This window comes from Streptomyces sp. NBC_00252 (assembly GCF_036187565.1).
GTDB lineage: Bacteria > Actinomycetota > Actinomycetes > Streptomycetales > Streptomycetaceae > Streptomyces.
Genome location: NZ_CP108087.1, coordinates 6,520,222 through 6,577,326, shown reverse-complemented (window position 1 = coordinate 6,577,326; position 57,105 = coordinate 6,520,222). Strand labels below are relative to the sequence as shown.

The 57,105-nt window shown below is 72.3% G+C and carries 49 protein-coding genes and 1 tRNA gene (1 of these 50 only partly in view); 24 read left to right on the top strand and 26 right to left on the bottom strand.

Features of this window, described 5'->3' with window-relative positions; translation table 11 throughout:
- From OHT77_RS29135 to OHT77_RS29125, 3 genes are all read left to right on the top strand, one after another.
- A protein-coding gene (locus tag OHT77_RS29135; RefSeq protein ID WP_328831385.1) for a PP2C family serine/threonine-protein phosphatase crosses the window boundary here: on the top strand, window positions 1–151 show its 3' portion. It extends 1,193 nt beyond the left edge of the window; the window shows 151 of its 1,344 coding nt (coding positions 1,194–1,344); its start codon lies off the left edge, out of view; its stop codon occupies window positions 149–151.
- 98 nt (window positions 152–249) lie between these two features.
- Window positions 250–1,596: a vWA domain-containing protein gene (locus tag OHT77_RS29130; protein WP_328831384.1), complete on the top strand. Its 1,347-nt coding sequence runs from the start codon at window positions 250–252 to the stop codon at window positions 1,594–1,596.
- Window positions 1,597–1,657: 61 nt separating this feature from the next.
- Entirely contained in the window at window positions 1,658–3,511 is a 1,854-nt protein-coding gene (locus OHT77_RS29125) for an FHA domain-containing protein (protein WP_328831383.1), read from the top strand.
- 16 nt (window positions 3,512–3,527) lie between these two features.
- Here OHT77_RS29125 and OHT77_RS29120 read toward each other — a convergent pair whose 3' ends face one another.
- Window positions 3,528–4,499, bottom strand: coding sequence for a methyltransferase domain-containing protein (locus OHT77_RS29120; RefSeq protein WP_328831382.1), 972 nt, complete (start codon window positions 4,497–4,499; stop codon window positions 3,528–3,530).
- Between the two features lie 77 nt (window positions 4,500–4,576).
- On the opposite strand from OHT77_RS29120, the gene OHT77_RS29115 reads away from it, so the two are divergent.
- The 4 genes from OHT77_RS29115 to OHT77_RS29100 all read left to right on the top strand — a co-directional run bounded on the left by OHT77_RS29115 (window position 4,577) and on the right by OHT77_RS29100 (window position 12,173).
- Complete coding sequence (locus OHT77_RS29115) at window positions 4,577–4,990, top strand: globin (RefSeq protein ID WP_328831381.1); 414 nt, start codon at window positions 4,577–4,579, stop codon at window positions 4,988–4,990.
- Between the two features lie 146 nt (window positions 4,991–5,136).
- Window positions 5,137–8,379 (top strand): ABC transporter permease, encoded by a 3,243-nt coding sequence (locus OHT77_RS29110; protein WP_328831380.1) that lies wholly within the window; start codon window positions 5,137–5,139, stop codon window positions 8,377–8,379.
- A gap of 73 nt (window positions 8,380–8,452) precedes the next feature.
- The gene (locus OHT77_RS29105) at window positions 8,453–11,164 is read left to right on the top strand and encodes an FtsX-like permease family protein (protein WP_328831379.1); all 2,712 of its coding nucleotides are present in this window, start codon (window positions 8,453–8,455) and stop codon (window positions 11,162–11,164) included.
- Between the two features lie 52 nt (window positions 11,165–11,216).
- Complete coding sequence (locus OHT77_RS29100; RefSeq protein ID WP_328831378.1) at window positions 11,217–12,173, top strand: ABC transporter ATP-binding protein; 957 nt, start codon at window positions 11,217–11,219, stop codon at window positions 12,171–12,173.
- Window positions 12,174–12,179: 6 nt separating this feature from the next.
- On the opposite strand, the gene OHT77_RS29095 is transcribed toward OHT77_RS29100, so the two are convergent.
- The 8 genes from OHT77_RS29095 to OHT77_RS29060 form a co-directional block, all read right to left on the bottom strand.
- Entirely contained in the window at window positions 12,180–12,848 is a 669-nt protein-coding gene (locus tag OHT77_RS29095; RefSeq protein ID WP_328831376.1) for a hypothetical protein, read from the bottom strand.
- Complete coding sequence (locus OHT77_RS29090) at window positions 12,845–13,258, bottom strand: acyl-CoA thioesterase (protein WP_266768773.1); 414 nt, start codon at window positions 13,256–13,258, stop codon at window positions 12,845–12,847. Before OHT77_RS29090 ends, OHT77_RS29095 begins: the two co-directional genes overlap by 4 nt.
- 5 nt (window positions 13,259–13,263) lie before the next feature.
- Window positions 13,264–14,928 (bottom strand): energy-dependent translational throttle protein EttA, encoded by a 1,665-nt coding sequence (ettA, locus tag OHT77_RS29085; RefSeq protein WP_328831374.1) that lies wholly within the window; start codon window positions 14,926–14,928, stop codon window positions 13,264–13,266.
- A gap of 126 nt (window positions 14,929–15,054) precedes the next feature.
- Window positions 15,055–15,672: a hypothetical protein gene (locus tag OHT77_RS29080; RefSeq protein WP_328831373.1), complete on the bottom strand. Its 618-nt coding sequence runs from the start codon at window positions 15,670–15,672 to the stop codon at window positions 15,055–15,057.
- Window positions 15,673–15,751: 79 nt separating this feature from the next.
- On the bottom strand, window positions 15,752–17,167 hold the full coding sequence (locus OHT77_RS29075) for a Cys-Gln thioester bond-forming surface protein (RefSeq protein WP_443048148.1): 1,416 nt from the start codon (window positions 17,165–17,167) through the stop codon (window positions 15,752–15,754).
- A gap of 271 nt (window positions 17,168–17,438) precedes the next feature.
- Window positions 17,439–17,942, bottom strand: a complete 504-nt coding sequence (locus tag OHT77_RS29070; protein ID WP_328831372.1) for a single-stranded DNA-binding protein — start codon at window positions 17,940–17,942, stop codon at window positions 17,439–17,441.
- A gap of 238 nt (window positions 17,943–18,180) precedes the next feature.
- Window positions 18,181–20,181, bottom strand: a complete 2,001-nt coding sequence (locus tag OHT77_RS29065; RefSeq protein ID WP_328831371.1) for a YfjP family GTPase — start codon at window positions 20,179–20,181, stop codon at window positions 18,181–18,183.
- 3 nt (window positions 20,182–20,184) lie between these two features.
- Window positions 20,185–21,792 carry a dynamin family protein gene (locus OHT77_RS29060; RefSeq protein ID WP_328831370.1) on the bottom strand — a complete coding sequence of 536 codons (1,608 nt, stop codon included), beginning with the start codon at window positions 21,790–21,792 and terminating at the stop codon, window positions 20,185–20,187.
- 323 nt (window positions 21,793–22,115) lie between these two features.
- Between OHT77_RS29060 and OHT77_RS29055 the strand changes: the two genes are divergently transcribed.
- A tRNA-Arg gene (locus OHT77_RS29055) sits at window positions 22,116–22,188 on the top strand.
- An 88-nt stretch (window positions 22,189–22,276) separates the two neighbouring features.
- On the opposite strand, the gene OHT77_RS29050 is transcribed toward OHT77_RS29055, so the two are convergent.
- Window positions 22,277–22,933: an SDR family NAD(P)-dependent oxidoreductase gene (locus tag OHT77_RS29050; protein ID WP_328831369.1), complete on the bottom strand. Its 657-nt coding sequence runs from the start codon at window positions 22,931–22,933 to the stop codon at window positions 22,277–22,279.
- A gap of 222 nt (window positions 22,934–23,155) precedes the next feature.
- Here OHT77_RS29050 and OHT77_RS29045 point away from each other — a divergent pair, with 222 nt between their 5' ends.
- Both OHT77_RS29045 and OHT77_RS29040 read left to right on the top strand, forming a co-directional pair.
- Window positions 23,156–24,694, top strand: coding sequence for an APC family permease (locus OHT77_RS29045; protein WP_328831368.1), 1,539 nt, complete (start codon window positions 23,156–23,158; stop codon window positions 24,692–24,694).
- Window positions 24,695–24,734: 40 nt separating this feature from the next.
- The gene (locus tag OHT77_RS29040) at window positions 24,735–25,694 is read left to right on the top strand and encodes a D-2-hydroxyacid dehydrogenase family protein (protein WP_328831367.1); all 960 of its coding nucleotides are present in this window, start codon (window positions 24,735–24,737) and stop codon (window positions 25,692–25,694) included.
- A 43-nt stretch (window positions 25,695–25,737) separates the two neighbouring features.
- Here the strand turns inward: OHT77_RS29040 and OHT77_RS29035 are convergent, their stop codons facing one another.
- Window positions 25,738–26,280 (bottom strand): DUF2087 domain-containing protein, encoded by a 543-nt coding sequence (locus OHT77_RS29035; protein ID WP_328831366.1) that lies wholly within the window; start codon window positions 26,278–26,280, stop codon window positions 25,738–25,740.
- A 197-nt stretch (window positions 26,281–26,477) separates the two neighbouring features.
- Between OHT77_RS29035 and OHT77_RS29030 the strand changes: the two genes are divergently transcribed.
- Window positions 26,478–26,777 (top strand): chaplin, encoded by a 300-nt coding sequence (locus tag OHT77_RS29030; RefSeq protein ID WP_266768789.1) that lies wholly within the window; start codon window positions 26,478–26,480, stop codon window positions 26,775–26,777.
- Between the two features lie 80 nt (window positions 26,778–26,857).
- Here OHT77_RS29030 and OHT77_RS29025 read toward each other — a convergent pair whose 3' ends face one another.
- The 7 genes from OHT77_RS29025 to chpG form a co-directional block, all read right to left on the bottom strand.
- Complete coding sequence (locus OHT77_RS29025; protein WP_328831364.1) at window positions 26,858–27,724, bottom strand: tyrosinase family protein; 867 nt, start codon at window positions 27,722–27,724, stop codon at window positions 26,858–26,860.
- Window positions 27,708–28,142, bottom strand: coding sequence for a tyrosinase family oxidase copper chaperone (locus tag OHT77_RS29020; RefSeq protein WP_328831363.1), 435 nt, complete (start codon window positions 28,140–28,142; stop codon window positions 27,708–27,710). Before OHT77_RS29020 ends, OHT77_RS29025 begins: the two co-directional genes overlap by 17 nt.
- 160 nt (window positions 28,143–28,302) lie before the next feature.
- A complete protein-coding gene (locus OHT77_RS29015; protein WP_266768795.1) occupies window positions 28,303–28,818 on the bottom strand; it encodes a hypothetical protein in 516 nt (171 codons plus the stop codon).
- Window positions 28,819–28,981: 163 nt separating this feature from the next.
- Window positions 28,982–29,479: a DUF5949 family protein gene (locus OHT77_RS29010; RefSeq protein WP_266768796.1), complete on the bottom strand. Its 498-nt coding sequence runs from the start codon at window positions 29,477–29,479 to the stop codon at window positions 28,982–28,984.
- A 127-nt stretch (window positions 29,480–29,606) separates the two neighbouring features.
- On the bottom strand, window positions 29,607–29,897 hold the full coding sequence (locus tag OHT77_RS29005) for a hypothetical protein (protein ID WP_266768798.1): 291 nt from the start codon (window positions 29,895–29,897) through the stop codon (window positions 29,607–29,609).
- A gap of 234 nt (window positions 29,898–30,131) precedes the next feature.
- A complete protein-coding gene (locus OHT77_RS29000; protein WP_328831362.1) occupies window positions 30,132–30,821 on the bottom strand; it encodes a hypothetical protein in 690 nt (229 codons plus the stop codon).
- Between the two features lie 257 nt (window positions 30,822–31,078).
- Window positions 31,079–31,318 (bottom strand): chaplin ChpG, encoded by a 240-nt coding sequence (gene chpG / locus OHT77_RS28995; protein WP_266768802.1) that lies wholly within the window; start codon window positions 31,316–31,318, stop codon window positions 31,079–31,081.
- A 253-nt stretch (window positions 31,319–31,571) separates the two neighbouring features.
- Between chpG and OHT77_RS28990 the strand changes: the two genes are divergently transcribed.
- The 9 genes from OHT77_RS28990 to OHT77_RS28950 are packed head-to-tail and all read left to right on the top strand — an operon-like array spanning window position 31,572 to window position 41,965.
- Window positions 31,572–32,651 (top strand): DUF3344 domain-containing protein, encoded by a 1,080-nt coding sequence (locus OHT77_RS28990; protein WP_328831361.1) that lies wholly within the window; start codon window positions 31,572–31,574, stop codon window positions 32,649–32,651.
- 54 nt (window positions 32,652–32,705) lie between these two features.
- The gene (locus tag OHT77_RS28985; RefSeq protein WP_328831360.1) at window positions 32,706–33,881 is read left to right on the top strand and encodes a glycosyltransferase; all 1,176 of its coding nucleotides are present in this window, start codon (window positions 32,706–32,708) and stop codon (window positions 33,879–33,881) included.
- Window positions 33,878–35,299, top strand: coding sequence for a sugar transferase (locus OHT77_RS28980; RefSeq protein ID WP_328831359.1), 1,422 nt, complete (start codon window positions 33,878–33,880; stop codon window positions 35,297–35,299). The genes OHT77_RS28985 and OHT77_RS28980 overlap by 4 nt, the downstream gene beginning before the upstream one ends.
- Window positions 35,300–35,302: 3 nt before the next feature.
- Window positions 35,303–36,637: an O-antigen ligase family protein gene (locus OHT77_RS28975; protein WP_328831358.1), complete on the top strand. Its 1,335-nt coding sequence runs from the start codon at window positions 35,303–35,305 to the stop codon at window positions 36,635–36,637.
- Window positions 36,634–38,346 carry a murein biosynthesis integral membrane protein MurJ gene (murJ, locus tag OHT77_RS28970; protein ID WP_328831357.1) on the top strand — a complete coding sequence of 571 codons (1,713 nt, stop codon included), beginning with the start codon at window positions 36,634–36,636 and terminating at the stop codon, window positions 38,344–38,346. The genes OHT77_RS28975 and murJ overlap by 4 nt, the downstream gene beginning before the upstream one ends.
- Window positions 38,330–39,088: a polysaccharide deacetylase family protein gene (locus OHT77_RS28965; protein WP_328831356.1), complete on the top strand. Its 759-nt coding sequence runs from the start codon at window positions 38,330–38,332 to the stop codon at window positions 39,086–39,088. Before murJ ends, OHT77_RS28965 begins: the two co-directional genes overlap by 17 nt.
- A complete protein-coding gene (locus tag OHT77_RS28960; protein ID WP_328831355.1) occupies window positions 39,085–40,236 on the top strand; it encodes a glycosyltransferase in 1,152 nt (383 codons plus the stop codon). Before OHT77_RS28965 ends, OHT77_RS28960 begins: the two co-directional genes overlap by 4 nt.
- Complete coding sequence (locus OHT77_RS28955) at window positions 40,233–40,865, top strand: lipopolysaccharide biosynthesis protein (RefSeq protein ID WP_328831354.1); 633 nt, start codon at window positions 40,233–40,235, stop codon at window positions 40,863–40,865. The genes OHT77_RS28960 and OHT77_RS28955 overlap by 4 nt, the downstream gene beginning before the upstream one ends.
- A gap of 5 nt (window positions 40,866–40,870) precedes the next feature.
- A complete protein-coding gene (locus OHT77_RS28950; RefSeq protein ID WP_443048147.1) occupies window positions 40,871–41,965 on the top strand; it encodes a GNAT family N-acetyltransferase in 1,095 nt (364 codons plus the stop codon).
- 22 nt (window positions 41,966–41,987) lie between these two features.
- On the opposite strand, the gene OHT77_RS28945 is transcribed toward OHT77_RS28950, so the two are convergent.
- A complete protein-coding gene (locus OHT77_RS28945) occupies window positions 41,988–43,313 on the bottom strand; it encodes a glycoside hydrolase family 26 protein (RefSeq protein ID WP_328831352.1) in 1,326 nt (441 codons plus the stop codon).
- Window positions 43,314–43,466: 153 nt separating this feature from the next.
- Here OHT77_RS28945 and OHT77_RS28940 point away from each other — a divergent pair, with 153 nt between their 5' ends.
- On the top strand, window positions 43,467–44,777 hold the full coding sequence (locus OHT77_RS28940) for a carboxylate--amine ligase (RefSeq protein ID WP_328831350.1): 1,311 nt from the start codon (window positions 43,467–43,469) through the stop codon (window positions 44,775–44,777).
- Window positions 44,777–46,033 carry an NAD(P)-binding domain-containing protein gene (locus OHT77_RS28935; RefSeq protein WP_328831349.1) on the top strand — a complete coding sequence of 419 codons (1,257 nt, stop codon included), beginning with the start codon at window positions 44,777–44,779 and terminating at the stop codon, window positions 46,031–46,033. The genes OHT77_RS28940 and OHT77_RS28935 overlap by 1 nt, the downstream gene beginning before the upstream one ends.
- A 52-nt stretch (window positions 46,034–46,085) precedes the next feature.
- On the opposite strand, the gene OHT77_RS28930 is transcribed toward OHT77_RS28935, so the two are convergent.
- The 3 genes from OHT77_RS28930 to OHT77_RS28920 form a co-directional block, all read right to left on the bottom strand.
- Entirely contained in the window at window positions 46,086–47,216 is a 1,131-nt protein-coding gene (locus tag OHT77_RS28930) for a chaplin (protein WP_328831348.1), read from the bottom strand.
- A gap of 101 nt (window positions 47,217–47,317) precedes the next feature.
- Window positions 47,318–47,545 carry a chaplin ChpD gene (chpD, locus tag OHT77_RS28925; protein WP_026178071.1) on the bottom strand — a complete coding sequence of 76 codons (228 nt, stop codon included), beginning with the start codon at window positions 47,543–47,545 and terminating at the stop codon, window positions 47,318–47,320.
- Between the two features lie 248 nt (window positions 47,546–47,793).
- The gene (locus OHT77_RS28920; RefSeq protein ID WP_328831346.1) at window positions 47,794–48,210 is read right to left on the bottom strand and encodes a rodlin; all 417 of its coding nucleotides are present in this window, start codon (window positions 48,208–48,210) and stop codon (window positions 47,794–47,796) included.
- Window positions 48,211–48,401: 191 nt separating this feature from the next.
- Here OHT77_RS28920 and OHT77_RS28915 point away from each other — a divergent pair, with 191 nt between their 5' ends.
- Both OHT77_RS28915 and OHT77_RS28910 read left to right on the top strand, forming a co-directional pair.
- Entirely contained in the window at window positions 48,402–48,815 is a 414-nt protein-coding gene (locus OHT77_RS28915; RefSeq protein ID WP_200711929.1) for a rodlin, read from the top strand.
- A 246-nt stretch (window positions 48,816–49,061) separates the two neighbouring features.
- Window positions 49,062–49,472 (top strand): rodlin, encoded by a 411-nt coding sequence (locus OHT77_RS28910; RefSeq protein ID WP_266768829.1) that lies wholly within the window; start codon window positions 49,062–49,064, stop codon window positions 49,470–49,472.
- A 74-nt stretch (window positions 49,473–49,546) separates the two neighbouring features.
- Here OHT77_RS28910 and OHT77_RS28905 read toward each other — a convergent pair whose 3' ends face one another.
- From OHT77_RS28905 to OHT77_RS28890, 4 genes are all read right to left on the bottom strand, one after another.
- The gene (locus tag OHT77_RS28905) at window positions 49,547–51,484 is read right to left on the bottom strand and encodes an AMP-dependent synthetase/ligase (protein WP_328831345.1); all 1,938 of its coding nucleotides are present in this window, start codon (window positions 51,482–51,484) and stop codon (window positions 49,547–49,549) included.
- A gap of 96 nt (window positions 51,485–51,580) precedes the next feature.
- The gene (locus OHT77_RS28900) at window positions 51,581–53,158 is read right to left on the bottom strand and encodes a vWA domain-containing protein (RefSeq protein ID WP_328831344.1); all 1,578 of its coding nucleotides are present in this window, start codon (window positions 53,156–53,158) and stop codon (window positions 51,581–51,583) included.
- Window positions 53,159–53,305: 147 nt separating this feature from the next.
- On the bottom strand, window positions 53,306–54,169 hold the full coding sequence (locus OHT77_RS28895) for an ABC transporter permease (protein ID WP_266768833.1): 864 nt from the start codon (window positions 54,167–54,169) through the stop codon (window positions 53,306–53,308).
- A complete protein-coding gene (locus tag OHT77_RS28890) occupies window positions 54,166–56,970 on the bottom strand; it encodes an alpha/beta fold hydrolase (RefSeq protein WP_328831343.1) in 2,805 nt (934 codons plus the stop codon). Before OHT77_RS28890 ends, OHT77_RS28895 begins: the two co-directional genes overlap by 4 nt.
- Between the last annotated feature and the right edge of the window lie 135 nt (window positions 56,971–57,105).

Genomic DNA, 57,105 nt, shown 5'->3' with positions numbered 1-57,105 from the left:
GGCCGAGATCGTCCCCGCCGACGCGGCGGTCCGTCCGCTGCACAGCGCCCAGGTGCTGGTCGGTCACGCGCTGGACGGCGGGGGCCACGACAACGTAACAGTGGCCGTCGTGCCGTTCCCGGCCCCGCCACAAGGGGCAGTATCCGGCTGAGGCCGTACAAACAGGGACGGTCGCGGACCGGAGGGGACCGGTCCGCACATAGTCATCGCCCCGTCCAGGTGGGGCACTTGAGGGGGAACAGAGCAGGCATGGCCAATTTCTCGAAGTCGAACGTGCCACAGTTCTCGGTCGACGTGTACCAGAACGAGTACCTGCCGGAGGGCGGGCGCGAGGTCAACGCGATCGTCACGGTCACCTCGACCGGCGGCGGCACCATCGGGAGCCCGGTCGCGGCGCCCCATCTGTACTCGGCGGGGCAGGGCCCGGACGCGGCCGTGGCGATCATGGTCGACTGCTCGGGTTCGATGGACTACCCGCCGACCAAGATGCGCAACGCCCGCGACGCCACGGCCGCCGCGATCGACACCCTGCGTGACGGTGTGCACTTCGCGGTGATCGGCGGCACGCATGTCGCCAAGGAGGTCTACCCGGGCGGCGGCAGACTCGCGGTCGCCGACGCGCGCACCCGCGACCAGGCCAAGCAGGCGCTGCGCAAGCTGAGCGCGGGCGGCGGTACGGCGATCGGCACCTGGCTGCGTCTCGCCGACCGGCTGCTGTCCTCGGCGGACGTCTCCATACGCCACGGCATCGTGCTGACCGACGGCCGCAACGAGCACGAGGCGCCGGAGGACCTGAAGGCCGCGCTCGACTCCTGCGCCGGACGGTTCACCTGTGACGCGCGGGGCGTCGGCACCGACTGGGAAGTGAAAGAAGTCACAGGGATCGCCTCCGCGCTGCTCGGCACCGCCGACATCGTCGCGGACCCGGCCCATCTCGCCGCCGACTTCACGCAGATGATGGAGACGGCGATGGGCAAGGAGGTCGCGGACGTCGCGCTGCGGCTGTGGACGCCGGTGGGCACGGCCATCAAGTTCGTCAAGCAAGTCGCGCCCCGGGTCGAGGAGTTGACCGACCGGCGCACCGAGGCCGGACCCCGCGCCGGGGACTACCCCACCGGTTCCTGGGGAGACGAGTCACGTGACTACCACGTGTGCGTCGAGGTCCCCGAGGCCGGCATCGGCCAGGAGATGCTGGCCGCCCGGGTCTCGCTGGTCGTCCCGCAGCCCGACGGCAGCACGCAGAACCTGGGCGCCCAGGGCCTGGTGAAGGCCGTGTGGACCGACGACATGGTGGCCTCCACGTCCATCAACCCCCAGGTCGCGCACTACACCGGCCAGGCCGAACTGGCACAGGTCATCCAACAAGGGCTCGATCTCCGCAAATCGGGAGATGTCGACGGAGCAACGGCCAAACTGGGACGGGCCGTTCAGCTCGCCAGCGTCTCCGGAAACGCGGATACTGCGAAACTGCTTGCGAAGGTGGTGGACGTGGTCGATGCCGCGGCGGGTACTGTGCGACTGAAGGCGAAGGTCGCGGAGGCCGACGAGATGACTCTCGAGACACGGTCCACAAAGACTGTTCGTGTAAAGAAGTGACATAGCAAGCACGACTCCGTGAGACCGAGAACGACCCTGTGCGAAAGGGGGACGCGCCGACATGCCGACCTGCCCGAACGGACACCAGTCGGGTTCCGACGACTGGTGCGAGGTCTGCGGTCACCGCATGGCCGGTGCCGTACCCCCGCCCCCTCCCCCGCCGCCCGGCGGCGGCTACGGCTTCCCGCCGCCCGCGCCCGGCCGCACCCCGTCCGCCGAGGCGGAGCTGTGCCCGCAGTGCCGTACGCCCCGTGAGGGCGGTGCGCCGTTCTGCGAGGAGTGCCGGTGGAACTTCCTCACGAACACGGCGACGTCGTACACCCCGGCCGCGCCGCGCCCCACGTCTCCCGGCCCGAGCCCGGCGGCCCGCTTCCAGCAGCCGCCCGGTCCCGGCGGTCCTGGCGCGGGTCCCGGTCCGTCGTACGGCGGTGACTCCTACGAGTACCAGGGGTCTCGGCCGTCACAGATGAACCGGCCAGCGGAGCCCATACCCCCCTTCGGGAGCGAACCGACGGGGCGGCCCGGAGGACCTGGTGCGCCTGGGGGTCCGAACGGGCCCGGTGGTTTCGGTGGTGGCGAACGACAGGGCGGGCCCGGTGGGCCTGGAGGTCCCGGTTCGCAAGGTTTCGGCAACGAGCGGCAGGGCGGCCCTGGTCGCCCCGGCTCGCAGGGCTTCGGCGGTGAGCGCCAGGGCGGCCCCGGTGGACCTGGTGGTTCCGGTGGTCCCGGCCCGCAGGGCTTCAGCAACGACCGGCAGGGCGGGCCCGGCGGTCCCGGTGGCCCCGGTAACCCCGGCGGTCCCGGTGCGCAGGGCTTCGGCAACGACCGGCAGGGCGGCGGCCCCGGTGGTCCGGGTGCGCAGGGCTTCGGCGGCGAGCGCCAGGGTGGCAACGCCTTCGGCGCCAACGATCCGTCCGGTCCGCCCCGGCCCCCCTTCGGCAACAACGACCCGTCCGGTCCCCCGCGACCGCCCTTCGGCAACGAGGCGTCCGGTCGGCCCGGGTCCTTCGGCAACGAGCAATCCCCGGGCGGCGGTGGCCAGTTCGGCAACGAACGCCCCGGGCAGAACGAGTTCGGCGGCGGTCGGCCCGGTGCCTTCGGTGGTGAGCGGCAGGGTCCGCCCGGACCGTTCGGCAACGACCCCTCGAACCCGCAGGGTCCCCCGAACTTCGGCGGCCCCGACCCCTCCCGGCCGGTCCCGCCGCCGCCCGGCCCGACCCCGCCCGCGGGGCCCGGCCAGACGAGCGGCGGCCCTCAGGCGTTCCAGCAGTCCGCGCCGCCGGCTCCGCCCGGGTTCCCGCAGGAGACGAACCGTCCGCAGCAGGGCGGCTCGCCCTTCGGCGGCGGTGACGACGACTGGGTGATCTCCCCGCCGACGCCCGGATCCCCGAGTGGGCCCGGTGGCCCCGGCGGTCCTGGCGGTCCCGGTCAGGGTGGTGGCTACGGCTATCCGCAGCCCGGTTCCACCCAGGCGCCGCCCGGACGGCCCGCGTATCAGCAGCAGCCGACCACCTGGCTGGCGACGATCGGGCCCGACCGTGACTACTTCATGGCGATGATGCAGCGTTCGGGGCCGGAGGCCGCGGGGCTCAATCTGCCCGCGTACTCCCCTGAGCAGCAGCGGCAGTTGACCGGGAACCAGATCACCATCGGGCGTCGGCGGCACTCCACCGGGGAGTCGCCTGACATCGATCTGTCGGTGCCGCCCGAGGACCCCGGGGTTTCGCATCAGCATGCGGTGCTGGTGCAGCAGCCGGACGGGAGCTGGGCGGTCGTCGACCAGAACTCGACGAACGGTACGACGGTGAACGGAGGCGAGGAGCCCATCCAGCCCTTCGTGCCGGTGCCGTTGCAGGACGGGGACCGGGTGCACGTGGGGGCCTGGACGACGATCACGGTGCGGCGGGGCCAGTAACCAGCCGTCTGTCTGCTCACCGGAGAGGCCAGGTGTGGGGGCTCTCCGGATCGTCCAGCCATGCCCACGCCCCGTCACCCGTGACCGTGACGCCGTAGCGCTCCCTTCCGGGTCTGCCCTCGCGCTCCCACAGGTCTCTCGCCTCCCCCGGGTCCAGGACGCCGTGGGTGAGGGTGAGCAGGAAACGGAGCAGTTCGTGGTCGCCGGGGGTGTGGGGGATCTCGCCCCGCGCGGACGGCTCGGTGCCGCGCAGAGGGACGAAGTACGCGGCCGTGTCGAGGAAGGTGCCCTCCGCGCGGGCCCGGTCGTGGACGGTGAGGGTGATCAGGCCGGTGGCGAGGGGGGCCAGGATGCGGGCGCCGGGGGTGCACTGGGGGAGCCAGGCCCGGGGGATCGTGGGCAGGGCGCAGGTGGCGATGACGCGGTCGTAGGGGGCGTGTTCGGGGGCTCCTCGGGCGCCGTCGCCGGTGAGGACGGTCGGGTGGTGGCCGGCGTCGGCGAGGTGGGCGCGGGCGGAGTCGGTGATCTCCGGGTCCAGGTCGACGGTGGTGACGTGGTCGTCGCCGAGCCGGTGGGCGAGCAGGGCCGCGTTGTAGCCGGTGCCCGCGCCGATCTCCAGGACGCGGTCGCCGTCCGTCACCCGGAGTTCGGCCAGCATCCGTGCCATCAGTGAGGGCTGGCTGCTGGAGGAGAGCAGCTCGCCGTCCCGGAGCCGGGTGGCGAGCGGGCCGTCGGTGTACACCCCGCGCAGCCAGCGTTCACGGGTGTGCGGGTCGGGGCTGTCGCGCCACAGGCGGTCCTCTCCCCGTCCGTCCGCGGAGCCGACGTAGTAGTACGGCACGAACAGGTGCCGGGGCACCGACGCGAACACCGGCCGCCACCGGGGGTCCGTGTCCCAGGCGCCGCTCAGTCCGATCTCCCGCACCAGTTCCGCCCGTGCGGAGACGGCGACGGCGTCGAGGTCCTTGTCGAGAGCGTGCGCGCTCATACGTCCACTGTCCTGCCGTACGGGCCGCGGGGCGAGTGGTCCTAGGCCTCAAGTCGTCGGCCGCCCCGTCTGAGACCATGGGGGGTGTGAACGAGATTCGGCGCGGCACGCTTCAGGAGCAGACCTTCTACGAGCAGGTCGGCGGGGAGAAGACCTTCCGTCGGCTCGTCCACCGTTTCTACGAGGGCGTCGCCGGGGACCCGCTGCTGCGGCCCATGTACCCGGAGGAGGACCTGGGCCCGGCCGAGGAGCGCTTCACCCTCTTCCTGATGCAGTACTGGGGCGGCCCGACGACGTACAGCGACAACCGCGGCCATCCGCGCCTGCGTATGCGCCACGCCCCCTTCCAGGTCGACCAGGCCGCGCACGACGCCTGGCTGAGGCACATGCGGGTCGCCGTGGACGAACTCGGGCTGTCCGAGGAGCACGAGCACACGCTGTGGAACTACCTGACGTACGCCGCCGCCTCGATGGTGAACACGGCGGGCTGACCACCGTTCACTGAGCGTCGGATTCCGGTCGTACGGCGCCGGATTCCGGTCACGATCCGATCAAGCAGTGCCCACAACCGGTTACTCGCGGCCGGTCCCCTCTGACAGCATCTCCGGGAGAGTTCCGGACTGCGGCGGGGGGCCGGGTGGGGTTCGTCCTGGTACGCGCGCGGGCGCACCGGCTGCTGCTGGCCGCCGCGCTGCTCACCGTCCTGCTGACGACGGCGGTCCTGACGACGCTCACCGCGTACTCGGGCGCGATCGGTGACGCGGCGCTCCAGCACTCCCTGAACGATCCCCGCAACGCCCCCGACACCGCCCTGATCGTCAAGGCCGATGTCCCGGCCGCCGAGAGCACGGCCGCCGAGCGCGCCGTACGGAAGGCGGCGGAGCGGACCTTCGACCAACTGCCCGTCACCGTAAGGACGTTGGTGCGCTCGGGACCGTACGCCCTGCCGCGTTCGCTCCAGCCGCCCGCAGCGCGGTCCGGGGACCCGGATCTCACCTTCTTCGGGGCGCTGGACCGGACGCAGGTGCGGCTGGTCTCGGGCCGCTTCCCGCGCGCGACGGCCTCCGGGGACATCGAGGTCGCCCTGCCCCGCACCGCCGCCGAGGGGCTCGGGGTGAAGGCGGGAAGCCGACTCGCCCTCGCCGACCGGCTCGGCGGGCCCGCGGCGCACATCCTGGTGACCGGCGTCTACCGGCCCGCCGTCGCGGGCGGCGCCTACTGGCTCCTCGACGATCTGCGCGGACGCGGCCTCAGCACGGCCGGTTTCACGACCTACGGCCCGCTGCTCGCCGATCCCTCGGCTCTCACCGGCGGCCGGCTGAGCGCCGGGACGTCCGCGTGGCTCGCGTCGGCCGACTTCTCCACGCTGACGACCGGGCGGATCGGCGCCCTGCGCGAGAGCGCCGGGGCAGGCAGCGCCGCACTGCGAACTGGCCATGCGGTGAAAGGAGTCACGGCCGCGACGACCTCGCTGCCGGACGTGCTCGACCGGCTGGACCGCTCGTTGCTCGTCTCCCGCTCCACGCTGCTGATCGTCGCGCTCCAGCTCTCGCTGCTCGCGGGCTACGCGCTGCTGCTGGTGGCGCGGCTGCTGAGCACCGAACGGGCGGGCGAGAGCCGGTTGTTGAGGGCGCGCGGGGGTTCGCGGGCGCGGCTCGCGGGGCTGTCGGCGGCGGAGGCGCTGCTGCTCGCCGTACCGGCGACGGCCCTTGCCCCGCTGCTCGCCGGACCGCTCACCCAACTCCTCGCCGGGCAGGGCGCGTTGGCCCGCATCGGGCTGCACCTGGACACTCCGGTCGGCGGCCGGTCCGGGGTCTTGCCGGTCGCGGCGGCCGTCGCCCTGGGCTGTGCGCTCGCGGTGATGCTGCCCGCGCTCACCTCGTCCTTCGAGGGCGGCCGGGCCCGCGCGGTGCCCGCTCCGCTGCGCGCGGGCGCCGACCTCGGCCTGCTGGTGGTGGCCGGGGTCGCCTACTGGCAGCTGAACCGGCAGACCTCGGGCGCCGTCAGCACCGACACCTCCGGAACGCTGGGCATCGACCCCCTGCTGGTCGCGGCCCCGGCCCTCGCCCTCCTCGCGGGCACGGTCCTGACGCTACGGCTGCTGCCGCCGGTGGCACGGCTGGCCGAGCGCCGGGCCGCCGCCGGGCGGGGCCTGCCGACGGCGCTGGCGGGCTGGCAGTTCAGCCGCCGCCCGATGCGCGGCGCCGGGCCGGTGCTGCTGCTGGTGCTCGCCCTGGCGCTGGGCATGCTCGCCATCGGGCAGAGCGCCTCGTGGAACCGCTCGCAGAGCGACCAGGCCGACTTCCAGGCCGGGGTGCCGGTGCGTGTACTGGCCGCCGGTGACGGCGGGTTGGGCCGCACGGAGGCCTACGCCGGCCTGCCCCGCGTACGGGAGGCCGCCCCCGCCCTCCGCACCTCCCAGTCCCTCTCCGGCGACCGCACGGCGACCGTGCTGGCCCTCGACACGGCCCACGCGTCGGACGCGGTACTGCTGCGCCCGGACCTGACGTCCGGGCACTCGGCCGGTGCGCTGCTGGCCGGCCTGGGACCCCGGGGAAGCACGGCGGGCAGCGAGATCCCGGCGGGAACCACCACGTTGACGCTGCGGGCGGCCATCCGCGGCACGGGCCCGAAGACCACGGCCGACGTCACGGCCACGGTCGAGGACCGCTACGGCGTCCCGTACGAGGAACCGCTCGGCCAACTCCCCACCGACGGACGGCAGTACGACCTGACGGCGGACGTCTCCGCGTCACCCGGCCCGCTGACCCTCACCGGACTCCAGCTCGACCTGCCCCAGCCCGGCGACCACTCCTCCCGACACCGGCTCACGGTCAGCGCGTTGAGCGCCACGGACGCCCGGGGAGCGGTCCGGCCGCTGCCGCTGCCCACCGCCTGGAAGGGGCGGGCCACCCCCAGCGAGTCCTACGGCGCGCGTTCCGACCCGCCCCCGCCGACGGTGACGTCGACGAAACCGCTGACCGTCGACTACGGCACGGGATACATCCCGGGCAAGGACATCTGGACGATCTCCTCCGTCACCGTGCGGCTCCAGGTCGTGCAGCCCGCGCCGCCCGAGATCACCGCCGTCGCCACCGACCGCTATCTGACCTCGGCGGGCGCGCACACCGGGCAGCGGGTGCAGATCACCCTCGGCGGCGAGAACCTGCCGGTGCGGATCGTGGCGGCGGTGCGCGGACTGCCCACGACCGGTGACGCGGGTGCGTCGAGCGCGCAGGACGGGGGCGCGCTGCTGGTCGATCTCCGGTCCGTGAACCGGGTGTTGGCGGCGCGGTTCGTCACGGGTGCCACGCCCACCGAGTGGTGGCTGCGGACGACGCCGGGCGACGCGGCGGCGGTGGCCACGGCGGTGCGGGCGCTGCCCGATGTCGATCCCACGGAGGTCGTGGTGCGGGAGGAGATCGCCCAGGACCTGCGCGACGACCCGTTCGGTGCCGGACCCGAGGCGGCGTTCGCCGCGGCGGCGCTGGTGGCGGCGGCGCTCGCGGCGGTCGGCTTCGCGGTGAGCGCGGCGGGGTCGCTGCGGGAGCGCGGCGCCGAGTTCGCCGTCCTGCGCGCGCTGGGCGCCCCGCGCCGCCAGCTGGCCCGGATGATCGCCGCGGAGCAGGGCATCCTGGTCGCGCTGGCCCTCGTGGTGGGCACGGCCCTCGGCGCCGTGCTGACCCGGGCGGTGATCCCCCTGATCGTCCTCACGGCCCAGGCGACCCGCCCGGTGCCGCGCGTCCTGGTCGAACTGCCCGTCTCACGGGTGGCGTTGCTGCTGGTGGCGGTGTCGGTGACACCGCTGCTCGTGACGGCGGCGCTGGCGCTGCGGCGGGGCGACGCGGTGGCGTCACTTCGCGAGCAGGGGGGCGAGTGAGATGGCGGACACGAAGACCGGGGACGCGGGGGATGCCGGGGGCCGAGGGGTCACCGAAGGCTCAGGCCTCCCCGTGACCGCCCCCTGGATCCGCACCCGCCTGCGCGCCTCCCCCGGTGCCGCCTGGGCGCTGGCGCTGCTCGTGGCGGTGACCGCGTGTCTGGGTGCCGCGTTCCCCCGTGCGGTGGACCGGTACGAGGACGCCGGGCTGCGGGCGGCCGTGCGACAGGCGGGCCCCGGGCAGACCTCCGTCCAACTGACCGGCCCGGCACCCGGTTTCACGCTCCCGCAGGAACAGAACGAGGCGGCTCTGTGGGGCGCCACGCTCCGTGGGCAGTACGACCGGGTCCGGCCCGTCGTCAGCCGTGCACTCGTCATCGATCCGGCCCAGTCCGCGTACGGCGTGCGCCCGGCCGACGACCCCGCCGTGCCGGACACCTGGATACCGCGCCCGAACGGCCTCCCCGCGCATGTCCACCCCGCCGTCCAGAGCGACCTCGCCGCCCACGCGACCGTGCTGCAGGGCCGGTTGCCCCGTGTCTCCGGTCGAGTCACCGTGCAGACCGCCGAGGTGGAGGCCGCCGTCACCGCGGCGACCGCCAACAGCCTGCACATCAGGGTGGGCTCGGTGATCCACGTGCCCGGCGAGGGACGCGCCGCGCTCGCCGTGCGTGTCACCGGCATCCTCACCCCGCGCGACCCCGGTGGCGCCTACTGGTCGACCCAGCCGCTGCTGCGCACCCCGACCCTGGTGGCCCTGCCGACGCCGGACCGCCCGAAGTACTGGCTCGGCGCGCTGCTGCTGGCCCAGGACGCGGCCCCGGCCCTCCTCGGCACGGACGCGGCACCGGTGCCGTTCTGGCAGTTCGCCCCCGACCCGCGCGCCCTGCACGTCCACGACCTGAACCGCCTGAAGTCCGCGGTCGCCTCGCTCGAATCGGGCCCCGGCCTCCAACTGGCCCGCACCTACACCACTCCCGACACCGACGTGAGCACCGGCCTCGACGACGTGTTCACCGGCTTCGGCCAACTCCGTTCCGGTGTGCGTCCGTTGACCGCCCTCGCGGCCTTCGGCACCGGCACGGTCGCCGTCGTCGTGCTGCTCATGGCGGGCGCCCTCAGCGCGGACCGACGCCGCACCGAACTCGCCCTGCTCCGCGCCCGGGGCGCCTCCCTGCGCGGCCTGGCCGCCCGGCTGTTCGCCGAGACGGCCGTGATCGCCGTACCGGCAGGGGCAGTCGGCCTGACGGTGGCGCTGCTGGCCGTCCCCGCGGGCCGCAGCGGCTATGCCGTCGGCGCGGCCCTCGCGGTCGTCCTCACCGCGTGCGCCGCGCTGCCGGCGCGCGCCGCGCTCACCCATCGGACCGTGCGCGTCCACGGCCCGCGCGAGGACGTGACGACCGTCCGGCCGTCCCGGCGCCGCACGGTCGCCGAACTCACCGTGCTGGTGCTGGCGGCCGGCGCGGTGGAGGCCCTGCGCAGAAGCGGCACGTCCGGCTCGGCGGGCAACCAACTGGTGTCGCTGGCACCGGTGTTGGTGGGCGTGATCGCGGCGCTGGTGCTGGTGCGCGTGTACCCGTTCCTGCTCCGCCGGCTGACCCGTCCGGCCGGCCGGCTGCGGGGCGTGGTGGCCCATCTGTCGCTGGCCCGCGCGGGCCGTACGTCCGTCTCCGCGGTCCTGCCGCTGCTGGCCCTGCTGACCGCGCTCACCACGGCCGCGTTCGGCGGCTCGGTCCTCGCGGGCGTGAGCGACGCCCGCGACCACGCGGCCCTGCTCTCCGTGGGCGCCGACGCCCGCATCGACGCGACCGCTCCCCTGCCCGCCCAACTGCCGTCCAAGGTCGGCGGATTGCCGGGCGTGCGGGGTCTCGCCGGGGTGAGCATCACCTACGACGCGAAACCCCTGGACGGCCTGGAAGAGGTCCCGCTGGTGGGCGTGGACCCCGGCTCCTACGGGGAGTTGGCGGACCGTACGGGCCTGGGAGCCTTTTCCCAGGGTCAGTTGAAACGCCCGGCGCGCTCGGATGCCGTCCTCCCGGCGCTCGCCTCGCCCTCCGTCGCGAGCGCGTACGGCACGCACCCCTTCCTCGTCCGGCTGCCCGACACCAGCGCGGTCACCGTACGGATCGTGCTCGTCCGGGACGCCACCCCGGCCCTGTCCGGCGCCGACTTCCTGGTCATCGACCGCTCCGGACTGTCCGGTACGACGGCCCGCCCGACCTCGCTGCTGGTGACCGGCGACCGGGTGAGCGGGGCCGCGCTGCGCTCGGCGGCCGGCAGTTCGGCCGGGGTGACGGTCCGCGCCGAGGAACGCGCCCGGTACGTCGACTCGCCGCTCCAGTCGGGCGCCGGGCGCATCTACACGGCGGCGGTGGCGGCGGGCGCCGGTTACGCCGTCCTGGCTCTTCTCCTCTCCCTGCTGCGCGCCGCCCCGGAACGCGCCGCGCTCCTGGCCCGGCTGCGCACGATGGGCCTCACGCGGGCCCAGGGGCGCCGTCTGCTCGTCCTGGAGTCGCTGCCGCAGGCCGTGTTGGCGGCGGCGGGCGGCGCGCTCACCGGCTGGGCGACGATCCGCCTGCTCGCCCCGGGCATCGACCTGACCTCGGTGGCGCTGGCCTCGACACAGAGCCCGCTCGGCGAGGCCCACTTGAGAACCGACCCGCTGTCGCTGACCGTCCCCGCGCTCGGGGTGCTGGTGGTGGCGGTGGGGGTCGCCGGGGTGCAGGCCTGGTGGTCCGGACGGCGGGGATCCATACGGGAGTTGAGAGCGGGGGACACGCGATGAGCCGGACCGGCACGGTGTACGTCGAGGGCAGTTGTGACCGAGGAGAGCGTCGATGACCACGAATCCCACCCTCTCCGACCTGGCCGACCGCGCCGCCGAGCACCGGGGGCGGCCCGCCTACGGTCATGACGCCCTCATCACCTGCGACCGGCTGGTCCGGATCTTCACCGCCGACGGGGTCGAGGTGCAGGCGTTGCAGGGGCTCGATCTCCTCGTCAGGGAGAGCGAGTTGATGGCGCTGGTGGGGGCCTCGGGCAGTGGCAAGTCGACGCTGATGAACATCCTGGCCGGTCTTGACACACCCACCGCCGGTGCGGCCCGGGTCGCCGGGCGGGATCTGCTGGCGATGAGCGCGAAGGACCGGCTCGCCTACCGCCGCGAGGTCGTCGGGTTCGTCTGGCAGCAGACCTCCCGCAATCTCCTCCCCTACCTGACCGCCGCTCAGAACATCGCCCTGCCCATGCAGTTGTCGGGCCGTCGCTCCGGGCGCCGGGCGAAGGCCGAACGCGCCCTGGAACTGCTGGAGTTGCTGGAGGTCGCCGACTGCCGTGACCGGCGGCCGCGCGAGATGTCGGGCGGGCAGCAGCAGCGGGTGGCGATCGGGGTGGCCCTCGCCAACGCCCCGGCCGTGCTGCTCGCCGACGAACCCACCGGCGAACTCGACTCCCACACCGCCGAACAGGTCTTCGCCGCGTTCCGCACCGCCAACGAACGGCTCGGCACCACCATCGTCATCGTCACCCACGACCAGGCGGTGGCCGGCGAGGTCCGCCGCACGGTCGCCATCCGCGACGGCCGCACCTCCACCGAGGTCCTGCGGCGCAGCCAGGTCGACGCGACGACGGGCCACGAGACGGTCGTGGCCAGGGAGTACGCGATGCTGGACCGGGCGGGGCGGCTTCAACTGCCCGCCGAATACACGGAGACGCTGGACATGCGGGACCGGGTGGCCCTGGAGCTGGAGCCGGACCACATCGGTGTCTGGCCGGACGACAGCGAGCAGGGGTGACCGGGCTCAGCGCACGCTGACGCCCAGGGCGCCGACTCCCGCTCTCCGGACGGCGATCGAGCCGTAGGGGGTGCGGAGCCTCAGCCACGCGCCCGACGAGAACAGCCCCGACTCCCCGCCGGGGCGCAGGAATCCGAGCGACTGCGCCGCGTGCACGGCACGGACCGGGAGCGGGGTCTCGCCGACCGTGCGGGACCAGATCTCCCGCCCTATGCGGTCGAGTTCGGTGCGGGTGCGGCCCTCGGGGGCCAACTCCTCGGTACGGGAACGGAATTCGGCGACTCCGGCCGAGATCATCCCGTGCAGTGCCTGCGGGCCCGGCAGTCCGGACTCCGGGGTCCAACCGCGGCGCGGGGGCAGCACCCCGGCCCACGGCGGGCCGGTCACCGCGGTCGGCACCCCGGCCGTGGCCGCCGACTCGTCGAGGGACTCCAGGAGTTCACCGGCGGAGACGGTCACGTCGAGCGTGACGTCGAGACCGTCCTCGTAGGGCTTCGCCAGGCGCACCGCGCGGATGGCGAGGACCTCGAAGGACGGCGGGCGGCCGAAGACCGCGAGGGCCGTGCCGGCCGCCTGGAGGCGGACGGCGGCGGCGCGGTCGTAGTGGATCAGCCGGGAGAGGAAGGCCGCGAGATCCGCCGCCTCCCCTTCGTCGGCGAGGTGGAGGACCGTCATGCGGCGACGGCCTCCTCCTCGTCGTCATCCCGGTATTCCTCCAGGAACTCGCGTTCCTCGGCGGTGATCCGGCGCGGTCGCTGTGCCTCGAAGTCGAAGGGCACGACGACCGTGGAGGCCCGGACGTAGATCTGGTCGCCGTCCTTCACCTCGTAGGTGATGGTGAAGGACGCCGCCCTGATCTCCGTGATCCACAGCTCGATGTCCACGGGGGTGTGCCGGTGGACGAGCTGGCGTTTGTAGTCGATCTCGTGGCGCGACACCACCGAGCCCTGCTTGAAGTCCTTCTCCGGGCGGAACAGGAAGTCGATACGGGCTTCCTCCAGGTAGCGGAGGAAGACCACGTTGTTGACGTGGCCGTACGCGTCCATGTCCGCCCAGCGCAGTGGGCAGCGGTAGATGTGGCGCAAGAAGATCAGCCCCGGGTCAGCTTCTTGTAGGTGGCACGGTGCGGACGAGCCGCGTCCGCACCAAGTCGCTCGACCTTGTTCTTCTCGTACGACTCGAAGTTGCCCTCGAACCAGTACCACTTCGACTCACCCTCGTACGCGAGGATGTGCGTCGCGACCCGGTCCAGGAACCAGCGGTCGTGGGAGATGACCACGGCCGCACCGGGGAACTCGAGCAGCGCGTTCTCCAGCGACGACAGGGTCTCCACGTCGAGGTCATTGGTGGGCTCGTCGAGGAGCAGCAGGTTGCCGCCCTCCTTGAGGGTCAGCGCCAGGTTCAGGCGGTTGCGCTCACCACCGGAGAGGACACCGGCCGGCTTCTGCTGGTCGGGGCCCTTGAAGCCGAAGGCGGACACATAGGCCCGGGACGGCATCTCGACCTGGCCGACGTTGATGTAGTCGAGCTCGTCGGAGACGACGGCCCACAGCGTCTTCTTCGGGTCGATGTTGGCGCGGCTCTGGTCGACGTAGCTGATCTTGACGGTGTCGCCGACCTTGATGGAGCCGGAGTCCGGGGTCTCGAGGCCCTGGATCATCTTGAACAGCGTGGTCTTGCCCGCGCCGTTGGGACCGATGACCCCGACGATGCCGTTGCGCGGGAGCGTGAAGCTCAGGTCGTCGATGAGGACCTTGTCGCCGAACGCCTTGGAAAGGCCCTGGACCTCGACGACGATCGAGCCCAGACGCGGGCCCGGCGGGATCTGGATCTCCTCGAAGTCCAGCTTCCGCATCTTGTCGGCCTCGGCCGCCATCTCCTCGTAACGGGCGAGGCGGGCCTTGGACTTGGTCTGACGGCCCTTGGCGTTGGAGCGAACCCACTCCAACTCCTCCTTGAGCCGCTTCTGGCGCTTCTCGTCCTTGCGGCCCTCGACCTTGAGGCGGGCGGACTTCTTGTCGAGGTACGTGGAGTAGTTGCCCTCGTAGGGGATCGCGCGGCCGCGGTCCAGTTCGAGGATCCACTCGGCGACGTTGTTCAGGAAGTAACGGTCGTGCGTCACGGCGACGACGGCGCCCGCGTACTTCGTGAGGTGCTGCTCCAGCCAGTTCACCGACTCGGCGTCGAGGTGGTTGGTGGGCTCGTCGAGGAGGAGCAGGTCCGGGGCCTCGATCAGCAGCTTGCAGAGCGCGACGCGGCGCTTCTCACCGCCGGAGAGGTTGACGACCGGCCAGTCGCCGGGCGGGCAGCCCAGCGCGTCCATGGCCTGCTCCAGCTGCCCGTCGAGGTCCCAGGCGTTGGCGTGGTCCAGGTCTTCCTGGAGCTTGCCCATCTCGTCCATCAGGGCGTCCGAGTAGTCGGTCGCCATCAGCTCGGCGACCTCGTTGAAGCGGTTGAGCTTGCCCATGATCTCGGCGGCGCCGTCCTGGACGTTCTCCAGGACCGTCTTGGTCTCGTCCAGCTCCGGCTCCTGCATGAGGATGCCGACGCTGAAACCGGGAGTCAGGAACGCGTCGCCGTTCGAGGGCTGCTCGAGCCCCGCCATGATCTTGAGAACGGTGGACTTACCGGCACCGTTCGGCCCGACCACACCGATCTTCGCGCCGGGCAGGAAGCTCAGCGTCACGTCGTCAAGGATGACCTTGTCGCCGTGCGCCTTGCGCGTCTTGCGCATGGTGTAGATGTACTCAGCCAAGAGAAACCGTCCGGCAGCTTGAAATCTGGAGTGGGCAGACCTAACCATCTTGCCTGAGGTCAAGGCTTGGGTGGTAACTCGTTTGGTCGGGGGGCTGTGAGCTGGGGCTTCCGCGGGTGCCTTGTCTCACCATCCGCAGTCGATGTCGGTCATTCCGCCCCGGACGACCGGATCGGTGCCCGAGCCGCTGATCACCAGCAGGCCGCCGTCCTGTTCCCAGTCCAGCTCGTACGTGCCCGCGGCGACGGGCCGGTAGCCGTCGTCCACCACCCAGGAGCCCGCCTCGCCCAGCGCCAGGCCGGTGCGCCCGACCGCGTACGCCTCGCCGTCGCCGATCACGAGGAACGACGTCTCCCGTACGACGGCCGTGCAGCCGCCGGGGCCCGTGGGGCGCAGCACGTAGTACCGGGCGTCCGAGATCAGGTCGTCCAGCGCTCCCCACGCGATGCCGGACACCGCCGCGACGATCAGCAGCACGGTCGCCGGCCGCAGCCATCCCGGCCGCACCACGGAGAGCAGCACGGCTTCGCTCCGGCGCCCCGCCCGGACGAAGCTCCGCCACAGGAGGAGCGCGAGCGCGAACAGCACCGCGCTCACTCCCCAGCCGGGGACCACCCGGCCGCCCACGACAAGGAGGAGATCGCTCCAGCTCGCCACGGCGCCGAGGGCCAGGCTCCCGACGCCCGCCGCCGTGAGGGCACCGGGCGACAGCTCGATGCCGGGTCGTGCACGTGCTTCGGTCATGGCGGGTACGACCTCCCGGGCCCGCCGACGGTTGCACATCGGCGTCGACGCGCTCCGGGAGTCGGGCGGGCCAGGGCCGTCAGCGCTGGTTCGGCTTGCGGTCCCGCAGGAGCATCAGGGTCGTGGCGCCGATGCCGACCAGGCCGAGGGCGAGGACCGTGATCATCGGGGTGATGCCGGAGCCGCCGGTCTCGGCGAGGTTGGTGTCGACGGTGGTGCCGCCGACCGTCGCCGGGCTCGGCTCACTGAGCGTCTGCGTCACGTCACCGCCCGCGTCGCTCTGCGTCCGGCAGTCGAGGACCCCGGCGAACCGCTTCTCGTAGCCGTTCGGCGCCGTGATCGTGAAGTCGTACGCCTGGTCCTCCTGGAGCGGGATCGTCACCGTCTCGGAGGTCCCGGCGTCGATGCCGTGCTCGACGCCCAGCAGCTCGAAGGTGAACGTCGCGTCGCCCTGGTTGGCCGCGGTGACGTCCACGCCGCCCTTGGCGCAGTCCTTCTGCGCCGACAGTGCCGGTATGGCGCCGGTCTTCGCCCAGTCCGCGCTCGCGACCGCGCCGACCGTCGACTCGCTGGAACCGGCGAGGATCTGCGTCTGGCTTCTGTTCTCGGAGGTGAAGGCCCGGCCGACGGGCACGGTGGTGGACGCCTGCACGGTCAGCTCGCCCGACCCGTCCGCCGCGTCCTCGGGCACGTCGAAGAAGACCTGGCTGCCGTTCACCGCGGAGGTGACGGCCCTGCCGTCCTTGTCGACGATCCGTACCCCGCTCGTGGCGGCGTCGGCGGGCGGTGCCACCGTCACCCCGCTCGCGTTCGTGTGCACGGTCACCGGGCCGAGCCGCTCGCCGGGGTGGCCGGAGACGGCGGGCGGGGTGAGGGTCAGCGAGGCCTGCGGCTCCGCCACGTTCCGCGCGCTCTTCTCCAGGTAGTCCGCGAGCTTCTCCGCCTGCGGGTCGACCGCGTCGACGTCGGCGCCGTCCGAGTAGCGCCAGATGGCCACCTGGGTGCCGGCCGCCGCGTCGCTCTCGGTCAGGCCCCTGGTGCCGGCCTTCGCGGAGAGCGTCGCCAGGTCGTTCACCTGCGGGTAGGAGTGCTCCAGGATCCAACGGATCCTGCCCGCGTTCTTGTTGGCGCCCAGCGAGGTCCCGCTCCACGCGGTCTCGTGGTACTTGGCGTCCCGCTGGGTGGGGTTGCGGAGGTCGACGCAGTACGTCTGCAGGGTGCCGCCGCCGTCCACGGACATCTCGAACAGGCCCGCGGAGACCTGCACATCGCTGCCGGCGCCGTCGTGGATCACGGCCGTGCCGTACGTCTTCAGCCCGCCTATCGTGGCCGTCGCCCCGCCCTGGGTCTGCGGTGTCTCGTCGGCGACGGCAGGGCCGGCGGTGGCCAGCACTCCGGCGGCGACGAGCCCGCACGCCCAGGTCGCGGCGACGAGGCGGGCGACGCCCCGGCCGCGCAGGGACAGCGCGGAGAAAACAGACAACGCAGATGACACGGAATTCCCCTTCGAGCAGGACCCGTCGACGTAGGGGGTGTGGTCCCACCAGCAGAATCAGAGCGCCGGGAACTGTGCCCGAGCCATGCCCGGCATCCTAGGGACGCGGGCGCACCGCCTTCTCCAGTCGGGTCATCGGATAACCGATCCGACTCGGAATCGTTATCCCCAAGATCGCCTGCGAGCAGGGCTTATCGACAAATCCACCGGGTCATTCGGAGCGCATTCATCGATAAGCCGCAGTTCGATCATCCGGGGGCATTCACTGACATCACGTCACCACCAGTGGCTCCGCGTGCGGTTGGTCGGAATGCTCCTGGCCCGAGAGATTCGATGAAGCGGAATCCGGTGTCGAATCCCCTTCCGCTGTCTCCCAGTTGGGCTCGGGACGGGGCGGAGAGGCCGCCGTCTCCTGCCTGTTGGCCCGGCGGAAGGCGGAGGTGCCGCGCGCCAGGTCGTGGCCGATCGCCAGGGCGTCGATGTCCGCCGAGGACCAGTTCGGCTGGCCCTCGCGCACTTCCGTCCGCACCTTGAGCCGGCCCTGGACGACGACGGGGTCGCCGACCGACAGCGACGCGGCCACGTTCGTGGCCAGTTGGCGGTTGGCCCACACCGTGAAGAAGCTGGTGTGGCCGTCCGTCCACACGCTCTTCTCGCGGTCGAAGTACCGCGCGGTCACCGCCAGCCGGAACCGCGCCGACGGTCCCGTCGCCAGGTCCCGGTAGATCGGCTGGGTCGCCACATTGCCGACCACGCAGATCGTGGTGTCGTTCATCGCTCGTCCCTCCCTGAGCCGGCCCCGCGAGGCCGGACGGAAACGCGTACGGGTCCGTCCCGTACGGCTGCAGTCAGACTGCCTCCGTCGAGCCGGACCCGCTGAGCGCTGTGCACCACCGCCCACCTGTGGAAAACCGCGTCACCCGCACGAGGGAACGACGTCCGGGGTCAACGCGCCGTCCCCCCGGCCCCGTTCAGCCGAGCCGCTTCAGCCGGTCCTCGTCAGCCGGCGCCGTTCACCCGACCCCCGCCCCCGTGACCCGCGCGTACTGCTCCCGCACCTCCCGGTACCGCAGCAGCTCCGCGGCCAGCGGGTCGAGCACCCGGGCCCGGCCGCAGCCCGCCGCCGCCTCGCGCAAGCGGCGTTCCGCGTCGAGGCCGTAGCGCCGGGCGGGACCGCGGGCCGCCAGGCGGCAGCTCCACTCGACGAGCGGGCCGCCGATGATGCCGGCCACCATCAGCAGCACCGGCACGCCCAGGTTCGGCGACATGAACCCGATGATCTGCCCCAACAGCCACAGCCCGCCGACGACTTGGAGGATCGTCATGGACGCCTGCGCCAGGACGGCGGCGGGCCACCACCCCGGACGCGGTGGCCGGCCGACCGGCAGCCCGGCCCGCGCCGCCAGCTCGTCCAGCGCCTCGGGCAGCCCCTGCGACCCGCGTACGGCCGCCTCGCGCACCGCCTGCGCCCACGGCGCCGGGAGTCCGCCGGACGCCCGGTCGGCGACGGTACGGACCGCCTGTTCGACGCGCTGGCGTGCCGTGGCCTCCTCGTCGGCCTGGGCGCGGACGGGCAGTCGGCCGGTGGTGGGTTCGCGCCGGTCGTTGTACCAGCGCCACAGCCGCAGCCAGGGGGTGCCGCAGGCACGGTTGGCGTTGCGCAGCCAGGCGCGTTCGGCCGCCTCGCCCGCCGCGGTGGCGCCCACCGAGTCCGCGAGCCGCGCGGCGAACTCGTCCCGCGCCTCCTCGCTGAGCCCGGTGCGCCGCCCGGTGGCGTAGACGGGCCGCAGTCTCCAGGCGGCCGCGTCGACATCGGCCGAAATTCGCCGTGCGGCTGCTCCACGATCCGCCACGAACTGGCCCAGAACCTCGCGCAGTTCGGGGATGCCGTCCCCGGTGAGCGCGGACAGGGAGAGCACGGTCGCGCCGGGTTCGCCGTACTCCCCCAGCGCGATGCCGTCCTCGTCCAGGAGGCGGCGAAGATCGTCGAGGACCTGGTCGGCGGCTTCCCCGGGGAGGCGGTCGATCTGGTTGAGGACGACGAACATGACCTCCGCGTGGCCCGCCATCGGCCGCAGATAGCGCTCATGGAGGATCGCGTCGGCGTACTTCTCCGGGTCGACGACCCAGATGACCGCGTCCACGAGGGCGAGTACCCGGTCCACCTGTTCGCGGTGCGCGACGGCCGCCGAGTCGTGGTCGGGCAGGTCCACCAGGACGAGCCCGCGCAGCTGGGCCTCCATCTCGGCGCTCTGCAGGGGGCGTCGGCGCAGCCGTCCCGGGATGCCGAGCCGGTCGATGAGGGTGGCCGCGCCGTCGCTCCAGCTGCACGCGATGGGCGCGGCGGTGGTGGGGCGTCGTACGCCCGTCTCCGAAATGGCCACTCCGGCGAGCGAGTTGAACAGCTGCGACTTGCCGCTGCCGGTGGCGCCGGCGATGGCGACCACGGTGTGCTGCCCGGAGAGCCTGCGCCGCGCGGCCGCCTCGTCGAGGACCCGTCCCGCCTCGGCGAGGGTGCCGCTGTCGAGCCGGGTGCGGGAGAGCCCCACGAGTTCCCGCAGGGCGTCGAGACGCGACCGCAGCGGCCCGTCGTAGGCCAACGGGGCCGGGACGTGCGGGACATGCGACGCGTGCGCCGCCTGTGCGCGGGAGGCCCGGATCTCCAGGGCGGCGGCCTGCTGCGCGGCGGTGGTCTCGTTGACCCGCCGCGCGATCAGCCCGTCGTCCCAGGAACCCGTCGCTTCCTCGGGGTCCTCCGGGTCCGCGGAGGCCTTGGACTTCGTACGGCCGGAGGTCCCGGCGTCGGACGGTGCGCGCGCGTGGTCGTCGGTGTCCTTCAGGTCGCTCGCCTCCTCCGCGTCGTCCACGGGCGGACGGTTACCGGGAGTTGCCTCCGGATCGCCCTCTCCGGGGGAGGTGTTCTCGCGGTGGTCGTCCTGGGGGGCGACCGTGTCCCCGTTGTGCTCGGCGTGGTCCATCTCGTCCGTGTGGTCCTGGTCAGTGACGGCAGTCACCGGTCACCTCTCCTTCTGCAGTACGGACAGCGCGGCGATGAGTTCGGCCTGGGGTTCGGGGTGCACGTCGAGGGCGTCGAGCGGGGCGAGCCGCCGTTCGCGCTCGGTGTGCACGACCCGGTCCAGGTGGTCGTTGAGCAGCCGTCCGGCCCGGTCCCGCAGCCGCAACGCGCCGTGGGCGCCGATCCGTTCGGCGAGTCCCTCGCCCGCGGAGCGTGCCCTGCGGCCGCCCAGCAGCGCGGTGGCGACCAGGGCGGCGACGACCTCGGCGTCGGGCGCGACGCTCCGGTCGAGGTCGCCGACCTCCTCCTCGGCGTACTCCTCCAGCTCGCGCCGCCACCGTCGTACGGCCATCCCGATGCGGTGTTCGGCGCTCTCCAGCGAGGGATCGCGTTCGGTGAGTCCGGGGGCACCGGCGGCGGGTTCGCGCCGCCAGGCGTCGTCCACGCGCTCGTCGGCGGCCGTGACGGCGCACAGCAGGAGGGCGGCGAGGCTCTCCGCGAGGGCGTCGAGCAGTTCACCGGCCGAGCAGTCGAGCGGGAAGGCGCGCCAGCGCTTCAGCGCGTCCCCGGCGAGCACGGCGCCTGCCTGCAGACGGCTCCGCACACGCGCGTGCTCGCTGTCGTACGCCCCGTCGACGGCGGCCGTGAGCCGGAGCGCGGCCGCGTACTGGGCGGCGGCGGCGCTGGCCAGTTCGGGCATCCGTGACTTGAGGGAGTCGAGGACGCCGTAGGCCGTGCGGGCCATGGACTGGTTCCGGGCGCCGGGGTCCTGGGCCTGCTGGACGAGCCAACTGCGCAGGGTGGCCACGGCGCTGGCCGGAAGCAGTCCACCACCCCAGGCGGATTCGGGCAGTTCGGGCACCGTGAAGCGCGGTACGTCGCCGAGGCCGGCCTTGGCGAGGAGGGCGCCGTACTGCCGTGAGACCTCGGAGACCACCTGGTGGGGCACCCGGTCGAGGACGGTGACCAGGGTCGCGTTGTGCTCCTTGGCCGTGCGCAGCAGATGCCAGGGCACGGCGTCGGCGTAGCGGGCGGCGGTGGTGACCATGACCCAGATGTCGGCCGCGCAGATGAGTTCGGCGGCCAGCACGCGGTTGTCGGCCACCAGGGAGTCGATGTCGGGCGCGTCCAGGAGGGCGACTCCGCGCGGGAGGCTGTCGGCGGTCTCGATCCGCAGCACGCGCATACCGTCCTCCCCGGGGAGGAGCAACTCGTCCCCCGGGTCCTGGTGGGGCACCCACACGCGGGTGAGGTCGGGCAGCACGCGCATGCCGCTGAACCAGTGATGGTCCTCCGGGTGGCAGACGAGCACCGGGGTGCGGGTCGTCGGCCGCAGCACGCCGGCCTCGCTGACCCGGCGCCCCACAAGGGAGTTGACGAGGGTCGACTTCCCCGCGCCGGTGGAGCCGCCGACGACGGCCAGCAGGGGCGCTTCGGGTTCTTTCAGGCGGGGCACCAGATAGTCGTCGAGCTGGGCGAGCAGTTCGTCGCGGTTGGCACGCGCGCGTGGAGCCCCCGCCAGGGGCAGCGGGAAGCGTGCGGCGGCGACACGGTCGCGCAGGGCGGAGAGTGCGTCGAGCAGCTGAGGCCGTACGTCCAAGGTCACCACATGTGAAGAATGCCCAATTTTGGGGGAATTCTGAAGCATATGAGCATGTCTGCGCGCCGACAGAACACAACGGACGGAAGGGATGACTGGGGCATGGGCACAGTCCAGGCATAACGAGTGCACAACACCCGTGGCGCCGGGCACCAAAAGCAATGCACGATTCGTACCTGCCTGCGATTATCAGGACCGCTTCACTGAACCTCCACATCGAGCCACGGAGGGGAAGCAACAGGGACGAGGACCCGGGAGCCCTATCCTTGTCCCCGGCAACGTCACGGACCGGCCCACACCCGGGCACACCACGACCGAGGCCACCACACCCGGCCCCCGTAGCTCAGTGGATAGAGCAGGCGCCTTCTAAGCGCTTGGCCGCAGGTTCGAGTCCTGCCGGGGGCGCACACACCTTCTGACCAGCAGGATCGGGCAGGGGGCTTTTTTATGTCCACCTCGCACAGCATGTGAGGCCAAGCGCCTCCCTGGATCCTCAGTAGCGGAGCTCCGCCTCCCACTCCTCGCGGGGCCGGCGATGCACGTCGACGAAGGCCCCGGCGACGGCTTCGGGAGCGAGGCGGGGATCGCCGCCCCCGATCTGCCCGTCGATGGTCACGGTGGTCACCTGGACCTCGCCGCCCTGCCGCTCCTCGTGCAGTGCCTGGACGTACGCGCGCAGCGCCGCCTTGCCGAGCGACAGGGAGGTGTACAGCGGCGACGGACGTACGGCGAGGGAGCCGCCCGTGAAGAGCAGCGTCCCTCGCCCCCCGTCGAGCAGCGGCAGCACGGTCCGCGCCGCGACCACCGCGCCGGTGACGTTGACCGCGAAGGTGCGGGCGAGTTGCTCGGCGTCGAGTCCGGTCGGGGTGTCCTGGACCAGCTGGGCCGCGTTGTAGACGAGCACGGAGGGTGCCCCGAGGTCGTGCGCCGCCGACCGCAGCGCGGCCTGGAGGGCGTCCGCGTCGGCGACGTCGACCTGGTAGGCGCGTGCCGTGCCGTCCGGGGTGGTCACCTCGGCGGCGAGCGCGGTCAGGCGCCCGATGTCCCGGCCGAACAGCGCGACGGGGTGCCCCTCGGCGGCGAAGGCCCGCGCGAGGGCGAGTCCGAGGCCGGGGCCGACCCCGACGATCAGAGCGGTTCCCTCGGTCATTCCGGCTCCCTTGGTCATGGTGGTTCCTCCCGATGGTTCTCAGGCCGATGCTGACCTGATCTCCCCCATGTTTCGACACGGTTTCCGATACGTCCCGGTGGATACGTAATGGTCAAGACTTGGCCCCACCCGCTTGTGGCTTCCGTCAAGGCGCCCGATCATTGGCCGAATCCCACCCCTCCCCACCCCCCGTGCCGTCCCCACTACCCTCAGGAGCCCCCGGTGGCCGCTGGTCAGATCGACTCCGGGCCGGCCGGCGCGCCGACCGCCGCCCAGACCGAGCGGGAGAAGCTGCGCAAGCACTTCGGCCGTTTCGACATCCTGTTCTTCCTCCTGTGCACGATCGTCGGCGTCGACACGATCGGCACGGTGGCCTCCTCCGGCGCCGAGGCCTTCACCTGGCTCATCGTGCTGGCCGCGGTGTTCTTCATCCCCTCCGCGCTGCTGATCGCGGAGCTCGGCGCAGCGTTTCCGGAGGAGGGCGGCCCGTACATCTGGACCAGCCGCGCCTTCGGCCGTCTCGCGGGCGCCGTCAACAACTTCCTGTACTGGATCACCAACCCGGTCTGGCTCGGCGGCACCCTGGCCGTCTCCGCCGTGACGGCGTACACGACCTTCTTCAACGACGGCAAGGACCTCAGCACTCCCGCCTTCTACGTCTTCGCCCTCGTCTTCATCTGGGTGGGCGTCCTCGCCGCGATCCTCTCCTTCGACGTCGGCAAGTGGATCCCCACCATCGGCGCCTGGAGCCGCTTCGTCCTCCTCGGCCTCTTCACGATCACCGTCGTCATCTACGGCATCAAGCACGGCCTGCACGGCTTCGGCCCCGGCGACTTCTCCCCGACCTACGTGGGCTTCGTCGGCCTGGTGCCCGTCCTGATGTTCAACTACGTCGGCTTCGAACTCCCCAACACCGCGGGCGACGAGATGACCGACGCCCAGAAGGACGTCCCCTTCGCGATCTTCCGCAGCGCCGCCCTCGCCGTCCTCCTCTACGCCCTCCCCATCCTCGGCATCCTCCTCGTCCTCCCGGTCAAGGCCATCACGGGCCTCGGCGGCTTCCTCGACGCGATCCGCCAGGTCTTCACCGTCTACGGCGGTGACGTGACCGCCGACGGCACCGTCACCAGCAGCGGCGCCGGCACGGTCCTCGGGGACATCGCCGCGGTCCTGTTCATCCTCACGGTGCTGTCCTCCGGCGTCACCTGGGTCATGGGCTCCGACCGCGCCCTCGCCGTCTCCGGCTACGACGGCGCCGCACCCCGCTTCCTCGGCGTCATCTCCAGCCGCTTCGGCACTCCGGTCCGGGTCAACATCCTCAGCGGCCTGGTCTCCACCCTGGTCCTGGTGCTGGCCCACCAGCTCACCAACGGCAGCGCGGCGAAGCTCTTCGGCGCGGTCCTCGGTCTCGCCGTGTCCACCACGCTGGTCAGCTACCTGGGCATCTTCCCGGCCCTCGCGGTCCTGCGCCGCAAGGCCCCGGACGTGCCCCGCCCCTACAAGGCGCCCTTCCCCCGCACCATCAGCACGGTCCTCACCGTCCTCATCCTGTTCGCCAGCGTGCAGTTGGTCGCGCCGGGATTCGGCGACCACTGGTTCGGCGGCGACTACGCCCCGGACGGCTGGACCCACGCCGAGCGCTGGAAGTACCTGCTGACGGAGGCCGTACCGCTGCTCGGCTTCATGCTGCTGGGCGTCCTCTTCTGGGCCCTGGGCAAGCCGACCCGCACGGCCAACTCGCTCTCGCTCAGCAAGGAGTAGCGTTCCGGACGATCACCGGGAACCTATCCAAGGAACTGCCGTGCCCCTGCGCTGCGTTGTGCTCGACGACTACCAGGACGCGGCGACCGACCTCGCCGACTGGTCGCCGCTCAAGGACCCCGTGGAGGTCGTGAGCCTGCGTGAACACCTCGGCGACGAGGGCGAGTTGGCCGCCGCCCTCGCCACCGCCGACATCGTCGTCACCCTGCGCGAACGCGTCCCCTTTCCCGCCTCCCTCTTCGCCCGCCTCCCCCGTCTGAAGCTGCTGATCGCCTCCGGCATGCGCAACACGGTCATCGACTACGCCGCCGCGCGGGCCCACGGCGTCACCGTCTGCGGCACGGCCAGCTCCTCGACCCCGCCCGTCGAACTGACCTGGGCCCTGCTGCTCGGCCTCGCCCGCGGACTCGTCGAAGAGGCCAACTCCCTGCGCGACGGCGGCCCTTGGCAGCAGACGGTCGGTGCCGACCTGCACGGCCGCACCCTGGGCCTCCTCGGCCTCGGCAGGATCGGCAGCCGCGTCGCCCAGGTGGGCCTGGCCTTCGGCATGCGCGTCACGGCCTGGAGCGAGCACCTCACGAAGGAGCGCGCGGACGAGTTCGGCGTCCAACTCGCCGCATCCAAGGAGGAGTTGCTCACGACCGCCGACTTCGTCTCGGTCCACCTCGCCCTCGGCGACCGCACCCGGGGCCTCCTCGGCCCCGCCGAACTCGCCCTCCTCAAACCGACGGCGTACCTGATCAACACCTCGCGCGCGGCGATCATCGACCAGGACGCCCTGCTCACCGCCCTGCACGAGGGCCGCATCGCGGGTGCCGGCCTCGACGTCTTCGACACCGAACCCCTCCCCGCCGACCACCCGCTCCGCACGGCCCCGCGCCTGCTCGCGACACCGCACCTCGGCTATGTCTCGCGGGCCAACTACACGACGTACTACGGCCAGGCGGTCGAGAACATCCAGGCCTACCTGGCGGGTTCACCCGTACGACAGCTGCCGTAGCGACCACGGACCGTACGACAACTGCCGTGTCGCGGACTCACCGTCACGCGGCGGTCGGCCGCCGGTAGATTCCCTCGCTCCGGCGCAGGTGGTGGAGGTCCACCAGGTAGCGCCGGAGCGTCACATGGTCGACCTCTCCGTCCTCGCACCAGGCGCGCAGCTTCTCGTTGACCGTGCGCTCGGGGTACTCGACGCCGGGTGCGAAGGTCTGCTCGGCGATGTGCTGGAGCACCACCTGCTTGCGGGTCCACTGGGCGGGGAGGCGGATGAGGCGGCCGCCCCGGACGAAGGTCCGCAGGATCATGTCGGTGTGCTCGTCGCCGGTGACCGGGCCGGTCTCGACCGGCTCGGTGTCCTCGCGGGCGAGCTTCCTGAACAGGTCGTAGTCGACGCGGAGTTCGCCGTCGTCCAGGGTCTTCACCACGCCCTGTTCGCGCAGCCGCAGAAGGGCGAGGGCCGTGCCCTTCGGGGTCAGGCCCGCCACCTCGGCGACCTGCTCGGAGGTCTCGGCGCCCAGGGCGACCGCCGCGAAGGCGCGCACCCGGTTCTGCTCGGCGAACAGACGGAACAGTTGGTCGGTTGCCATGGCCGGAGATTAGTGGACGTCCGGCCGCCCGGGGCACCGGTTTTCCGGCCGCCGAACACCCGCTCCCGGCGCTCGAAGCCGTGTTCCCCAAGAGTGATCCCCACGTTCGCGCCGTTACCAGCCATGCGCCGCCGCGTTGAACCCGAAGTGCGGTGGCGAGTCCTGCCGCCGTGCTCATCGAACCAAAGGAGAACGTGATGTCTCGCATCGCGAAGGCGGCCGTGGTCGCCCTCGGCACGGGTGCCGTGGCGCTCAGCGGCGCCGGCCTGGCCATGGCGGACGCGGGCGCGCAGGGTGCGGCCGTCGGTTCGCCCGGCGTCCTGTCGGGCAACGTCGTGCAGGTCCCGGTCCACATCCCGGTCAACGTCTGCGGCAACACGATCAGCGTGATCGGCCTGCTGAACCCGGCGTTCGGCAACACCTGCGCCAACGTGAGCGGCCACGGCAACCCCGGCCACCCCGGCCCGGGCTACGGCGGCAACGGCTACGGCCACTGACCCGACCGCACCTGCGGACGGACGTACGCGAAGAGCCCCGGCACCTCAGGCGCCGGGGCTCTTCCCGTGTCCGCGACCGGTCAGCCGTAGCGGTAGATGGCGCTGACGTCCTCCAGCTGTTCCGGTGTCACGTCCCACGGCGGCATCTTCTGCTGCCGGGCCACGATCCGCCCCTCCTGGTCGTCGCCCGCCCCCGGGGGTTTCGCCGGGAGGTAGCGGGAGCCGCGGTGCCTGCTCTGCCAGCGCGACCACTGCAGGTCGATGAAGGCGTGGTGGAGCCAGAACACGGGGTCGTTGACGGAGGCGCCGCCGAGCATCACTCCGCCGACCCATTTGTGGACCCGGTTGTGGTTGCGCCAGGACGCGCTGCCGGACCCGGTGCCCCACCCCTCGAGCCGGTTGCGGAAGCCGGTGCGGCAGGTCGAGTCCCAGGGCGAGACGTCGTAGACCGGGTCGGCGAGCGCCCCGTCGAGGTCGCGCTTCGTCGGCAGCGCGATCGGGGAGCCCGCGCGGCCCAGGTCCCGGGTGAGGTACGGCTCGTCGGTGATGTTCTCGGTGAGCTTCCACTTGCCCGCCGCGTACGCGAACGGCCCGGTCGTCACCTGGTGGTCGGAGCGCCGCCCGGTGCCGCCGAGCAGGTCCTTCGTCCAGGGCAGGGCGGTCGCCGAGCGGTCCCGCGTCCAGTCCCAGTAGGGCACGGTCACCGAGGAGTCGACCCGGCGCAGCGCCCGCTCCAGGTCGAGCAGGAACTGCCGGTGCCAGGGCAGGAAGGAGGGCGCCATGTGCGCGGAGCGCAGTCCGTACTCCCCGTCGGGCACGAAGAACTCGATGTGGGTGCGCACGAACTCGTCGTACTCGCCCCGCCGTTTGATCTCCAGGAGCGCCGCCACGAACCGTCGCTTCTCGGCGGCGGTGAGGGTGCTGACGTCCTTACGCGTGTACGCCATGGTCTCCCCCCATGTGCATCGGCGCGTCCGCCTCGCTCAACTCCCGGCCGGGGCTCAGCTCGTCGACGGCGGCCCGGGTCGCCTCCAGGGCGGTGGGGTACGAGCGGTAGTGGTCGACCATGCTCAGCCAGGTGCCGTCGGCCCGGCGCATCAGATGCAGCGGCCGCCCGTCCACGGTGACCTGCCAGCCGTCCTTCAGCACGCCGTGGATACGACGGCCCCGGTACGTCTCGTCGAAGGCGGTGTCCCCCGGGTCCTCCCCGGAGCGGGTGGGCCGCGAGGCCGCGACGACGGGCACCAGGGCCACCGCGAGCGCGGCGCCGAACACCCCGCGCAGCGCCTCCCGCCGCGTCCTGCGCACCGGCCCTGGTCTCACCGGCGTCCCGCCCACCCGCACTCCGCCGACGCTCACGCTCATGGCCCAACTCCCTCGTCCGGTACGGCTCGTTCGAGGGCCTAACCGCCCGGCACCCCGCGCGGTCACCGTCACCGCGGCAAACGGAAGGGCCCGGGTCGCACCACCCGGGCCCACATCCGTACCGGCCCCAAGGCCGCCCTCGTCCGTCCCGCGCTACGGCTCAGAGGCCGGCGCCCGTGACCAGGTCCGCGCCCGGCACGGTCTGCAGCACCGGCGCCAGGACGCCCAGCTGGGGCGCCTTCAGGTCCGGGAGGCCGAAGTTGTCGGGGTTGGGCGGGGTCAGCGGCGCGTCCAGCGCCAGGCCGGGGGCCGCCGTCCGCAGGTCGGAGGCGGGGACGCTGAGGCCGAGGTGGTCGAAGCCGTCGCCGAGGACGTGCGGCAGCGGGGCGCGCAGCTCGGCGCCGGGGAGGCCGCCGTGGACCGGGAGCTGGGGCAGCACCCGCTCGGGGATGAGGCGGCCCTCGACGTACCGCGGGCCCTCGGGCGAGCCCGGCATGGGCACCGGCACCTCTCCGCCCAGCTTGGGGAGTTCCATGCCGAGGGCGCTCTCCGCGCCCCCGAGCGGCACGGGCACGGGAACCGAGCCGAGCGCGGCGGCGGGGGTCGCGGCGGCACCGGCCGCGGCCGCGACGGCCGTGAGGACGGCGGCGATGGTTCCTCGGGTGGTCGACTTCATCTCGAGTACGGTCCCTTTCGGAATGCGGAAGCTCTGCGTGCTGACCGGGTAACGAGACCGGGGAGGACATCAGTTCAAGATTCCCCCGGGTGCCGTAGTAGTCAGCTTTCCGGAATTCCCGCCAGCGGGCCGGAACTCGTCATTCCCGCCCGCTGTCCGGTCGTCAGCCGCGCAGGCTCCGGGCGGGCAGGATGATGTGCGCGGCGGCGTTGAGGGTCTCCTCGGAGCCGGCGAACTCGGCCAGCGCCTCGGGGGTGACGGCCTTGCCCGGCTCGGCCTCGGGCCAGGGGCGGGTGGTGAACACCAGGTAGGCGAAGCCGCGTTCGCCGACCGCCGCGAGCCACTCGGGCGGCGGCACGCACTGGGCGTTGAGCTGCGGCATGTTGAGGACGGCCTGCCCGCCCTCGACGAGCATGGTGATCGGCAGGCTGGGCCGGGTGGAGCCGTCGACGACGTTGCCGCCGACCGGGAGCTGGTTGTCGGTCAGCAGCCGTTCCACGGCGGCGGTGGCGGCCTCGGGGCCGTCCGCGGCGTCGCCCAGGGTGTAGGCGAGGAGGTAGGGCATGTCCCCGTCGGGGGCCTCGCCGCTCCACGCCAGGACGACGAGGGTGCCGAGGTCGGCGACGCGGAAGGGGCGCGTTTCGCTTGAGGTTGAGGTCACCGCGCGACCTTATCGACGGGCCGGAAGAGCACCTGACGCGTTCTCACCCGTCCGGCCGATGGCGCGGTCGCCCCGCCACACGAACGAGGGACGCCTCTCGACGCCCCTCGAACAGCACCGGGGAGACTCAGCTCTGCAGGGGCAGACCGCCGAGCAGCGGGTTGTGCTGGTTCAGCGCGCCGGTCGCACCCTTGACGGTGTTGAGCGCGGAGCCCTTGTTCTCGGTGTCGAGCGCGTCCGACTGGTGCTGCAGCGGCATCACGTCGGCGGGCTGGAGCTGACCACTGGTGAGGGTGTTGACGGCGCCGGTGAGGCTGGTGGGCGTCACGTCGGCGGGGCTGTAGGCGAACGCGGGCGCGGCGGCACCGGCGAGGACGACGGACCCGGCAACGACAGCGGCAGCCTTCAGGGACTTCATCGTGTTCCTTTCTTCGGCAACTCATGTCACCAGAGCGAATTCTGTCGCCGTGTGTAACGAGTTCCTGCGTGGCCGGAAACCCCGTGCGCAGAAAATTTCTGCTGCCCACCCGAATGCGGAGTGTGTCTCATCGGCGTTTCCCATCCTCATATGAAAGGGCCGTGACACGGAAAAGACCGTCGGGCCGACCCCGGAAAGGGGACCGGCCCGACGGCCTTTGTACGACTGCTCGTGTCACACGCCGGGAACCGCGGGAACGGCCGGTACCGCCGGGAGCGAGGACGTCGACGGGAGCGACGGCAGCGCGGGCAGACCGGGCAGGCTCGGCGCGGGCAGACCGCCGCCGAGCAGCGTGGCGGCGACGACGTTGACGAGGCCCGTCACCACCCCGGTGACCGCCGGGACGACGCCGGCGACATTGCCGGAGGTGACCGCGGCGAGCAGCGTGGCGACCGCCTTCTGCAGCGAGGCGAGCGCGTCACCGGCGAGGTCGGCGGGTGCCTTGGCCTTGGCGTCGTCGGCGCTCTTGAGCGAGGGCAGCGCGGGGACCGCGGGCGCGGCGGGCACGGCGGGCGCCGCGGGGACCGCCGGGGCGGCCGGCGCCGCCGCGGTGATCTTGGCGATGGCGGCGGTGACGGCGTCGCCCAGGGACTTCGCCTTGTCGGCGGAGAGCTGGCCGTTGTCGGCCTTGAGCGCCTGGGTCAGCAGGTCGGTGACGGGGGTGAGGACGCCGCCGACGTCGCCGAGGCTCTTGACCTGGGCGAGCAGTGCGTCAGCGTTGGGGACCGGCGCGCTCGACGCGGCGTGGACGTGCTTCCGCGCCGAGTCGTTGTCGGCCGCGACGGCCGCGGGGCCGGCGATGCCGATCAGGACGGTGGCACAGAGCACGGAGGACGCGACGCGCCGTGCGGGCAGACCACGCATGGGTGTTCCTTTCGGTGGTGCTTCGGATCTTGAGCCCACCGTGAAAGCGCTCACCACCATCTGCAACCGGTCGGACGCGCCGGGTGACCGCCCGTCAGGCCCGGGTTCGACGTCGTGCCTGGTGAGGGCCATGTCAAGACCGTGGCGCCGGGCCGGAGCCGCTACCGCCCATTCGGGGCAACACGCCCCAACGCCAACCGGCCGTCCCTCCGCGGAAACCACGGGGGAACGGCCGGTCGAAGGGATGCGCGCGGACGTCAGCCGTTGACGCAGGTGTTGCCGAAGGCCGGGTTCAGCAGGCCGATGACGTTGACGGTGTTGCCGCAGACGTTGACCGGGATGTGGACCGGAACCTGGACGACGTTGCCCGACAGCACGCCCGGGGAGTGGGCAGCGGCGCCGTGCGCGTCGCTGTCGGCGGCGGCGATGCCGGCGGTGCCCGCCATGGCGGCTGCGGCAACGGAGGTCAGGACCAGGCCCTTCGCGATACGCGACATGGAGAGGTGCTCCTTGGGGTTGAAACAAACATCCGGACGGGGATGCCCGGCGCTGTGTCAACGCGCGACTCCCACAGGGGTTGTGCCGCCAATGGGGTGATGTCCCGGAGGCCGAACTTCACCATTCCGACACACTTGTCGGGTTTCGCAGGATTAATACGGATAGCCACTAGAGTTGCGCACCTCCCGAAGTACCCCTATAGCCATCACATCGCACATAGGGGCCGTACTTCCCGAAAGGGCAACGCCGGTCATGCGCAATTCCCTGGGTCCGCTGCTGCGCCGGGCGTCGACGGGCGCTCTCGCCCTCGCCACGATCTGGGCCCCGGCCGCCGCCGCGTCCGCCCCGCCCGCCCCCGAGGCCGGGCGCGTCCCGTTCGCCCAGCGCTACCACGCGCTCCAGCACGGCGGCATCGTCCGCGCGGCCAACACCTCCATCAGCTGCCGCCAGAACTCGGCCGCCTGCCCCGCCGTACGCGAGGGACAGGCGGCGGTGAACGGCGACTTCGACATGTTCTACGTCGACGTCGACAGCGACCCCAACACCTACAACTCCTCGCGCGCGGAGGTCCGGCTGCCCGAGGGCGCCCGGGCCACCTACGCGCGTCTGTACTGGGGCGGCAACCTCCGCGTCGGCGAGCAGAAGCCGCCCAAGGACGACGGGCGGGTGCTGATCGCGGAGCCCGGCGGCGACTACAAGGCGGTCCTCGCGGACACGGTCGTAGGACACCGGGTGGCGGGCGGCGCCGACGCGTTCCAGGCCTCGGCGGACGTCACCAAGCTGGTCCGCGACAGCGGTTCGGGCCTCTACACGGTGGCCCAGGTCAACACCGCGATGGGGAAGTCCGCGGCCGGCGCGTGGGGCGGCTGGACCCTGGTCGTCGCGTACGAGAAGCCGCAGGAGCCGCTGCGGCGGCTGGAGTTGTGGGACGGCTTCGACGCACTGGGCGCCCGTAACGGCGCGGAACTCCGTATGCGCGGGGTGCGTGTGCCCGCGCACGCCGGGGGACGCGCCGGCGTGGTGGCGTACAACGGGGATCGCGGCCGCACCGGGGATTCGCTCACGCTCTCGACCGGTCGTACGAACGCCATCGCGCTCGGCGACGGCGCCAACCCCCGTGACGACGTGCTGAATTCCACGATCAGCGACCCGGCGGCGGCACCCGTGGAGCGTGCGCCCGCGTATGCGAACACGCTCGGCTACGACTCCGATGTGTTCGATCTCGGCAAGGCGCTGCGTCCCGGCGGTGACCAGCTGGCCTTCCGGCTCGTTTCCCACCGGGACGCGGCGTGGTTCGGGGCGCTCTTCGTCGCCGTCGACGCCCAGCAGTGAGGCGCGTTCCCGCCCGCAGTCCCGAGCGCCACCCGTGAGCGAGGAAACCGCGCAATGCACCAGCCAGCCACCGACCCTCGACCACGGGTCCTGCACCTCGCCCAGCCCGTGGACGGCGGGGTCGCCCGTGTCGTCACGGATCTGACCCGCGCTCAGCTCGCGTCCGGCCTGCACGTCACGGTCGCCTGCCCGGCCGGCGGCACCCTCGCGGACGGGATCAGGGCGCTCGGCGCCGACGTACGGCTGTGGGAGGCCACCCGGTCGCCGGGTCCCTCGCTCGTCTCCGAGGTACGGCGGCTCGCCCGGGTGGTCGAGGAGGTGCGGCCCGACCTGGTGCACGCGCACAGCGCGAAGGCCGGACTGGCCGGGCGGCTCGCGGTGCGGGGGCGGATCCCGACCGTGTTCCAGCCGCACGCCTGGTCGTTCGAGGCGGTCGGCGGGATCACCGCCACCCTCGCGACCGGCTGGGAGCGCCGGGGTGCCCGCTGGGCCACCCGGACGGTGTGCGTGAGCGAGGCGGAGCGTACGACCGGGCTGCGGGCCGGGGTCACGGGCCGCTGGAGCGTGATCCCCAACGGCATCGACACCGAGCGCTTCCACCCGGCCGCCGTCGACACCGTACGGGCCGGGATCGAGCAGCTCGCCGGGGTCGATCCCGCGGCGCCGCTGGTGGTGTGCGTGGGGCGGCTGTGCCGGCAGAAGGGCCAGGACGTCCTGCTGACGGCGTGGGACGAGGTCCTGCGGCGGGTGCCGAAGGCGCGGCTCGTACTCGTCGGCGACGGGCCCGACCGGGACGCGCTGCGTGAACTCGCCCCGGATTCCGTGCTGTTCGCGGGAGCCGTCTCTGATCCCATGCCCTGGTACCAGGCCGCCGACCTGGTGGTGCTGGCCTCGCGCTGGGAGGGCATGGCGCTCGCCCCGCTGGAGGCGATGGCCTGCGGGCGGCCCGTCGTCGTCACCGATGTCGCCGGCGCCCGCGAGAGCCTGCCCCCGGCCCTCGCGCCCCGCTGCCTGGTCCCGGCCGAGAACCCCGCCGTGCTGTCCGGAGCCGTCGCCGAGCTGCTGCTCGACCCGCTGCTGCGCGAGTCCCTCGGCCACCAGGGACGCCGGTACGTCCAGTCCACGCACGACGTGCGGCACTCCGCCGAGGCGGTCGCGGGCGTCTACCGCGACCTCCTCGGCGGTAAACCCGTCGTGCCCACCGAGTGCAGGGAGTCCATCCACTCGTGACTGCGGAAAGCACCGTCCCCTCCCCCGGCGGACAGCCACGGGACCTCGGATTCTCGAACGTCTCGGTCATCCCCCGCCGCACCGGCGGCGGTTTCCGGTTCCCGGTCCGCCGCCCGCCCGCGCGACCGGTCTCACCGCTGCCGCTGCTGGCCGCGGACCTCGTCGCCGCCGTGGTGGGCGCCCTCGCGCTCACCGGCGGCCGGCGCAGACCGCTCCTGATCGCCCTGCTGATCGCCGCGTCGATGCTGCTGCGCCCGCACCTTCCCCGGGCCGTACCGCGCGTCCTCGACGAACTGCCCGCCGTCTGCGGCCGGATCGCCGTCGCCTGGCTCGCCCTCGGCACCCTCACCGCGGCCTACGACCCCGACCGCGCGCTGTCCCCGCGCACCCTGCTCCTCGGCTTCGCCCTGCAGACGGCGGCGAGCTGCGCGGCCCGCGGCGCGGTGCACCGGCGCCGCCGCAAGGCCCTGCGCAGCCACCCCCGCTCCGCCCTGGTGATCGGCCCGGCGACGACCGCGCAGCGCGTGGCCGCCGCCGTACTGCGCCACCCGGCGTGCGGGATCGAGCCGGTCGGCATCGTCGCCGACCACCCGGACGGCGCCGAGGGCCTGCCCGTGCTGACCACCGGCGAGGAGGTCGAACGCGCCCTCATCCAGAACGGCGTACGGGCCGTCCTCACCGTCCATCCCTCCGTACGGTCCGAACGCGGGCCCCTGCTGCGGGCGTTGGCGGAGTCGGGCTGCGCGGTCTGGGAGGTCGACGCCGACTCGCCCTCCTACGAGGTGCGCGACCAGCTCGCCGGATTCGCCTGCCGCAGGCTGGAGTTGGGCTCGCGGCGGCCGGGCAGCCTCGGCAAGCGGACCCTGGACGTGCTGGTGTCCGGGACCCTGCTTCTGCTGGTCAGCCCGCTGCTGCTGGTGTGCGCGGTGGTCCTGCGGCTCACCGACGGACCCGGGGTCGTCTTCCGCCAGGAGCGCATCGGCAAGGACGGACGCCCCTTCACCCTGCTGAAGTTCCGCACCCACCGCCCGGTCGACGAGCACGAGGCGGCCACCCGCTGGAGCGTCGCCCGCGAGCCGCAGATGAGCCGCTTCTGCCGCTTCCTGCGCGAGACCTCGCTGGACGAACTCCTCCAGCTGTGGAACGTCCTCTCCGGCGACATGAGCCTGGTCGGCCCGCGCCCCGAACGCCCTTATTTCGTCGCCCAGTTCAGTCAGACCTATCCCGGCTACGCGGCCCGTCACCGGATGCGGACCGGCATCACCGGCCTCGCCCAGATCCACGGGCTGCGCGGCGACACCTCGATCGAGGACCGCTGCCGGTTCGACAACGCGTACATCGACAACTGGTCGCTGTGGCAGGACATCTGCATCCTGGCCCGCACGGTGACCGCGCTCGTACGTCCGACCGGGAGCTGAGCCGTGAACCACCGAGTCCGCACGTTCGCGCCCGTCCTGCCGGTCATCGCCGTGATCGCCCTGCTCGGGCTGCCGCTCACCCCGGGCGAGAGCGGCGCCGGTCCGGCCGACGCGGTCTCCGGCCTGGTGGTGCTGTACTGCGCGATCCGCCTGCTGCGCGACCGCCGCCGCCCGCTGACCCCAACGGCCATGCTGGTCATGGGACTTCCGGTCCTCGGTCTGTCGATCGCCGCGATGGACGCGTCCTCACCGGGCGCGGGCCTCGGCGGCCTGGGCCGCTACCTCCAGATCTTCGTGCTGGTCCCGGCGGCGGTCGTGCTGCTGATCCGGGACCGCCGCGACTTCCGCGTCCTGGCCTGGTCGTTCGTCGCCCTCGCGGTGTGGCAGGGGGCGATCGGCGTCAAGCAGTACGTCACCGCGACCGGCGCGTCCTACCAGGGCGAGGACATCCGCGCGGTGGGCACCTTCGGCCCGACCGACGTGATGGGCATGGCGACGGTCGTGTCCTTCGGCCTGATCTGCGCCCTGGCCCTGGCGCTGGGCCGAAAGGACGCCCGCCAACGGACAGTTGCAGCAGCCTGCGCCTTCGCCCTCCTCCTCCCCCTCGCCCTCTCCTTCAGCCGCGGCGCGTGGATCGCGACGGCCGCGACCTGCGCGCTGCTCCTGGCCCTGGCGGGCCTGCGCCGCGCCCTGAAGGTGGCGGCGGCGGTGACGGCGGCGGCCGTGGTCCTCGTCGGCGGCTTCGGCGTCGGCACGTCGATGCTCCAGGAGCGGATCGACAGCATCACCCAAGTCACCGACGCCCCCGACCAGTCGGTGATCGACCGCTACACGATGTGGGCGGCGGCGACGGCGATGTGGCGCGAACACCCGCTGACCGGCGTCGGCTTGAAGGGCTTCCCCGAACACCGCGACGGCAACGCGTCGTTGGCCCTGTCCTCGGGCAGCGACACGGAGGGCGCGGGCGCCGCCTTCCTCAAACAGCCCCTGCTCTCCCCCCACAACATGTACCTCCTGGTCCTCAGCGAACAGGGCCTCCTCGGCCTCCTCACCCTGGCCGGCAGCTGGCTGGCCCTCCTGGTGTGCGCACTCCGCGGCCTCTTCCGGGTCCACCGCGCCCAACTCCCGTCCCTGGACTGCGCCCTGGTCTCCACCGGCCTCCTGATCTGGCAACTGGTCGACTTCGCCTACGCGGACATCGGCGGCCCCTCCACAGTCCTCACAGCAGTCGTCTTCGGCCTGGCGGCCTGGTGGTCCCTGGTGGGAGCGAACGAGGAGAGCCGGCCCACGGCGGCAACTCCGGTCCCCGTGAGCGCCGAAGGGGCCCTGACCCGATGACGGTGAAGCCTCCGACACCGGCCGGCACCACCCCGCTGAAGGGGCGCGGGGAACTGCGCGACCAGCCCCCACCACGCGGCACCCAACCACCCACCGACCCCACCCAGATCCCCACCCAACCCCCCTCCCCCGACCACACCCCCACCCCGGACTCCCGCGGCTTCCTCGCCAAGGCCGCCCTGATCACCGCCGCCCTCTCCCTCACCGGCTCCCTCCTGGGCCTCGCCAGAGACCAGTCCCTGGCCCGCCTCTTCGGCGCGGGCAGCGAGACGGACGCCTTCCTCGTCGCCTGGACGATCCCGGAGTTCGCCGCCACCCTCCTGATCGAGGACGGCCTCGCCTTCGCCCTGATCCCGGCGTTCAGCATGGCCCTCGCCCGCAGAGCCCAGGGCGCCCCGGGCGACCCGGTCCGCTCCCTGGTGGCCACCACGCTCCCCCGCCTGACCCTGGCCTTCATCGCGGTCTCGGCGCTGCTCATCGGCACAGCCCCCTACCTGGTGGAAGCCCTGGCTCCCGGCCTGCCGAACCCCGCGCTGGCCATCAGCTGCACCCGCCTCACCGCCACCTGCGTCCTCAGCTTCGGCCTCGCCGGCTACTGCAGCGCGGCCCTCCGAGCCCACCGCCGCTTCGTGGCCCCGGCCGCGATCTACGTGGCGTACAACATCGGCATCATCGCCGGGATGTACGCCTTCGGCGCCCGCTGGGGCGTCCGCTCGGCGGCCCTCGGCGTGGCAGCGGGCGGCTTCCTGATGGTGCTCACCCAACTCCCCTCCTTGTGGCGTCAGTTGACGAGCCACAAGCCCGCCACCCCGGACACACGCCCCGCCGAGCCCCGCCCGATGAACCTCGCCCTGATGGCCACGGTGCTGCTCTTCGCGCTGTGCCGCCAGTCCCAGGTGCTCATCGAGCGCTTCCTGGCCTCCAACCTCCCGGCAGGCGCCATCTCGCATCTGAACTACGCGCAGAAGGTCGCCCAGATGCCGATGGTGCTCTCGCTGATGCTGTGCACGGTCACCTTCCCGGTGGTCGCGCGGGCGCTCGCCGAGGGCGACACGGAGAAGGCCCGGGACCGGGTGGAGCGGGATCTCGCCCTCGCCTCCTGCCTGGTGCTGCTGGGCGCCGCCACGGTGATCGCCTGTGCCCCGCAGATCATCCAACTCCTCTTCCAGCGCGGCGCGTTCACCGCGCACGACACCGCGGCCACGGCCGGCGTGATGCGCGTGTACGCGCTCGGACTGCTCGGCCAGACCCTGGTCGGCGTCCTGGTCCGCTCGTACTTCTCGGCGGGCCGCCCCACCTGGTACCCGCTCGGCGCGATGGCCGCCGGCATCGTCGTCACCACCTGGATCGGCGCCTGGTCGGTCGATTCCTGGGGCGTCATCGGCATCACCGTCGCCAACGCCGCCGGCATCACCTTCACCGCCGTACTCCTGCTGTACGGATCGGGCCCGCGCAGCGTCCCGATCCGCACCCGGCAGGTCCTGATCGAACTGTCCCGGCCGGTGCGCGCGGCCGTGATCGCCACCATCGCGGGGGCGTTCGTCGCCCACGCGCTGCCGTCCCCGCTGCTCGGTCTCACCGTCGGCTGCACCACCGTCACCGTCGTCTTCGTCCTGCTCGGCTGGGCCCTGGGCGCCCAGGGCTTCGCACCCGCACTGGAATCCGTACGCTCCGTCACACGAAGGCTCTCGCATGGCCGCTTCCGTTGATTCCCCGACCACCGGCAGACGCGTCACGGGCCCGGTCCCGTGGGTGGCGATGTACCACTCCGTGGGCGACTGCTCCGACGACCCCTACCGCATCACGGTGTCCCCCGACCGCCTCGCACAGCAGCTGAGGTGGCTGCGCGGGCGCGGTCTGCGGGGCGTCTCCATGACCGACCTGCTCGCCGCCCGCGCCCGGGGCGAGGGCCAGGGCCTGGTCGGTCTCACCTTCGACGACGGGTACGCCGACTTCGTCGACAACGCCCTGCCGCTGCTGTCCCGTTGGGGCTGCGGTGCCACCCTCTTCGTCCTCCCCGGCAGGCTCGGCGGCGACAACGCCTGGGATCCGCAGGGCCCCCGCAAACCCCTCCTCACCGCCGACGGCATCCGCCAGGCGGCCGCCGGGGGTGTGGAGATCGGCTCGCACGGCCTCACCCACGTCGACCTCACCAAGGCGGACGACGACACCCTGCACGCCGAGGTCACCGAAAGCCGCTCACGGCTCCGGGAGTTGACCAACTCCCCCGTGGGCGGCTTCTGTTACCCCTACGGCACGATCGACTCCCGCGCGATGGACGCCGTCCGCGCGGCCGGTTACGCCTACGCCTGCGCCATCGACCCCGGCGAACTCAACGGCCCGCACGCGCTCCCCCGCGTCCACATCGGCCAGAACGACACCGCCGTACGCCTCTTCCTCAAGTACCGGCTGCACCGCCTGCGCCGCCGCCCGGTGGAGGGCCTCGCATGAAGGCGCTGCACATCATCACCGGGCTCGGCGTCGGCGGCGCCGAGCAGCAACTGCGGCTGCTGGTACGCCATTTGCCGGTCGACTGCGATGTCGTGACGCTCACCAACCCGGGCGCGGTCGCCGACGGCCTGACCGCCGACGGGGTGCGCGTCTTCCACCTCGGCATGACCGGCAACCGCGACCTCGCCGCCCTCCCCCGCCTGGTCCGCCTCATCCGCACCGGCCGCTACGACCTCGTCCACACCCACCTCTACCGCGCCTGCGTCTACGGCCGGCTCGCCGCCCGGATCGCGGGCGTGAAGGCGGTCGTCGCCACCGAACACTCCCTGGGCGACTCGCAGATGGAGGGCCGCGACCTCAGCGCCGGGGTCCGCGCCCTGTACCTCGCCAGCGAGCGGTTGGGCCGCTCCACGGTCGCCGTCTCCCCCACGGTCGCCGAACGCCTCAAGCGCTGGGGCGTACCGGGCCCGCGCATCGAGGTCGTCCCGAACGGCATCGACCTGGCCCGCTTCCGCTTCGACCCGGTCCAGCGCCTGCGCACCCGCCAACGCCTCGGCCTCCCCGAGGGCGCGTACGTCATCGGCGGCATCGGCCGCCTCGCCGCAGGCAAACGCTTCGACGTACTGATCCGCGCGTTGGCCCAACTCCCGGACGACTACTGGCTGTTGCTGGTCGGCGGCGGCACCGAGGAGAACCTCCTGCGCCGCACGGCCCACGACTACGGGGTCGCCGACCGGGTCCTGTTCACCGGCGAACGCCCCTACGTGCCGGACGGCACCCCGGGCCCCGACCTGCCTTCCCTCACCGCCGCGATGGACCTGCTCGCGTCGCCGTCCCCCGAGGAGGCCTTCGGCCTGGCGGTCGTGGAGGGACTGGCGTCCGGGCTGCCCGTGCTCTACGCGTCCTGCCCCGCCATCGAGGACCTCCCCCCGCAGGCCGCGCCCGCCGCCCGCCGGGTGCAGGGCGGCCCCGAGGTCTTCGCCCGCGCGCTGGCGGCGGCCCGCGCGCAGGGCCCGCGTCCGCGCACCGCCCCGGACGCCGCCCACCACTACTGCATCACCCGCAGCGCCGCCCACCTCATGGACGTGTACGCGGCGGTCTCCACCACGTCGCCGTCCCCCGTACCCCAGGGAGCCAGTTCCTCATGACCGAGATCCGACAGCACCTCCCCCTCAGCCGCGCGAAAGCCCTCCCGGCCTGGACCCTCCTCGCGGCCGGCGCCGTGACCGGCGGCCTGCTCGGCGGGGCGTACGGCGTCGTCAAGACCCCGACGTACACGGCCACCAGCTACGTCATCGCCGTCCCCACCGACAAGGCCGACTCCTCCACCGCGCTCGGCTTCGCGCAGGCCTACGGCCGGGTCGCCACCCAGCTCGCGGTGCTCGGGGACGCGCAGGTGTGGGCGGGCGTGCCGGTGAAGACGCTCCAGTCGAGCGTGCAGACGGCCACCTCGCCCGACGCGCCGATGGTCGCCGTCACGGCCACCTCCTCGCGCGCGGACCTCGCCGCCGACATGGCCAACGCCGTGTCCCGCTCGCTGACCGTGCACGCGAACGACGCGAAGGACTCGACCCACGTCGAACTCCAGACCTTCGCCCGCGCCATCAAGCCGGCCGGCCCCTCCTCCGCCTCGGCCGCGGTGACCGGCCTGGTCGGCGCGAGCGCGGGAGGCCTCCTCGGCGGTCTGCTGCTGCTCGTCCGCCCGCGCCGCTCCACCGACGAGACCGGCCGCCCCGCCTCCGTCCCCAGCCCGGCCACCGCGGCCGACGTCCTGTGACACCGGTGTACTCGACCGAACTCGTCACCGACGCCCAGCAGTTCGCCGAACTGGCCCCGGCCTGGGGCCGGTTGTACCAGAGGTCCGGCGCGGCGACCCCGTTCCAGTCCCACGCCTGGCTGCACTCCTGGTGGCTGTCCTACGGCCGAACGGGCCGCCTGCGCCTGCTCGTTGTCCGCGACGGCCGCGAACTCGTCGCCGCAGCACCCCTGATGCTCGTCCGGAGCCCGGTCCCCTCCCTGGTCCCGCTCGGCGGCGCGATCTCCGACTACGGCGACATCCTGCTGGACGACGAGCACGGCGACCCGGCCGTCGCCGCGCTCACCGAGGGCCTCGCGTCCGCCGCCCGCACCGCGCTGATCGACTTCCGCGAGGTACGCCCGGGCGGCGCGGTCGAGCGCGTCTACGACCGCTGGCGCGGCCCGCGCCGCCGCGTCCACGACTCGCTCTGCCTGGAGCTGCCCGCGGTGCCGATGGCCGACCTGGTCGCCCGTCTCCCCTCCTCCAAGGCCCAGCGCGTCCGCGCCAAACTCCGCAAGCTCACCGCGCTCGGCGTCGAGCGGCACGTCGTACAGCCGGACGACGTGGACGGAGCGCTGCGGCGGCTGCTGGAGCTGCACCAACTCCAGTGGCAGGGACGGAAGGTGACGACCGAGCACCTCCAGACCCGGTTCTGCGAGCACCTGGTCCGCTCGGTCGGGCCGATGGTCCGCTCCGGCGACGCCGTCGTCACCGAGTTCCGGCTCGACGAGGACGTGGTCGCCGTGGATCTGACGCTGTTGTCGCGGCGGCTCGCGGGGGGTTATCTCTACGGCGCGCATCCGCGGCTGCGGGAGCGGAAGGCGGATGTCGCGGTGATGCTGCTCGACGCGTGTGCCGAGCACACCGGCGCCGACGAGCCGCGCACACTGAGCCTGCTGCGCGGGGACGAGCCGTACAAGCACCACTGGCGGCCCGAACCGGTCGTCAACCAGCGGCTGTTGCTGGCCCGGCGGCGGACGGCGCCGCTGATGGGGGCGGTCGTCTGCGATGTCGCCGCGCGCCGGCGGGGCAAGGTGCTGGTGCGGAAGTGGAAGGAACGCGGTGGCGACGGACCGTGAGCGGCCCGCCGCCACCTCCGGTTCAGCGGTTGCGCTGCCACCAGTCGAACTTCACGCACAGCTTCCCGCCGAGCCAGTACTCCACCCAGTCGCCCAGCTCGACCGGCGAGCAGTTGGCCGGGTGCGTCGGGGTCGGCGGGGTGACGGGCTTGGTCGGCTCCGGGGTGACCGGAGTCGTCGGCGTCGTGGGGGTCGTGGGCGCGGTCGGTGTCGTGGTCGGGTCCTCGGTGCGGCCGAACAGCACCGAACGGTAGACCTTGGACGACTTCGGGTTCTGCGAGCACTGCCACACACCGTGCGGGCAGTAGTCGGTCACCGTGTTGTACAGCGGTTTGTGCTCGTCCATCCAGGCGAGCATCCGCTTCATGTACTCCGCGTTGTCCCCGTTTCGGAAGAGTCCCCATTCAGGATAGGAAATCGGCTTGCCGTGGGATTTCGCGAAGTCCACGTGTGCCTGAAGTCCGTAGGGCTCTTTCACCTGCTCGTCGAACGTCAGCCCGGAAGGCTGGTCGTACGAATCCATTCCGACGATGTCGACCGTGTCGTCCCCCGGATAGCACTCCGTCCAGGGCACGGCGTCCCGGCCGCGGCTCGGAGTGAAGTCGAACCGGAATTTCTGGCCCGGCACCGAGCGCATCGTGGTGACGATCCTGTTCCAGTACTTCTTCCAGGCCTCCGGGTCCGGCCCGCAGCGAGAGGTGTACGTGGTGCCGTTCATCTCCCAGCCGAGCACGATCACCGTGTCCGGCACCTTCAGGTCGACCAGCCGCCGGGCGAGGGCCTTGAAGTGCTGATCGAACTCGCCGGCCGCGCCCTGCTGGAGCAGCCGCCGCACCTCGAAGTCGGAGACGCCGTCCTCGTTGCGCTCCTGCATCGGCACGTTGAGCACGAGCATCCGGTCGGACTTCTCGGTCCGCCAGTCCGCCCACACGTCGAGGAGACCCGGGGCGCCCTCGATGTCGCTCCACTGGTTCCCGGGCAGGTAGGTGTGGCCGACGCGCAGCTCGGCCCCGCCCAGCCACGCGCTGAGCGCGGCCATCCGGGCCACCCCGCGCGCCCCGGAGTCGAGGAAGGCCCCGAACGCGGGGGCGTCCTTGGGCGCGGGGGTCCTGGTGGCCTCGGGCGCCTTGGTGACCTCGGGGGTCTTGGTGGCCTCGGGGGTCTTCGCCGGTTCTACGACGGCCGAAGTCGTGGGGGTGGTGGTCACGGGAGCAGGCGGATCGGTGGCCCGCGCCACCTCCGCTCCCGCCGCGAACCCGGGACCCGACGCGAAGGCCGCCGACGCGGCGACCGTAGCCGCGATGAAGGCCAGTCGGGCGGTCCGGGACCGTCGCTGCTGTGGGGCCATGTCTGCTCCTCTCTCCACTCTCGCATTCCGTTCCGACTCTTCTTTTTCTTCTACTGACACTCAGTCATATGAATATGAATTACGCCACCGCCGTTACGGCTTCCGAGTTCCCCTATCGCCCGCACGGGTGAAACGAACCGAAGGAAACAGTCCGTGTCGCTGCTTGACACCCGTGTCCCCGCAGTTCTTTTGCGGATCGACCGGAATCCCTTTCACCACGGCACGCTGGGGGCCGTGCGTTCACTGGGCCGGGCGGGAGTGGAGGTGCACGTGGTCGCCGACTCCGCCGCAAGTCCCGTGCGCAGCTCCCGCTTTGTCTGCCGGATGCATCCCCCGCCGCCGGCCGGCGCGTCGCCCGCCGAGATCGCCGGGACGCTGCGCCGGGTGGCCGCGGGGATCGCGCGTCCCGCCGTGCTGATCCCGATGGACGACGCGAGCGCCGTCGCGGTCGGCCGGCTGCGGGACGAGCTGACGCCCTCGTATCTGCTGCCGCATCAGCCCGGCGCGCTGCCCGAACGGGTCGCGGACAAGGCCGAACTGGCCGCCGTGTGCGCGGACGCGGACATCCCGCACCCGGTGACGCTGATCCCGGAGAGCCCGGCGCAGGCGGCGAGTGCCGCGTGGCAACTGGGGCTGCCGGTGGTCGCGAAGTGGAGCCGGCCCTGGCTGGTGCCGGCCGGGACCGGGCTGCGCAGCACGGTGGTCGTGCACAGCGCGCAGGAGGCGCGCGAGCTGTTTCTGCGCGCCGAGGAGGCGGGCAGCAGACTGCTGCTGCAGACGTTCCTGCCGTCCGGACACGACCGCGACTGGTTCTTCCACGGGTACGCCGACCGGTCAGGCGCCGTGCGCGGCGGCGGCACCGGCCGCAAGCAGCGCGCCTGGCCGCGCGGCGCGGGCCTGACGGCGGTGGGCCGCTGGACGCCCAACCCGCAGGTGCAGGCGCTCGCCGAACGGCTCACCGCCTCGCTCGGCTACCGGGGCATCCTCGACCTGGACTTCCGCCGCTGCGGCTCGACCGGCCGCTACCACCTGCTCGACTTCAACCCGCGGCCCGGCGCCCAGTTCCGGCTCTTCGCCGACACCGCGGGCCTGGACGTCGTCCGCGCCCTGCACCTGGACCTGACCCACCGTCCCCTGCCGGACGGGTCACCGCGCCCGGGCCGGACGTTCGTCGTCGAGAACTACGCCCCGCTCAGCGCACTGCGCCCGACCCTCGGCGGCAGCGAGCTGGCCTGGCACGCGCCGGACGACCCGGGACCCGGCCGGGCGATGTGGGGACTGTGGGCCCTGCACGTGCTGCGCAAGGTGCGCGGGCGGCTGGGCGGGACGGCTCCGGCGGCACGTCCGACCGAGGCCCGGGTGGTACGGCAGGCGAGCGAGAGCCTCGTCAACAGGCCTGTGGAAGCAGCCGAGTTGACCAAGGTGACCGAGTTGAGCGATGACGAGAAAGCGAGCAGCTGCTGATGTACGACCTGCTGGTGGTGGGCGCGGGCCCCTACGGCCTGTCCATCGCGTCCCACGCCGCGGCCGCCGGGCTGAACCTGCGCGTCTTCGGCCGGCCGATGGCGTCCTGGCGCGACCACATGCCCCGCGGCATGTTCCTCAAGTCCGAGCCCTGGGCCTCCAACCTCTCCGACCCTGAAGGCCGTTGGCCGCTCGACGTGTACTGCGCGGGCCAGGGCGTGACCTCCCGGCACGGCGAGCCGATCCCGGTCGAGATGTTCGCCGACTACGGCCTGTGGTTCGCGCGCAACGCCGTGCCCGAGGTCGACGAGCGCACGGTGGAGCGCATCGCGCCGGTGCCGGGCGGCTTCGAGGCGATCACCGACGACGGCACGGTGCTGCACGCCCGTACCGTCGCGCTCGCGGTCGGCGTCATGCCGTTCGTCGAAATCCCGTCCGCGCTAGGGGGGTTGGGCCGCACCCTCGTCTCGCACAGCAGCCACCACAGCGCGCTGGACGAGTTCCGCGGCAAGGACGTCACGGTGATCGGCGGGGGCCAGGCGGCACTGGAGACGGCCGCGCTGCTCGCCGAACAGGGCACGCGGGTACGGGTGTTGGCGCGTGCCGACGAACTGTTCTGGAACGACGTGCCGCCCGCCTGGGAGCGCCCGTGGTGGCAGTCGGCCCGCTCCCCGCACAGCGGCCTGGGCTGCGGCTGGCGCAACTGGTTCTACTCGGAACGCCCCGGCCTCTTCCACCGCCTCCCGGAGTCGACCCGGGCCAGGATCGCCGCTACGGCACTCGGCCCCGCGGGCGCCTGGTGGGTACGGGACCGGGTCGAACCGGCGGTGGAGGTGCTGCTGGGCCACGAGGTCGCGGCGGCCGACGTGGTGCCGGGCGGGGTGCGCCTGGAGACGGTGAGCCGGGAGGGCGGGACCCGCACCCTGGACACCGAACACGTCATCGCCGCAACGGGGTTCAAGGCCACGACCGGCCGACTCGGGCTGCTCTCCAGCGAGTTGAGGGGCTCCCTGGCCACGGTGGGCGACGGTTCCCCCGAAGTGGGCCGGGACTTCGAGTCCTCGCACCCAGGGCTCTTCATGGCGGGTCTGGTGACGGCCGCGGGCTTCGGCCCGGCGATGCGCTTCGTGCACGGCGCCACGTTCACGGCGGGCGCGCTGGTGCGGGGGGTCCGGCGCCGGCTGCACTCGGAGCCGCGCACGGGCATGATCCCGGCCCCGGGACGACGGGGCACTCCGAACCTCGCCCGGCGCTGAGGCACGGGCGGTGCGGGTGTGCCGGGCGGAGACGTCCGGCACCCCGCGTGCATCACCTACGGGACGCGGCTCGGCCTCGTCGGTAGAGGATCGTGCCACCCGCGATCAGCGCCGCACTCACGGCCGAACTGGCCAGCATGGCCTCGCTGCCGGTGTGCGCCAGAACGGGCGGCGGGGTGTGCTCCCCACCGGAGGGCGGAGGCGTGTGCTGCCCGCCCGCGGGAGGAGGCGGGGTGTGCTCGCCACCACCGGGAGGCGGGGTGTGGTGCCCACCGCTCGGAGGCGGCGTGTGGTGCCCACCGCCGGGAGGGGGCGTGTGGTGCCCACCACCGGGGGGCGGGGTGTGGTGGTGCCCACCGCCGGGAGGCGGGGTGTGGTGGTGCCCGCCGCCGGGAGGCGGGGTGTGGTGGTGCCCACCGCCGGGAGGCGGGGTGTGGTGGTGCCCGCCGCCGGGAGGCGGGGTGTGGTGGTGCCCACCGCCGGGAGGCGGGGTGTGGTGGTGCCCACCGCCGGGAGGCGGGGTGTGGTGGTGCCCACCGCCGGGAGGGGGCGTGTGGTGGTGTCCGCCCGTGGGCGGAGGTGTGTGGTGCGGAGGAGGCGTGTGGTGCGGAGGAGGCGTGTGGTGTCCGCCCGTGGGAGGCGGCGTCTCCTCGCAGTCGTCCGGGGTGCCGTAGCCCGAGTGGTCCCCGTGGCCGTGACCCGCGTGGTGACCGTGGCCGTAGCCGGTGTGGTCCCCGTACCCGTACCCCGAGTGATCTCCGGAGCCGTACCCCGTGTGATCCCCGTACCCGTACCCGGAGTCATCCCCGGAGCCGTACCCCGAGTCGTCTCCGGTGCCGTAGCCCGAGTCGTCGTCGGAGTCGACGTAGGAGTCGACGTAGGACTGAGCGGGCGACCGGTGCCGGCCGGTGTGGGAGGCGTGCTCGCTGTGCCGGTGGTCCTTGTCGCCGGCGCAGGAGTTGCCGAACGTCGGGTTCAGCCCGGACACCCCGTCGGCGGTGTTGCCACAGGCGTTGACCGGTACGTCGACCGGGACCTTGACGCTGTTGCCGGACAGGACGCCCGGCGAATCCGTAGCAGCGCCGCCGGCGTACGTGTCGGCCACGGCGGGGCTGCCGCACAGGGACAGAATGCTTGTCGCGGCGGCCGCCGCGACCATTCCCTTACCCAGGGTCTGTCGCAATCTCGTTGTCTTCCTGCTTGAAGTGGGAAAAGCCGGCCTTGGAAGCGGAAACTGTCCAAGGCCGGCCATGAGACAGCCGGAACGGCTGGGGTGCTACGTCGTCAGTCGTTGACGCACGTGTTGCCGAACGCCGGGTTCAGCAGGCCGATCACGTCGATCGAGTTGCCGCACACGTTGACGGGGATGTGCACGGGAACCTGGACCACGTTGCCCGAGAGGACACCCGGCGAACCGATGGCGGCACCCTCGGCACCGGCGTCGGCGAAGGCCGGGGCGGCCATACCGAGAGCCATGATCGCACCAGCGACAACAGCAGCGCTCTTCTTCATGAACGTTCCCTTCTCTGCGGTCATGCCCACCATGACCTGCAGCCTGTAAAACGAGGGATAGACGCAGGAAGAAACTCAAGAACGCGTGTCACCTGACAATTCACTCGATCGTCCGCACCGAATTGACAAGATGGACGCAGCAGAGCAGAAACGGTTCTCTTCAAGGGAAGACAGCTTTATTCAGCGGTCCGGGCGACCCGCACGGAAAATCCGGCGGGCCGCCCGGGTCACTCTCAGGCGTACGGTCGTCAGCTGCCGATGGCGCCGTTGCCCGACAGCACCGGGATGTTGTCGGCGAGGTGCGACAGCGGCTCGTCACCCTTGGCCTGGGTGGAGTTCTCGGCGCACTGCTGGTTCTGCGGGGCCGACAGGACGGGCACGTCCTGCAGGACGGTGACCGGCACCAGCACGCCCACGAGCGAGGCCGCGTTGGCCTTGACCGGCACCCCGAGGCAGAGCTTGTTCAGGGTGCCCTGGGCGAGCGACAGCTGGGGGCTCATGTTGCCGGCCGTCTTGGCGTTGCCAAAGGCCTGCTCGGCACCGTTCCCGTTGACCGTGGTGACGCCGTTGTCGTTGCCGATGGCCAGCGCCTGCGGGGCGGCCGTCGCCGAGACGCCGACGACGGAAGCCGCGACAGCCGTCGCAGCCATTGCCTTCTTGAGCATTTCTGCGGTCCTTTCCTGGCAGAGACACAATTCCTGCTCCCCCATCAACAGGGGCGGGCCGGATTGGTTGCGTGGCTTCACCCGGTTGGATTCATCTGAGCCATTGGAGTGAATCGGAGCAACCATGCGGCCCGGCGCCAGTTGTTCAGGTCGCTCCGGTGGACGGGGTTACTCCAGAAGGGACCACGCAAGTGATCAAGAAGGTTATGGCTGCTGCGGCTGTCGCCGCTTCCGTCGTCGGAGCCTCGGCTGCCGTCGCCGCCCCGGCGATGGCGATCGGTAACGACAACGGCGTCACCACGACGAACGGCAACGGCGCCGAGCAGGTCTACGGCAACCAGGCCACGTACGGCAACATGAGCCCGCAGATGGCGCTCATCCAGGGTTCGCTGAACAAGCCCTGCATCGGCCTGCCCGCCAAGGCGAACCTGGCCTCGCTGGTCGGCCTCGTGCCGGTCACCGTCGCGCAGGACGTGCCGATCCTCTCCGCGCCGCAGAACCAGCAGTGCACCGAGAACTCCACCCAGGCGAAGGGCGACGAGCCCCTGTCGCACATCCTGGACAACATCCCGGTGCTCTCGGGCAACGGCTCCGCGGGCAGCTGACCTCGCGGACGTTCACAGCGGGCCGTCGAACTCTCGGCGGCCCGTTGGTTTGTCCTTCAGAATCCTTGCCTTCCCCAGCAGGCGCCGGCCCCCGTCGAGCATCCCGCCCCGGAGCGAGCCAACTCGCCTGCAGGTAAGCCGACTTATTGCTCCATTCGGTGCAAACGCCGCAACCAAACCGGCGGGCACCCAGTTGATCATCGCGCGGCTCCGCAACGGGAGTCCGTCCTCCGAAAGGGATTGAACATGAAGAAGCTGTGGGCGACCGCGGCTGTTGCCGCCTCCATCGCCGGTGTCTCGGCTGCCGTCGCCACCCCGGCGATGGCGATCGGCAACGACGACGGTGTCACCACCACCCAGGGCAACGGCGCCGAGCAGAAGTACGGCAACCAGGAGACCAAGGGCGACATGAGCCCCCAGCTCTCCCTCGTCCAGGGCACCCTGAACAAGCCCTGTGTCGGCCTGCCCGCCAAGGTCAACGCCGCCTCGCTGGTCGGCCTCGTGCCGGTCACCGTTCTGCAGGACGTGCCGATCCTCTCGGCCCCGCAGAACCAGCAGTGCACCGAGAACTCCACCCAGGCCAAGGGCGACGAGCCGCTGTCGCACATCCTGGACAACATCCCGGTCCTGTCGGGCAACGGCGCCGTGGGCAGCTGACCCCACCAGCACCACAGGAGCGGGCCGCCGAGCACATCGGCGGCCCGCTCTTCCGTGTCGTGGCACCGACTCCGCTACGGCCGCTGCGACTTGGGCCGCGCGTAGAGGGCCTCGATGTCCTCCGCGTAGGCCGCCGTCACCACATTCCGCTTGAGTTTGAGGGACGGGGTGAGCAGGCCGTTGTCCTCGGTGAACTCGCCCTCGATCAGGGCGAAGGCGCGGATGGACTCGGCGCGGGAGACGGCCTGGTTGGCGTGGTCGACGGCCTTCTGGACGTCGGCGCGCAGGCGGGGGTCCTCGACGAGGCCGGCGAGCGGGGTGTCGGCGGGAAGCCCGCGCACCGCCAGCCAGTGGGCGAGTGCCTCGGGGTCGAGGGTGATCAGGGCGGCGACGTACGGGCGGTTGTCGCCGACGACCAGGACCTGGCCGACCGGGGCGCGGCTGCGCAGGCGGTCCTCCAGGACGGCCGGGGAGACGTTCTTGCCGCCGTTGGTGACGAGGATGTCCTTCTTGCGGCCGGTGATGGTGAGATAGCCGTCCTCGTCGAGCGCGCCCAGGTCACCGGTCGCGAACCAGTCGTCCTGCAGTACGGCGTCGGTGGCCGCCGGGTTGTTCCAGTAGGCGCCGAAGACCACCCCGCCCTTGATGAGCACCTCGCCGTCGTCGGCGATGCGGATCGCGGTGCCGGGGACCGGGAGGCCGACCGTGCCGGGGCGGGGGCGCAGGGGCGGGACGACGGTGGCTGCGGCGGTCGTCTCGGTGAGGCCGTAGCCCTCGTAGACGATGATTCCGGCGGCCGAGAAGAAGAGGTTGAGGTCGCGGTCGAGCGGGGAGCCGCCGCTGATGGCGTACCGCATGCGGCCGCCGAGTTCCTTGCGGATACGGCGGTACACCAGCAGGTCGTAGAGGGCCCACGCGGCGTAGAGGGCGGGGCCGGGGCCCTTGCCGGTGCCGAGGAACTTGTCGAGGTAGGCCGCGCCGAAGCGGACCGCGACGCGGTCGGCGCGGTCGAAGGACGCGGCGCGGCCCAGCTTCTCGGCGGTGGCGCGGCCGGTGGCGTGGATCTTCTCGAAGAGGTACGGGACGCCGACGAGGAACGTGGGCCTGAACTCCTTCAGCGCCGGGCGGAGTTCGTCGGGCTTGATGCTCGGGCAGTGGCCGACCTCGATGCGCGCCATCAGACAGGAGATCTGGAGGGTGCGGCCCATGATGTGCGCGAGCGGGAGGAAGAGGAGTGTCGAGGCGACCTGGCCGGTGACCTCCGTGAAGAGGGGGTGCAGCAGCTCGACCAGGTTGGCGGCCTCGGCGTGCAGGTTGGCGTGGGTGAGGACGCAGCCCTTGGGGCGTCCGGTGGTGCCGGAGGTGTAGCAGATCGTCGCGATCGTGTCCGGGGTGAGGGAGGCGCGGCGCTTGGTGATCTCGTCGTCCGGCAACTCCTCACCCAGGGCCGCGAGTTCGGCCATGGCTCCGGCGTCCAGCTCCCAGACGCGCGGGGGTTGGGGGTGGCGGGCCGTGGCGGTGGCGACCGTGTCGGTGTTCCCGGGGGTCTCCGTGACGACGAAGCGGGTGCCCGAGTCCCGGACGATCCACTCCACCTGCTCGGCGGAGGAGGTCGCGTAGATCGGTACCGTCTGGCCGCCGGCCGCCCAGACGGCGAAGTCGAGGACCGTCCACTCGTAGCGGGTGCGGGACATGACCGCGACCCGGCCGCCCGGTTCGAGGCCCGCTGCGATCAACCCCTTTGCCGTGGCGGTGACTTCGCGGGCGAAGGCGGTCGCGGTGACGGGGTGCCAGGTGCCGTGCCGTTCGCGGCGGAGGACCACCGTGTCGGGGGCCTCTGCCGCGTTGGTGAACGGGAGATCGGCGGTGCTGCCGGTCGTCGGGCGCGGGGCGAGCGGCGGTGTGCTCGCCTCCCGTACGACGCCCCGCTCGTCCCTGGTGAGTTCGACCCGGGTGCGGGCCGCCAGGTCGGTGCGTTGCCGCGCCCGCTTCAGGTCCTTGCGTACGCCCATGACGACTGCTCCCGGTCGACGGTGAGACGGTGGCTGGGGCGTCAACTTACTCGCAAGTAGGGGAAGGTCAATGGGGTCTGTGCGGTTCCGGTGGGTTCAGTCCGTTCGGCGTGCCTCGTCGATCGCTTCGGCGAGCTGTCGTACGTCCTTGTCCTCCGTCTCCTTCGCCAACGTGTGCGCTCGGGAGGCGAGTTCGCCGAGGCCGGGGTTGCCGGGCAGCTCGGTGGAGCGGAGGGTGTCGGCGAAGTAGGCGGCGACGGCGGTGACTTGGAGGGTGGCCGGGGCACTGTTCAGGGAGCCGTGCAGGGCGTCGGTCTCCAGTTGGCCCGATTCCTCGTGCGGGGCGCGGGTGTCCGGGTCGAGCCAGCGGACGCTCGCGGTGGCGAGGTGGCCGTCGGCGCCGGGCCTCGTGCGGACGGCGTAGAGGGCGGTGACGGTGTGGCCGGGGCCGATCTCGCCGCCGTCGACCTTGTCGTTGCGGAAGTCGTCGTCGGCGACCTTGCGGTCCTCGTAGCCGATGAGACGGAACTGCGCGACCGTCTCGGGGTCGAAGGCGACCTGGGCCTTGGCGTCGCGGGCGGTGAGGTCGATGTTCTGCGGGAGCTGGTCGACGAAGACCTTGTGGGCGTCGGCGTCGTTGGCGACGTAGGCGGTGTGGCCGTCGCCCTTGTCGGCGAGTTTCTCCATGAGGGCGTCGCCGTAGTCGCTGCCGACGCCGACCCCGAAGAGGGTGATGCCGTGGTCGCGACGTTCGTGCGCGATGCGGTCGAGGATCGAATCGGCGTTGGTGTCACCGGTGTTGGCGAGTCCGTCGGAGATGAGGACGACGCGGTTGGTGGCGCCCTTGCGGAGGCCCTCGGTGGCGGTGGCGTAACCGGTCTCGACGCCGGCGCCGAGGTTGGTGGCGGACTGGGTCTCCAACTCGTCGACGGCGTCGTGGACTTGGCCTCGGTGGCCGCCGAGGCGGGTCATCGGGAGGACGGTCTCGGCCTCGTCGCTGAAGGTGACGAGTGCGACGGAGTCGTCGTCGTGGAGGCGGTCCGTCATCTCGTCGAGGGACTTCTTGGCGAGGTCCAGGCGGCCCGTCTCGCTCATGGAGCCGGAGACGTCGATGACGAACGTCAGGGCGGCGGGCGGGCGTTCGGCGGCGGAGTCGGCGGTGCGGGTGGCGAGGCCCACGCGGACCAGGGACCAGTCGCTCTGGTCGGTGCGGGCGCCGTCGACGGTGACCGTGAAGCCGTTGCCGTCGGGGCGGTCGTAGTCCTGGCGGAAGCTGTTGACGAACTCCTCGGGACGGATCGTCGACGGGTCGGGGCGTCGGCCCTCGGCGAGGGCGCGGCGGGCGTAGCCGTAGGAGGCGGTGTCGACGTCGAGGGCGAAGGTGGAGAGGTAGTCGGGGGGCGGGGCGATCTTGTCGTCGGGGGTGCCGGTCTGTTCGCCGTCCTGCTCGCTGCCGTCGTCGCCGCCGGAGGTGACGGCGGGAGCCGGGGCGGGGAAACCGGTGCGGTCCGTCGCGTTCGAGGTGTTGGAGTCGCTGCCGCCGCCCGCGCCGCAGGCGGTGAGGAGCAGGCCGCCCGCCGCGGTGAGGGCGAGCAGGGTGGCGCGCAGGCGCCGGGGTTTCCGGGTGCGGTGGTGGGCGTACTCCTGCCCGGGTCGTGTGCGGTCGGTCTCCATCTCCCGTGCCCCCTCGGTCCGTTGACGTCGGCTTCTGCGACTGTGACGGCGGAGGGGGCGGGAATGTGCGCTACGGGGAGTTGCGGAAGCGTCTCGAAGGGGTCGCGATCAAGGGCCTTCGAGACCGGTGGGAGATCCTCCGGTGACCTAGGACACGATGTCCTTGCGGGCGAAACCCCGGAAGGCCAGGGCAAACAGCACGATGGCGTACGTAACGGAGACCGCCGTGCCCTGGATCATGCCGGACCACTCGGGGTGGGGTTGCACGGCGTCCGCCCAGGCGAACTGCCAGTGCGCGGGCAGGAAGTCGCGCCAGTGGCCGAGGGCGGTGACGGCGTCCAGGACGTTGCCCACGATGGTCAGGCCGACCGCGCCGCCGACCGCGCCGAGCGGGGCGTCGGTCTTGGTCGAGAGCCAGAACGCGAGCCCCGCGGTGACCAGTTGGGACACGAAGATGAACGCCACGACCACCAGCAGGCGCTGGGCCGCCGTGCCCGCGCCGATCGCGCCGCCGGTGGGCAGCTCCAGCGGGCCCCAGCCGTAGGCGGCGGTGCCGACGGCGAGGGCGACGACCGGGAGCAGGATCATCGCGGCCAGGCTGAGGGTCAGACCGACGACCAGCTTGGACCAGAGGAGGCGGGCTCTCGGTACTGGTGCCGCGAGCAGATAGCGCAGGGAGGACCAGCTGGCCTCCGAGGCGACCGTGTCCCCGCAGAACAGGGCGACCGGGACGACCAGGAGGAAGCCCGCCGACACGAACAGGTTCACCGCGGCGAAGTTGGCGCCGGACGCGGTGGCCGTGTCCATCAGGGTCACCTGGGAGCCGCGCTCGCCCGGGGTGCCGCCGATCGCGAAGGCCGCGACCAGGATGAAGGGCAGCGCGGCGAGGATGCCGCCCATGATCAGCGTGCGGCGCCGCTTCAACTGCCGGACCAGCTCGACCCTCAGGGGCAGGGTGCGGCCCGCCCGGTAGCCGGAGGCCACCTCTACGGGCTCGGCGAGCGTGCTCATGCGGAACCTCCGATCAGGGTGAGGAAGGCGTCTTCGAGCCGGCGGTGCGGGCCGAGGGAGGAGACCGGGACCTCCAGGCGGACCAGCTCTACGAGGAGGCGGGCGGCGGTGAGTGTTTCAGTGCCGTCGGTTGCGCGGGTGGCGTTTGCGAGGGTGCCCGAGTGTGCGGCGGCTTGTAGTTGTTCGTCTGCTGCGCCGTCGTGGCTGGGCGCGCTCTGCGGCGGAGCCGCTGATGGATGCAGCCCCGCGCCCCTTTGGGGCGCTGCCGACAGGCGTACCAGGAGGGCGCCCTCTGTTCGTATGGCCGACTCGACCCCGGGCAGGGCCGCCACTTTCTCCACCAAGGGCTCCGGGATGTCTGTTGCGAGGCCTACCAGGAGGGTGTCCTCCGCGCCGATGATCTCGGCGACCGGGCCCGTCTGGACGAGACGGCCGCGGTCCATGACCACGAGGTGGGTGCAGGACTGTTCGACCTCGGCGAGGAGGTGGCTGGAGACGATGACCGTGCGGCCCGCCGCCGCGTAGCGGATCATCACCTCGCGCATCTCCCGGATCTGCGGCGGGTCGAGGCCGTTGGTCGGTTCGTCGAGGATGAGGAGGTCGGGGAGGCCGAGCATGGCCTGGGCGATGGCGAGGCGCTGGCGCATGCCCTGGGAGTAGGTGCGGACCGCGCGGGCGAGTGCGTCGCCGAGGCCCGCGATCTCCAGGGCCTCCTCCAGGTGGGCGTCCTCGGGCGGGCGTCCGGTCGCCTGCCAGTACAGCTCCAGGTTCTCGCGGCCGGAGAGGTGCGGGAGGAAGCCCGCGCCCTCGACGAACGCGCCGACCCGGGAGAGGACGGGGGCGCCCGGGCGGATCGCGTGGCCGAAGACCCTGATCTCACCGGCGTCCGGCTTGATCAGGCCCATCAGCATGCGCAGGGTGGTCGTCTTGCCCGCGCCGTTCGGACCCAGGAGGCCGAGCACCTGGCCCTTCTCGACGCGGAAGGACAGGTCCCGCACCGCGTACCGGTCCGCCGACTTGGCGTAGCGCTTGCTCAAGTCGGTGATCTGGAGCGGGACTTCGGCCAGTTCGGGGGCGGGGGGTGCCGTGGCGGTGCGTCGGCGGCCGGTCAGCAGCAGGGCCAGCGCGATGGCCACGCCCGCGAGCGGGAGCCACCACACCCAGGACGGGAGGGTCGCCGCAGCGGTGGTGACACCGGGGGCCGTCGGCACCTTGAGGTCGCTCTTCAGGGTGACGGTGTACGTCGCCGGGGCCGCCGGTGAGGCGTATCCGAGGTCCGTCGAGGCGAGGACCAGGCGCAGGTGGTGGCCGCTCTGGACGTCGTAGTCGATGACCGGGAGGGTGATCGTGACGTCCTTGCCGGACTTGGCGCCCTCGACCCTGAGGGGGGTCACCAGCTGGGAGGGGAGCACCTGTTGGGTGCCGCTCGGGCCCACGTCGTAGACCTTGCCGAAGAGGACGGCGTCGTCGCTCGTCGACTTCACATGGACGGTGACCGTGGGCGAGCCGGTGACGCGGAGGCCGGTGGTGAGGGGGGCCGAGTCGAACGCGGCGTACTGGCCGGGGAAGTCGAGGGAGACGCCGATGCCCAGGGAGGAGAGCTGGGACAGGCCGCCGGTGCTGCCCAGGCCCGGCAGGGCCGAGATCGCGGGCGGGCTGGCGCCGGCCGGGTTGGCGAAGGACTGCTCGCGACGGCCGGTCAGGGCGAACGCGCGCGGGTCGCTCTCCAGGCCCGGGTAGGCGCTGCCGCTCGCGCCGCGCAGCAGGGCGGCGCCGTCCGTGGAATCGACGCCTCCGGTGCGGGTGACGCGGAACGCGGGCCCGGTGTCGGTGTTCTTGTCGTCCTTCAGATACCGGTCGAACCAGGACGTCACGCGTGCCTGGACGCGGCCGGTCTCCATGTCGCCGCCGTCATGGCCGCCGGCGATCCAGTCGACGTCCACGGGGGCGCCGTTCGCACGGATCGCCTTCTCCGCCGCGTCGGCCTGGCCGAGCGGGAAGAGGGAGTCCGTCTGGCCCTGGAGCAGGAGGGTCGGCACGTTGATGCGCGTCGCGACGGCCGACGGGGAGCGGGCCTCCAGGAGTGCGCGGGCCTGGGCGTCCGGCTTGCCGGACTCGGCGACGCGGTCGTACATCTGGCACAGCGTGGGCTCGAACTTGGCGCAGCCGCCGCCGGAGTTGATGAAGATGCCGGCCCAGAGCTTCTTGAAGACGTCGTTCGGGAACAGGGCGTCCGCGAGGTTCCAGTACGTGATCGCCGGGGCGATCGCGTCGACCCGGTCGTCGTAACCGGCGGCCAGGAGGGAGATCGCGCCTCCGTAGGAACCTCCCGCCATCCCCACGCGCGGGTCGCCCGGTTTGTCGAGTTCCACGTCCGGCTGCTTCGCCAGCCAGTCGATCAGCTTCGATACGTCCTTGACCTCGCCCGACGGGTCGTTCAGGCCGATCTTGCCGGTGGATTTGCCGAAGCCGCGGGCCGACCAGGTCAGTACCGCGTAGCCGTCGCCGGCCAGGTCCTCGGCTTCTTTTCGTACGTCTTCCTTGCTGCCGCCGAAGCCGTGCGCAAGGAGGACGGCCGGGCGGCGCGTCGATCCGCCTGTCGTGAAGTACGAGGTGTCGAGTTCTACCCCGTCGATCGCCATCGTCCGGTCCGTCCGGTGGACCGGGGGCTTCGTGTCGGAGGCCGCGGCCGTCCAGGTGCCTGCGGCGGCCAGTACGACGACCGCGGCGGTGGCTGCCAGCCAGCGCCGGGGGTGTTTCAGTCGTCGTAGGCCTTGCAGCCCGGGCAGTCGAAGATCCATGCGTTCAACGGTACGGGGCGTCTCTGACAGTTGGGGGAGACCCTGGGGTGAGCCGGGGATGGCTGTGTACCGCGCTGGGAGTACGGGCTCTGGGGTGGGGGGCCTGTGTGCGTTGCCGGGTGCGGGCTCGTTGGG

What these genes read in the sequence shown, in the direction of transcription:
- OHT77_RS29120 (WP_328831382.1), bottom strand. Translation starts at nt 4,499, where the DNA reads ATGAGCGCGCACGCTCTCGACAAGGACCTCGACGCCGTCGCCGTCTCC.
- OHT77_RS28965 (WP_328831356.1), top strand. Translation starts at nt 38,330, where the DNA reads ATGGCCGCTTCCGTTGATTCCCCGACCACCGGCAGACGCGTCACGGGC.
- OHT77_RS28910 (WP_266768829.1), top strand. Translation starts at nt 49,062, where the DNA reads ATGAAGAAGCTGTGGGCGACCGCGGCTGTTGCCGCCTCCATCGCCGGT.
- OHT77_RS29095 (WP_328831376.1), bottom strand. Translation starts at nt 12,848, where the DNA reads ATGACGGTCCTCCACCTCGCCGACGAAGGGGAGGCGGCGGATCTCGCG.
- OHT77_RS28905 (WP_328831345.1), bottom strand. Translation starts at nt 51,484, where the DNA reads ATGGGCGTACGCAAGGACCTGAAGCGGGCGCGGCAACGCACCGACCTG.
- OHT77_RS29070 (WP_328831372.1), bottom strand. Translation starts at nt 17,942, where the DNA reads ATGAACGACACCACGATCTGCGTGGTCGGCAATGTGGCGACCCAGCCG.
- murJ (WP_328831357.1), top strand. Translation starts at nt 36,634, where the DNA reads ATGACGGTGAAGCCTCCGACACCGGCCGGCACCACCCCGCTGAAGGGG.
- OHT77_RS29080 (WP_328831373.1), bottom strand. Translation starts at nt 15,672, where the DNA reads ATGACCGAAGCACGTGCACGACCCGGCATCGAGCTGTCGCCCGGTGCC.
- OHT77_RS29100 (WP_328831378.1), top strand. Translation starts at nt 11,217, where the DNA reads ATGACCACGAATCCCACCCTCTCCGACCTGGCCGACCGCGCCGCCGAG.
- OHT77_RS29125 (WP_328831383.1), top strand. Translation starts at nt 1,658, where the DNA reads ATGCCGACCTGCCCGAACGGACACCAGTCGGGTTCCGACGACTGGTGC.
- OHT77_RS28990 (WP_328831361.1), top strand. Translation starts at nt 31,572, where the DNA reads ATGCGCAATTCCCTGGGTCCGCTGCTGCGCCGGGCGTCGACGGGCGCT.
- OHT77_RS29020 (WP_328831363.1), bottom strand. Translation starts at nt 28,142, where the DNA reads ATGAGCGTGAGCGTCGGCGGAGTGCGGGTGGGCGGGACGCCGGTGAGA.
- OHT77_RS28900 (WP_328831344.1), bottom strand. Translation starts at nt 53,158, where the DNA reads ATGGAGACCGACCGCACACGACCCGGGCAGGAGTACGCCCACCACCGC.
- OHT77_RS28895 (WP_266768833.1), bottom strand. Translation starts at nt 54,169, where the DNA reads ATGAGCACGCTCGCCGAGCCCGTAGAGGTGGCCTCCGGCTACCGGGCG.
- chpG (WP_266768802.1), bottom strand. Translation starts at nt 31,318, where the DNA reads ATGTCGCGTATCGCGAAGGGCCTGGTCCTGACCTCCGTTGCCGCAGCC.
- OHT77_RS28955 (WP_328831354.1), top strand. Translation starts at nt 40,233, where the DNA reads ATGACCGAGATCCGACAGCACCTCCCCCTCAGCCGCGCGAAAGCCCTC.
- OHT77_RS28890 (WP_328831343.1), bottom strand. Translation starts at nt 56,970, where the DNA reads ATGGATCTTCGACTGCCCGGGCTGCAAGGCCTACGACGACTGAAACAC.
- OHT77_RS29005 (WP_266768798.1), bottom strand. Translation starts at nt 29,897, where the DNA reads ATGAAGTCCCTGAAGGCTGCCGCTGTCGTTGCCGGGTCCGTCGTCCTC.
- OHT77_RS28985 (WP_328831360.1), top strand. Translation starts at nt 32,706, where the DNA reads ATGCACCAGCCAGCCACCGACCCTCGACCACGGGTCCTGCACCTCGCC.
- chpD (WP_026178071.1), bottom strand. Translation starts at nt 47,545, where the DNA reads ATGAAGAAGAGCGCTGCTGTTGTCGCTGGTGCGATCATGGCTCTCGGT.
- OHT77_RS28960 (WP_328831355.1), top strand. Translation starts at nt 39,085, where the DNA reads ATGAAGGCGCTGCACATCATCACCGGGCTCGGCGTCGGCGGCGCCGAG.
- OHT77_RS29050 (WP_328831369.1), bottom strand. Translation starts at nt 22,933, where the DNA reads ATGACCGAGGGAACCGCTCTGATCGTCGGGGTCGGCCCCGGCCTCGGA.
- OHT77_RS29025 (WP_328831364.1), bottom strand. Translation starts at nt 27,724, where the DNA reads ATGGCGTACACGCGTAAGGACGTCAGCACCCTCACCGCCGCCGAGAAG.
- OHT77_RS29015 (WP_266768795.1), bottom strand. Translation starts at nt 28,818, where the DNA reads ATGAAGTCGACCACCCGAGGAACCATCGCCGCCGTCCTCACGGCCGTC.
- OHT77_RS28920 (WP_328831346.1), bottom strand. Translation starts at nt 48,210, where the DNA reads ATGCTCAAGAAGGCAATGGCTGCGACGGCTGTCGCGGCTTCCGTCGTC.
- OHT77_RS29130 (WP_328831384.1), top strand. Translation starts at nt 250, where the DNA reads ATGGCCAATTTCTCGAAGTCGAACGTGCCACAGTTCTCGGTCGACGTG.
- OHT77_RS29030 (WP_266768789.1), top strand. Translation starts at nt 26,478, where the DNA reads ATGTCTCGCATCGCGAAGGCGGCCGTGGTCGCCCTCGGCACGGGTGCC.
- OHT77_RS29035 (WP_328831366.1), bottom strand. Translation starts at nt 26,280, where the DNA reads ATGGCAACCGACCAACTGTTCCGTCTGTTCGCCGAGCAGAACCGGGTG.
- OHT77_RS28935 (WP_328831349.1), top strand. Translation starts at nt 44,777, where the DNA reads ATGTACGACCTGCTGGTGGTGGGCGCGGGCCCCTACGGCCTGTCCATC.
- OHT77_RS29115 (WP_328831381.1), top strand. Translation starts at nt 4,577, where the DNA reads ATGGGGGGTGTGAACGAGATTCGGCGCGGCACGCTTCAGGAGCAGACC.
- OHT77_RS29000 (WP_328831362.1), bottom strand. Translation starts at nt 30,821, where the DNA reads ATGCGTGGTCTGCCCGCACGGCGCGTCGCGTCCTCCGTGCTCTGTGCC.
- OHT77_RS28945 (WP_328831352.1), bottom strand. Translation starts at nt 43,313, where the DNA reads ATGGCCCCACAGCAGCGACGGTCCCGGACCGCCCGACTGGCCTTCATC.